The sequence below is a fragment of the Hymenobacter actinosclerus genome, from assembly GCF_900111515.1.
Lineage (GTDB): Bacteria > Bacteroidota > Bacteroidia > Cytophagales > Hymenobacteraceae > Hymenobacter > Hymenobacter actinosclerus.
Map to the genome: position 1 here is coordinate 225354 of NZ_FOHS01000004.1, position 57671 is coordinate 283024.

Sequence of the window (57671 nt, forward strand, 5' to 3'; positions counted from 1 at the left end):
TGCTGCGCCGGTAAATGGGCTCGGTAGCGGTGCTGAACAGGATTTTGGTTTCGTCGGCATTGAAGCTGTAGCCATCCACGGGCAGCGCCTGGGTCTGGCCGGGCAGCTTCAGGTCGGCCCCCGCCACCAGCGTCTGCACCGGCAGGCCGGTCGTCACGTCGTGCTGTACCAGGTCGCCCTTGGCCAGCGAAGAGTAGTAGCGGCCGTCCTTCATCCAGTTGAAGCCGGGCACCGATTTGGCGGAGAAAGTGCCTTTCTGCCAGATGTCTTCGAGGGTGATGTTCTGCTTCTGCTGGGCGTAGGCCGCCGGGGCGGTAGCGGGCAGCAGCACGGGGCTGGCGGCATTCAGCAGCAGGGCCAGGCCCAGAAATCGTAGGTTCATGCAGGTAAAATAAAATGTCAGTCAGTTTCCGGCGTTAAGGTAGCCAATGCGGGCCGCAAGGTTGCACCCGGCGTATCTTTGGGGCCATTCGCTTGCCGGCTTTTAGTGGCCAGCTATCGGCCGCTAGCCGGCCGCCCCGTATTCTGGAAACTACTTGCTGATGGCTGTCAGCTAAAAGCTCAAAAAACTATGCGTTTTCGCTCGATCCTTCTGCTGGCGCTGCCGGCGCTTGCCACGGCCTGCCAGCCGGCGCTGGAGGCCGGCCCGCGGGTGCAGTTCGTGGGCGATGCGCGCCTGACGACTACCGCCCGCCGTCTCACCACGCCCGCCGACACCGTGACCACCCGCATTTACGCCCGGGCCGACGAGGACGACGACAGCCCGCTGGAGCGCCTGCTGATTACGGTAAACTACGACCCGGTGCCCGAGCCCATCCTCCCCTCTCCCTTCCCGGGCGAGCGGCCCAAAGCCGATATCGTTTACCTGGATTCCACCGGTTTCTCGCTCAGCGAGCTGGCCTTCCAGAGCACCCAGCCCACCCGCAGCACCTCCGGAGCCGAAACCTGGCGCTATGAGGTGTACGACGCCAAAAGCCGCAAGGGAACCCGCAGCCTGCGCCTTTCCCTGTCGCGGCCCGATTCGGCCACGGCCGTTTACCACAGCTATACCGCTACGCTCACCTACACCACCACGGCCACCACCAACACCGGCCGCCGGTTTCTAGCGCTGCGCGAAGGCCTGGCCCTGCCCGGTTTTTCGGTGCGCAACCTGCCCGCCAACCAGCAGCGCATCGACCTCATTTATCAGTTCGATAAGGCAACCAGCGCCGCCACGCTTTCGCTGCGCACCGACGAATCGTTGAAGCTGGACTGGGCCGCGCGCAACACCCAGATCCGCAACACCACCCTCGACAGCGTGGATTTCCAGAGTGCCAGCACCTCCCAGCTGCTCCTCTCGGCTTACAACAGCGGAACCGCCTTCGCCCGGCCCGCCAGCACCGGCCCGCTGCGCCGGGGGCAGGTGCTGGCCTTCCTGACGGCCGAGGGCACGGCCGGCCTGCTGCGCGTGCAGCGCCTGAGTACTACCAACCAGAAGCCCCTGGTAGTGCAGGTGCGGATAGGCCGGCAGTAAGCCCGCCGGCTCCGGCCCTAATGGTCCAAAAAAGCCCGGCTTCCTTACAAAAGGAGGCCGGGCTTTTTTGGGGGCACCGTTCGAAAGAAGTGGCAGCGCGCCGCTTCTTTCGAACGTTAGAAAAGAAAACCGGCCGTGAGCGTGGTCGTGAATTGCTTGTCGGTCACTTTCACCACGGGCGTGTTACCGTCGGGCGCGTAAATCCGGTAGGGAGTATAAAGGCTGTTGCCCTTGCCGTATACGCCGGCCACATCCACGAAGAAATTATTCTGGCGCATGCCCAGGCCCCCGGTCAGGTAGTTGCGGCTCTGGTCGATGGGGCTGTTCTTGTTGGGGTCGCCGTAGTAGGCGTAGCCCAGCCGCACCCGGAAAATATCAGCCCGCAGCTCGCCGCCCACCCGCAGGTTCACGGCACTCTGCTGCAGGTCTTTGATGTCGTTGTTGTCGGCGCTGAAATCGTACTGGTTGTTGTTGTAGTTGTGCAGGCGGGCCGACGAGTAGTTGAGGTATTCCACGTCGCCGCTCACAAAACCGTACTTGCCGATAACCACGGCCACGCCACCGGTGGCCTTGAACGGCGTCGTCAGGGCGTACTCCGCCAGGTTGGGGTCGATGGACGAGCGGGCCGACTGGTACGACTGCCCACCAACGGTAATTGGCCGGTTGAATTGCGTCTGCAGCGAGCTGTTGTAGGTTTCGTTGAACTGCAGGTAAGTAGGAGTCTGTACCGAGGCGCCGATGCGCACGGCGTCAACGGGCCGGTAAATCAGTCCCAGCCGCAGGTTGAGGCCCGCGCCCCGGGTGCTGATGGCATCGCGCAACGTCAGCGACTGGAAGGCACTGCGCGGGTCGACTGGGGCAATGGCATCGGCCGTCAGCGTGTTTTCGGTTTCGTAGCGCACGCTCGTGATGCCAAGACCCGCCCCGATATAAAGCTTGTCGAGGTAGCTGGCGCCGTAGGCCAGGTCGAACTGGGTCGTCGAGCCGCTGGTGCGCACGGTTTCGCGCTGGTTGAGGTCGCCGGTGTAGTAGAAATCCTCCGGAATATAGGTGCCCTGCTGGTCTTCCTCGGTCAGGTAGGTGTTGTAGGCCAGATCATCGAGGGCCGCATTCTGGTTTTCGCTCAGGCGCTGAAAGATGTCCTGGTTGCGCTCGGGCCGGCCGCCGTAGCGAAACAGCTGGTTGTAGCTGGCCGTCCGCGTGATGCCCAGGCCAAACGAGCCGGACCGCCACGCGCTGCCGTCGCCATCAGGCCGGCGGCGGGCGAACACCACGCCCGCGCTGGCCACGTTCAGGTTGCTGCGCGAGTCGGTGGAGGTGTTACCAAACGCCTTGGCATCAGAATCGAGCAGGCTGAAGCCCGGCGAAAAGCTGAACTCGGAGCGCTGAAACATGCCCAGGCCGGCCGGGTTCACGAGCACCGAGCCATAGTCGCCACCCACGGCGGCGCTGGCTCCGCCAATGCCCAGCGTGCGGGCCGTACCAACAGGCTGCGACTGCGAGAAGCGCAAAGCATCGGCCTGATATTGGGCAAAGGCGTGGCTGGCCGTGCCCAGCAGGGCAACAGCAAGCCCGTATTTCAGGGTTTTCATACAGAAGAGGAAGTTAGGAGCCCGCAACGGCCCGACCCGGGGCCGGACCGCTGTTCAGGGGCAGATAGATATAGGATACAGGCAAGCCAGCTAACGGCTACCGCACCCGTCCGCGGCCGCCACCGCCATTACCGCCGGAAGGGCTGCTGCTCGGCGAGGACGAAGGAGAGGGCGAAGAATAGGACCGGCTGGGCTCCGAGTAAGAGCGGGAAGGCTGCGACGACTGCGACGGCTGCGAGTACGACCGGCTGGGCTCGGAATAAGAGCGGGAAGGCTGCGAATTGCTTTCCGACATGCGCTGGCGGCGGGGCTGCACTGTGCCTGCATCTGTGCCCGAGCTTTGGGTGCCCGGGTTGCTGCCGCCATAGTAAGTGGCACGCCGGCCGCGGCCCGACTGGGGCTGATCGGCGGCCGAGCGCTCTACCATGCGCCCATCGGAAGCCGGCGCGCCGGTGTTGGGCGCCGAGTTATCGAGCACGCGCCAGCGGCGGGGGCTGTTTTCGGGCTGGCTGGCCGTTGCAGCACCCGGCATCGGCTGGGCTTCGCCGCGGTAGCGGCCGGTGCGCGGAGCTGCTTCGGTGCTGCTGGCCGGCTGGCCGGTGGCAGCGCTGCTGCCGTTGCCGTTGCCGACGGTTACGTCGCGCACCCGGCCGCGGCCGTTATACTGGCCGGCAGATGGGGTGGCGCTGCTGCCGTTGTCGGGCGTAGCAAAACGGCCTTCCTGCACTACCCGGCTGCGGCTGGGGCTGGCGTTGCTGCCCGAGCCGGTAGCCACATCGGCCAGGCCGGCACCGTTGCCGGTGCGCGAGCGGCGTGGCCCGTAGGTTACGTTGCGGGCCGGGCGGTCGGCGCCTACGCCGTAGTAGCCATTGCCATAGTAGCCATTATTGTAATAGCCGTTGTGGTAGTAGCCACCATAATAGCTGCCGTAGCTGTAGTAAGGGTCGTAGCCATAGCCGTAGCCATAGGGCCGGTAGTAGGGCCGGCCAAAGCCGTAGCCAATATTAATAGTTAGGCCGCCGTAACCGTAGTAGGGCCGGTAGAAGGGGTCGTAGAACGAGTAGCCGAAGGGCGAGTAAGGCGAGTAGGCGATAATCGGGGCGCCGTAGAAATACGGATCGGCGTAGGGGAAGCTGTAGTAGCCCAGGCTGCCGCCGCGGTAAACGCTGTTGCGGCGCGGCGTGGCAGCGTAGTAATCATCGTCGTAGTACTCGTTGCTGCCGCTGCGGGTATTGCTGCCGTTGTAGTCGGGGTTCGGTACATCGCCGGGGCTGCCTTCGTAAGCCTGCTGGGCTACCGGCACGGCCACGGCCGTTACCTTGTCCGACGAGGCCGAGTAGTACATACCATCATTCTCGGTGGTGGCTAAATTAGAGGAAGCGGCGCACCCTCCCAGCGTCAGCAGGGCCAGGGCGGGCAGGAAGGAGGGAAGGTGCTTTTTCATGATGCCTGCGCGTAAAGTTTGGATTGAGCAAGGGAAGGAAACTGGGGGCCAGAGGCCGACGGACCGCCAAAGCCCAATTCCTCCGGATTTTATAACGTAATTTCGCCCCGAAACGGTGCCCTTTTCTTAGGACAAATCTTGTACCAGAAATCGGAACTTTTTCATCCTTTTTCCCAAGATACTCCCAATATGAGCAAAAGTTTGCCCAAGCGCAGCGAGGATTATTCGCTCTGGTACAACGAACTGGTGAAGCGGGCCGGGCTGGCCGAAAACTCGGCCGTGCGCGGCTGCATGGTCATTAAGCCCTACGGCTACGCCATCTGGGAGAAGATGCAGCGCACGCTCGACGACATGTTCAAGCGTACGGGCCATGAAAACGCGTACTTCCCGCTTTTCGTGCCCAAAAGCCTGTTCGAGGCCGAAGAGAAGAACGCCGAGGGCTTCGCCAAGGAGTGCGCCGTGGTTACCCACTACCGCCTTCAAACCGACCCCGACCGCCCCGGCAAGCTGCGCGTCGACCCCAATGCCAAACTCGAGGAGGAGCTGATTGTTCGGCCCACTTCCGAGGCCATCATCTGGAGCACTTACAAGGGCTGGATTCAGAGCTACCGCGACCTGCCGCTGCTCATCAACCAGTGGGCCAACGTGGTGCGCTGGGAAATGCGCACCCGCCTGTTTCTGCGCACCGCCGAGTTTCTGTGGCAGGAAGGCCACACGGCCCACGCCACCGAAGGGGAGGCCGTGGCCGAAACCCGCCAGATGCTCGACGTGTACGCCCAGTTCGCCGAGGAGTGGATGGCGCTGCCCGTTATCAAGGGCGTGAAAACCGAGAACGAGCGGTTTGCCGGCGCCGTGGATACCTATTGCATCGAGGGGTTGATGCAGGACGGCAAGGCTCTGCAGGCCGGCACCTCCCACTTCCTGGGCCAGAACTTCGCCAAGGCCTTCGACGTGCAGTTCCAGACCAAGGAAGGCGGCCTGGAATACGTGTGGGGCACGAGCTGGGGCGTGAGCACCCGCCTGATGGGCGCGCTCGTCATGGCCCACTCCGACGACGAAGGCCTGGTGCTGCCCCCCAAGCTGGCCCCGATTCAGGTGGTGATTGTGCCCATCTACAAAACCGGCCAGCTCGATGAGGTGATGGAGCGCATCCGCCCCATGCAGATGGGCCTGATTGAGCGTGGCATCTCGGTGAAAGTGGACGACCGCGACACCGAGCGCCCCGGCTTCAAGTTTGCCGAGTGGGAGCTGAAAGGCGTGCCCGTGCGCATTGCCGTGGGCCTGCGCGACCTGGAGGCCGGCACCGTAGAGGTAGCCCGCCGCGACACCAAGGAGAAAATGACCGTGCCGCTGGCCGACATCGTGAACAGCGTGGATCTGCTGCTGGCCGATATTCAGCAGAACATCTACCAGCGGGCCCTGCGCTTCCGCGAAACCCATACCACCCGCGTCGAGAGCTACGAGGAGTTCAAGCAGGTGCTCGACACCACCGCCGGCTTCGTGCTGGCCCACTACGACGGCACCTCCGAAACTGAGGAGCGCATCAAGGAGGAAACCAAAGCCACCATCCGCTGCCTGGCCCTCAACGAGCCCGACGAGGACGGCGTCTGCATGCTAACCGGCAAGCCCTCGGTGCGCCGGGCGTATTTTGCGCGGGCCTACTAGATCACGGATTAGCACGGATTTTAGCGGATTTCACGGATTTTGTAGTCGATTGAACGCCACTAAAACGAAACAGGCCCGCCGATTGGCGGGCCTGTTTCGTTTTAGTATTAGTGCTTGATAACAAGATACTTAGTTTCTGTTGCGTCGCTACTGCATGCCGTAGGGCACGAGTGCTTAGTCTCCATACTCAATACCAACTACTCAGTACTGATGTCAGTACTCGATACCGATAACCTCCACTTCCTCCTTTTTAGGGCCCATTTGCAGCGTTACGCGCTGGCCTAGCCTGGCGCCCTGCACAGCGCGGGCAATGGGGGCCACGAAGGCAATTTTGCCCTCGGCCACGTTGGCTTCATCAACGCCCACGATGGTGAAGCGACGCTCGGGAGCCTTGCCGGTGATGGGACGCAGGGTTACGGTGGCGCCGAACCGGACTTCGTTGGCGGGTTGGGTGGCGGGGTCGACAAGCTTGGCGCTGGCCAGGCGGTCGGAGAGGGCAGCGAGCTGGCCGTTGAGCAGCGTGAGGCGGCGGGTACGGTCGGCGTCGTTGTCGTGGTTGGCCTCGGCGGCGGTGCGGGCCGTTTCCAGCTCCGTTAGCTCCTGGCGCAGCTGGTCGAGGCCGGTGGGCGTGACGTAGTTGGCCGAGCCCGGCGGCAGAGCCGGCCGGGGCGGAATGATGGGGGCTTCAAGGGAATCGTCCTCTTTAGTAAATGCGCGGCTCATCCCCGGCTTAACGCGGGGGCGCGGTGGGGGTTGCGGGGGCTTTCTGATTGCTGTGGGGTTTCTGCGTATCTTTTCCCAACCAAATTATTCCCTCTCTCTATGGATTGGCTTACAATTGCCTTGCTGCTGTTTTTCGGTGTTGCCTTTCTGGTAGTCGAAATCATCTTTATTCCCGGCACTACGGTGGTGGGTTTGGTGGGCTTTGCGCTGCTGGCCGTGGGTATCTGGTTCAGCTACCGCGACTTTGGGAGCACCACGGGCCACATCCTGCTTTCGGCCTCGGCCGTGTTCGTGGGGGCGCTGGTATACCTGGGGCTGCGGCCGCGCAACCTCGAAAAAGTAGCCCTCACCCAACAAAACCACGGCCACGTGCTCGATGTGCGCCACGCCGACGTAGCCCCCGGCACCGTGGGCCGCACGCTTTCGGCCCTGCGCCCCGCCGGTACGGCCCTTTTCCAGGACGACCGCCGGGAAGTAACCACCCGCGGCGAGTTCGTGGATGCCGATTCCGAAGTGCTGGTCATCGGCATCGAGCACAACCGCATCGTTGTCCGCCAGGTCGCCGGAGTGGCAGCTCCCTGTTAACATGCGGGTAGTGCTGTTTAGCACAACGGACAACGGACAACCAGCAACTGACAACCGCATACTCACCAACTCCCTGTTCCCTATGAATCAATTTCCCTTTTTTCCGCTCATTGTGGGCGGCATCGTACTACTGGTGTTCCTGTACTTCTTTCCGGTCAGCCTCTGGATTACGGCGCTGTTCTCAGGAGTGCGGGTAAGCCTGCTGCAGCTCGCGTTCATGCGGGTGCGCAAGGTGCCACCATCCCTGATTGTCAATTCGATGATTACCTCCACCAAGGCCGGGCTAGCCCTCACGGCCAACGACCTGGAGACCCACTACCTGGCCGGCGGCAACGTGCCCAGCGTCATCAAGGCCCTCATTTCGGCCGATAAGGCGAATATCCCACTGACCTTCAAGCAGGCCACGGCCATCGACCTGGCCGGACGCGACGTGTTTGCGGCCGTGACCACCAGCGTAAACCCCAAGGTGATTAACACGCCCAACGTGGCCGCCGTGGCCCAGGATGGCATCCAGCTCATCGCCAAGGCCCGCGTAACGGTGCGCGCCAACATTGCCCAGCTCGTGGGCGGTGCCGGCGAGGAAACCATTCTGGCCCGCGTAGGTGAAGGCATCGTGACCAGCATCGGCTCGTCCCGCTCGCACAAGGAGGTGCTCGAAAACCCCGATAAAATCTCCAAGCTCGTGCTCAGCAAGGGCCTCGACGCCGGCACGGCCTTCGAAATCCTGTCCATTGATATTGCCGACATTGACATAGGGGAGAACATCGGCGCCAAGCTGCAAATCGACCAGGCGACGGCCGACCTGAAAGTAGCCGAAGCCAAGGCCGAGGAGCGCCGCGCCATGGCCGTGGCCGTGGAGCAGGAAAACCGCGCCAAAACCCAGGAAGCCAAGGCCCGCGTAGTCGATGCCGAAGCCGAAATCCCGAAGGCCATGGCCGAAGCTTTCCGCTCGGGCAACCTCGGCATTATGGACTACTACAAGATGCGCAACATCCAGTCGGACACCGACATGCGCGACTCCATTGCCAACCCCGGCGGCTCCGGCAACACCGGCAAAGCCAGCCGCGACGAAACCCGGCTGAGCTAAGCTTTTTGAGCTACAAGCTGCAAGCTACAAGCCACAAGCTGACGTTCTGGAGAAACGAATACCTCAATCAAAAGAAGGCCCCGTGCTCAACCGAGTGCGGGGCCTTCTTTTTTTTCTTAAACTAGCAGAACGTCAGCTTGCCGCTTGTAGCTTGTAGCTCATTATGGCTTGCCGCTCAAAAGCCTTACTTCTTCGTAATCCGGAACTCGACGCGGCGGTTGAGCTTGCGGGTTTCCTCCTGATCGTTGCTGGCTACGGGCTTGCTGCCGCCGAAGCCTTCGGTGCTGATGCGGTTGCCGCTGATGCCCTTCTGCACGAGATATTTCTTTACCTCGTTCACGCGGTCGAGGCTCAGCTTCACGTTCAGCTGCGGGTCGCCCTGGTTGTCGGTGTGGCCTTCGAGGCGGATTTCAATCTGCGGATACTCCTTCAGGATGGCTACCAGGCGCAACAGCTCGGGGTAGGAGTTCTCGCGCAGGTAGTACTTGCTCTGGGTGAAGAAGATGTTGTTGAGCTTGATAGTCTGGCCCACGGCGAAAGGCACCAGGTACAAATCCTGGGTGACTTCGGAGTACTTCTGGCGGTCGGTTACGTCGAGGTTGTCCGACTCGGCCAGGTAGTCCTTGGCCTCAGCGCGGTAGCCGTACTGGGTGCCCGAGGGCAGCACAATGGTATAGGAGCCGTCGATGGGGCTGGTTTCGGCCACCCCGATTTCCTCGCCCGTGAGCAGGTTTTCGTAGCGGATGGTGGCCGCTACCGGCTTCTTGGAGCTGGCATCGAGCACCCGGCCGCGCACCAGCGTCACAACTTCGGGCCGGAAGGTGGGCTTGAGCGAGATGCGGAAAATGTCTTTGGAGTTGCCGATGCCGTTGCGGGCCGACACCAGGTAAGCGTCTTCGCCGGCCGCCGACACCGTATAATAGGCATCGAAATCGGGCGAGTTAACGGTGGAGCCCAGGTTGCGTGGCTTGGTCCAGTTGGTCCAGGAGTCGTCGAGGCGCTTGGAGTAGAAAATGTCGCTCTTGCCGTAGCCGCCACGTCCTTCCGAGGCGAAGTACAGCGTCTTGCCATCGGCCGCCAGAAAGGGGGCGAAATCGGCCTTTTTGGTGTTCACGTTGGGCCCCAGGTTGCGCGGCCGGCTCCAGCTCTTACTGCCCTGCTTCAGAAAGCTCACGTACAGATCCTGCTCACCCTGCCCGTCTTTGCGGTCCACGGCCATCAGCATCACCTTGCCCGAGGTAGCCAGGAAAAAGTCGACGTGCTCGGCGTCGTCGTTGTAATAATCTTCGATATCCACTTTCTCGGGCTTGCTCCAGCCCGTGGCTGTACGCCGGCTCATGCTCGGGCCCTTGGGTACAATCGTGCCGTCGGGCTCGTACACGCCAATTACCAGCATCTGCTGGCCGTTGGCCGATACGGAGGCCACGCCGTTGGGGTCGCGCGGAGTGTTGATGGGGCTACCGATGTTTTTGGCCGGGTTCCAGGCCTTCTTTTCGGCGTTGCCCAGCGTGCTGTACCACACGTCCTGCGCGTCGGCGGCGCCGCCGCTGTTCTGCGGGCTTTCCTGGCGGGCAAAAAACAGCGTGCGGCCGTCGGGCGAAATAACCGGGTGGGTGTCGACGTACTTCGAGTTGACGTTGGGCCCCAGGTTCACCATGGCCGAGTCGAAGCTCACGCCGCTGTCCTCGTTTTTGAACTCCTTTTTCACCATCGTGTCCACCACGTCGGCCACCCCGATGGCATCAATCTGGTTGACGCCGTTGACGGCCTTGGTGTTCATGGTAACCACCACGCCGATAGTGCGGTAGGTGGCCGCCGGGAAGGTGGCCTGCAGCGTGCGGAACTGCTCGGGAATAGGGCCCGGCGTGTCGTTCTTATATACCTCGTGCTTGCCGCCGCGCGTGTCCACCAGCTCTATTTTGGTGATGGAGCCGGGGTTGAAGTTTTCCACCACCGATACCTGCCGGGCAAGTACCGACTTGCTGAAGCGCACCTCAATCGACTCGCTGCTGCCCGTTTTTTTCGGAATCCAGGCCTCATTGCTGGCCTGGCCCAGGGGCGTGGCGTTGGGCTCGCCCAGTACTTTCTCGGGCGAAAAGGGCTCTTTGCCCTCTGCTTTCTGCGACGAAACCGCCACTACTTTCGAAGCCCATACCGCGTGCTGCGCCTGTGCCAAGCCACTACCGCCCAGCAACAAGCTTCCCAGGAGTAGTATTCTCTTACCGTTCATACGCGCGCAAATCAAATCGGAGCCGACCCCTGGTGTGATACCACGGGTTGCTGGTTGAATTCAGGATTTTTACAAGACGCCAGAATGACCCCGGAAGTTTCCCCCGGGTCCGTAAGCGAAGCCAAAGATACGGCTTCCTGCGGCCGCCCGCTGCCGCTAGACCCGTAAAAATGCAAAATGGAGGTCAATTACTTTGTTGGCTGTCGATCAACGGGGCTTTTGCGATGCTGCACGTTCGCCTGTGCCCGGTCAACGGGCCTGCCGGCAGCCGGCAACCGGAACATAACGACGGCCCCGGCCGTTGTTTTCCGGGCTGCGCCGGCGCTGCAATAGCAGCCGGTTTTGAGTAACTTGCCGTCCCATATTTCGTCCCCCATTTTCACTCAGCTCTACCTATATGGAAGCCCAACTGCTCAACGAAATTCCGTCCCTCGACCTGGCCGATTTCCGCTCCGGCGACCCCGAGCGCAAGGCCCGGTTTGTACAACAGCTCGGCCAGGCCTACCAGAGCATCGGCTTTGTGGCCCTCAAAAACCACGGCCTCAGCAACGAGCAGACCGACAAGCTCTACGCCGACGTAAAGGCCTTTTTCTCGCTGCCCGACGACGTGAAGCAGCAGTACGAGAAGCCCGAGCTGGCCGGCCAGCGCGGCTACGTGAGCAAGGGCAAGGAGCACGCCAAGGGCCGCAACACCGGCGACCTGAAGGAGTTCTACCACGTGGGCCAGGAAGTGGACGACGCCTCTGACCCCATCGGCGCCGAGTACCCCGACAACATCTGGCCTACCGAGGTCGACAGCTTCGCCGACACCTCCCTGCTGACCTACCGCACGCTGGAGGCGGCCGGCAAAGACGTGCTGCGCGCCATTGCCCTGTACCTGGAGCTGCCCGAAAACTACTTCGACGACAAGGTGCGCAACGGCAACTCCATCCTGCGCCCCATCCATTACTACCCCATCGAAAACCCCGATGAGGTGCCCGCCGACGCCGTGCGCGCCGCCGAGCACGGCGACATCAACCTGATTACGCTGCTCATGGGCGCCTCGGCCGACGGCCTCCAGGTGCTGCGCCGCGACGGCAAGTGGATTGCCATTACGGCCCTGCCCGACCAGATTGTGGTGAACGTGGGCGACATGCTCCAGCGCCTGACCAACGGCGTGCTCAAGAGCACCATCCACCGCGTGGTGAACCCGCCCCGTGAAAAGATGAACTCCTCGCGCTACAGCGTGCCGTTCTTCATGCACCCGCGCTCGGAAATGAGCCTGGCCGCTCTCGAAAGCTGCGTGACGCCCGACAACCCCAAGCACGAGGCCGATATCACGGCCGGCGAGTTCCTCAACGAGCGCCTGATTGAGCTGGGCCTGAAGAAGAAGTAGGCGTAGCCCGAACTACAAACCCAGGGCGGGATGGGTGGACTATGGCAACACTGCCGTATTCCACCCATCCCGCCCTGGGTTTTAGTCGGCGCTACATGTAGAAGAACGCGTATCTTGGGCATCCATCAGCCTTGCCCCGCGCCCCTCTCACTTGACCGCGCTTACCCCCCCCGATGATAGTAAGCTGGCGTTGCCGCCGGGGCCCCACCCACGGCTAAAGCGCGGGCGCAACCTCATCTTTCTGAAGGATGTGGCGGCCCTGGGGCTCACGGCTTTCGGCGGCCCGCAGGCCCACCTGGCCATGATGCTGCGCCTGCTCGTGGACAAGCGCCGCTACCTGACGGCCCCCGAGCTGCTGGAGATTATGGCGCTGTGCCAGATTCTGCCCGGCCCTTCTTCCACCCAGATTATTACGGCCATCGGCTTCCGGCTCGGCGGCCCCAACCTGGCCTACCTCACGCTGCTGGTCTGGATGCTGCCCGCCGTGTGCATCATGACGGTGGCGGGCCTGTCGGTGAGCTATTTAGATAAGGACCTGGTGATGCGGCTGGTGCAGTATGTGCAGCCGGTGGCGGTGGGCTTCGTGGCGTACTCGGCCTATACTATTGCCCGCAAGGTCATTCATACCAAAACCTCGGTGGGGCTGCTGGTGCTGGCGGCCCTGCTGGTATACGCGGTGCAGGTGCCCTGGCTGATGCCCATTCTGCTGCTGGCCGGTGGGCTGGTGACCACCTTCCGCTACCGCAAAATGCCGCAGCAGGAAAAGCTGCCCATGCAAATCGAGTGGGCCAACTTCGTGCTCTGGCTGGGCGTGCTGATTGGGGCGGCCTTGCTGGGCCAGTACACCCAGCTGCTGCCGGTGCGCCTGTTCGAGAACTTCTACCGCAACGGCAGCCTCGTGTTCGGGGGCGGGCAGGTGCTGGCCCCGCTGCTCTACACCGAGTTCGTCGAGTTCAAGGGCTACCTCACGTCGGAAGAGTTTCTGTCGGGCCTGGGGCTGGTGCAGGCGCTGCCGGGGCCCAACTTCTCGTTTGCCGCCTACATCGGGGCGCTGGCCATGCGCGGGCAGGGCGGTAGCGGCCTGAGCGGGCAGCTGCTGGGGGCGCTGGTGGGCGCGGCCGGCATCTTCATGCCCGGCACGCTGCTCATCTTCTTTCTCATCCGGTTCTGGGACCAGCTCAAGCGCTACCGCGTGGTAAAGGCTTCGCTCGAAGGCATCAACGCCGTGTCGGCCGGCTTCGTGTGGGCCGCCACCTTCCTGCTCTACCACCCGCTGCCCGATACGCCCGTGAATCTGGGCCTCATTGGGGCCACGTTTCTGCTCCTGCTCTGGAATAAGGTGCCTTCCTATATCATTGTGGGTGTGGCGTTGGCTGCCGGACTGGTATTTTAGCCCCGGTAGCCAGTACACGGCTGGCCCGCATTTTGTGGGCGGGCAGCTCACCAGCGCGTACTAGTCCTGAACCGGGCACTTTAATCCAACAGATTAAGGTGCCGACCGTATTTAATTCAATAGCTTTAGCTGAACGACTCCCCGAATAAACGGGGTGTTTTTTTATGGCCTTAACGGTCAGGCGTATTTGCGTATGCACATGTAGGTTTTTGGCTTCTGATAAAGCTCTCTACCTTTACTTCCTGATTCCACCATTTCCCACCGCATGGACCAGTATTCCTACATCGCCAACGCCAACGGCGAGTTCATCGACCAGCTGTACCAATCTTACCAGAAGGACCCGGAGTCGGTTGATTTCGGCTGGCAGAAGTTCTTTGAGGGCTTCGACTTCTCGCAGAAATTCCCCGACGGCGACATGCCCCAGGCCGACGGCGAGGGCGTACTGGCCACCCCGGCCAGCACCAACAACGCCCCCCGCATCCGCTCCGTCGACCGCGAGTCGGGCGACAAGCAGACGCAGGTGCGCAACCTGATTTATGCCTACCGCAGCCGCGGCCACCTGGTGGCCAACACCAACCCGGTGCGCGAGCGTAAAAACCGCCATGCCTACCTGCAACTGGCCGATTTCGGCCTGAGCGAAGCCGACCTGGACACCGTGTTCAGCAGCGGCGACGTGATTGTGGGCCTCGATGACAACGCCACGCTGCGCCAGATTCTGGACGCGCTCCAGAAGATATATACCCGCACCATCGGCTTCGAGTACACCTACATCCGCGACCCGAAGGTGCTCGACTGGTTCCGCGACAAGGTGGAGCGCGAGTCGCTGAGCTTCAAGCCCAGCAAGGAATACAAGAAGCGCATCCTAAGCAAGCTCAACGAGGCTGTGGTGTTCGAGAACTTCCTGCATACCAAGTTTTTGGGGCAGAAGCGCTTCTCGCTCGAAGGCGGCGAAACTACCATTCCGGCCCTCGACGCCATCATCCGCAAAGGCGCCGAGCTGGGGGTGGAAGAAGTAATGATTGGCATGGCCCACCGCGGCCGGCTGAACGTGCTGGCCAACATCATGGGAAAGACCTACGAGCAGATTTTCTCGGAGTTCCAGGGCACGGCCGTGCCCGACCTGACCATGGGCGACGGCGACGTGAAATACCACATGGGCTACAGCAGCCAGGTGGAAGTGGAAGGCCGCAAGGTGAACCTGAAGCTGGCCCCCAACCCCTCGCACCTCGAAGCCGTGAACCCGGTGGTAGAAGGCTTCGTGCGCGCCAAGCTCGACCACGGCTACGGCAACGATTTCAACAAGGTAATGCCCATCCTCATCCACGGCGACGCGGCCCTCTCGGGCCAGGGCATTGGCTACGAGGTAACGCAGATGTCGCAGCTGGAAGGCTACCGCACGGGCGGCACCATTCACTTCGTCATCAACAACCAGGTGGGTTTCACCACCGATTTCGAGGACGGCCGCTCGTCGATTTACTCCACCGACCTGGCCAAGATTATCGACGCGCCGGTGCTGCACGTGAACGGCGACGACCCCGAGGCCGTGGTATTCGCCGTGCAACTGGCCACCGAGTACCGCCAGGAGTTCCACGCCGATATCTTTATTGATATGGTGTGCTACCGCCGCCACGGCCACAACGAGTCCGACGAGCCCAAGTTCACCCAGCCCACGCTCTATAACCTCATCAGCAAGCACCAGAACCCGCGCGAGGTGTACAACGCCGCCCTGGTAGCCCGCGGTGATGTGGATGCCGAGCTGGCCGATGAGCTCGACAAGGAGTTCCGCGACACCCTCCAGGCCCGCCTGGATTTGGTGAAGCAAAAGGCCCTGCCCTACAACTACCAGGCCCTCGAAAACGAGTGGCGCAGCCTGCGCCGCAGCACCCCCGCCGACTTCGCACAAAGCCCCGAAACCGGCATCAGCGAGGAAGCCGTGGCCCAGGTAGGCGCGGCCCTGACCAAGCTGCCCGAGGGCTTCCGGCCGCTCAAGCAAATTGAAAAGCTGATGGAGGAGCGCCGCAAGATGTTCTTCGAAACCCGCGTGCTGAACTGGGCCGCCGGCGAGCTGCTGGCCTACGGTTCGCTGCTGCTCGACAAGCACATTGTGCGCGTGAGCGGCCAGGATGTGCAGCGCGGCACGTTCTCGCACCGCCACGCCGTGCTGCACGACGCCGAAACGTCGGCCCCCTACAACTCGCTCAACCACATTGCCGACGGCCAGCAGACGCTGCGCATCTACAACTCGCTGCTGAGCGAGTACGCGGTGCTGGGCTTTGAATTCGGTTACGCGCTGGCCAACCCCACGGCCCTGGTGGTGTGGGAGGCCCAGTTTGGCGACTTCGCCAACGGCGCCCAGACCATGATTGACCAGTTCGTGGTGAGCTCGGAAAGCAAGTGGCAGCGCATGAACGGCTTGGTGATGCTGCTGCCCCACGGCTACGAAGGCCAGGGCCCCGAGCACTCCAACGCCCGCCCCGAGCGCTTCCTGCAACTGGCCGCCGAAAACAACATCATCGTGGCCAACCTGACCACGCCGGCCAACTTCTTCCACGCCCTGCGCCGGCAGCTGACCTGGGAGTTCCGTAAGCCGCTGGTCGTCATGTCGCCTAAATCGATGCTGCGCAACCCGCTGTGCGTGTCGCCGGTGGAGGATTTCACCAGCGGCCGTTTCCGCGAGGTAATCGGCGACGATTACGCCGATGCCAAGAAGGTGAAGCGCGTACTGCTGTGCTCGGGCAAGGTGTACTTTGATTTGCTCGACGAGCAGCAGCAGTCGGAGCGCCGCGACGTGGCCCTGGTGCGCCTCGAGCAGCTGCACCCCTTCCCGCAGGAGCAGCTGAACGCCGAGCTGGCCAAGTACCCCAAGGCCAAGGTGTATTGGGTGCAGGAAGAGCCCGAGAACATGGGCTACTGGAACTACTTGCTGCGCTTCATGCGCCGCGAGTTGCAGGACGTGGTGTCGCGCAAGCCCTCGGCTTCGCCGGCCACCGGCTACAACAAGGTGCACCTCAAGGAGCAAAAGGACATCGTAGCCCGCGCCTTCGACAAGCCCACCGAGGCCGTGGCCGACGACGTAATCGAGGCCACCAACACCATTGCTAAAAAGCAGGATTAGCTAATTTGAGCTGTTAGCTGATGGCTATTAGCTGTTGGCTTCGGTTCAAAAGCAACCGCTTCGCTTCAACTCTCACTCCCGAAACCCTTCAAATCTCCCCACCTATGGGTCTGGAAATCAAAATCCCCGCCGTTGGCGAATCCATCACCGAAGTAACCGTAGCCAAATGGCTGAAAGCGGATGGCGACACGGTAGAGCGCGACGAAATCATTGCCGAGCTGGAGTCGGACAAGGCCACGTTTGAGCTGCCCGCCGAAACGGCCGGCGTGCTCCGCATCAAAGTAGCCGAGGGCGAAACCATCGACATCGGCACCACCATCGCCGAAATCGACGGCGCCGGTGCCGCTGCTGGTGCCGCGCCCCAGGCTGCTCCGGCGGCCGGCGCTTCGGCCTCGGCTAATGCGACCGACCCGGTAAGCAAAGGCGAGGAAAACCCCAAAGCCAGCGACCAGGCCGGTTACGGCGGCACGCCCGAAGGTAGCGCGGCCAGCCCGGCAGCCGGCAACAGCGGCCAAAGCAGCGGCGGCGCGACGGTGGAGATGAAAATCCCGACCGTGGGCGAGTCCATTACGGAGGTAACCGTGGCCAAGTGGCTGAAAGAGGACGGGGCCAGCGTGGAGCGCGACGAAATTATTGCCGAGCTGGAGTCGGACAAGGCCACGTTCGAGCTGCCCGCCGAGGCCGCCGGTACCTTGCGCCACGCCGCCAGGGAAGGTGAAACCATCAACATCGGCGCTACCATTGCCCGCATCGAGGGCGGCAACGGCGCGGCTTCGGCCAGCGCCCCCAAGGCCGAGGCGCCCAAAGCCGCCGCGCCGGCTGCTTCGGGCAACGCCGCGGCCGGCACCGGCAGCAACTCCTACGCCACGGGCACGCCTTCGCCGGCGGCCGGTAAAATCCTGGGCGAAAAAGGCATCAGCGCCGCCGACGTAGCCGGCACCGGCCGCGACGGCCGCATTACGAAGGAAGACGCCCAGAACGCTTCGGCCAGGCCCGCCGCGGCTCCGGCGGCTGCCGCGCCGAAGGCTGCCCCCGCTGCCACCAGCGCCCCCGCCGCAAGCAACGAGCCTGCCGGCAGCCGCAACGTGCGCCGCGAGCGGATGAGCAACCTGCGCAAGACGGTAGCCCGCCGCCTGGTAACGGTGAAAAACGAGACGGCTATGCTCACCACCTTCAACGAGGTGAACATGCAGCCCATCATGGACCTGCGCACCAAGTTCAAGGACAAGTTCAAGGAGAAAAACGGCGTGGGCCTCGGCTTCATGTCGTTCTTCACCAAGGCCGTGTGCGTGGCTTTGCAGGAGTGGCCGAGCGTAAATGCTCAAATCGACGGCACCGATATCGTGTATAACGACTTCTGCGACATCAGCATTGCCGTATCGGCCCCCAAAGGGCTGGTGGTACCGGTAATCCGCAACGCCGAGGAGCTGAGCTTCGAAGGCATTGAGAAGGAAGTGGTGCGGCTGGCTACGCTGGCCCGCGACAACAAGCTCACGTTGGAGCAGATGACCGGCGGCACGTTCACGCTCACCAACGGCGGCGTGTTCGGTTCCATGATGAGTACGCCCATCATCAACGCCCCGCAGTCGGCCATTCTGGGCATGCACAACATCATCCAGCGCCCTATCGCCGAGAACGGGCAGGTGGTTATCCGCCCCATGATGTACCTGGCCCTGAGCTACGACCACCGCATCATCGATGGTCGCGAGTCGGTGTCGTTCCTGGTGCGCGTGAAGGAGCTGCTCGAAGACCCGACCCGTTTGTTGCTGGGCGTCTAGGATCACGGATTAGCACGAATTTTAGCGGATTTCACGGATTCTGTAGCCGGTCCGTTTAGCCGCTTTCGGTTTACCGTATTCCAAAAAAGAAAAGCCACCTCGTATGAGGTGGCTTTTTTAATGGTCTACAAAATCCGTGAAATCCGTTAAAATCCGTGCTGATCCGTGATCCTAGTCGACGGGCAGCTCGCGGTTGCGCAGGGCCTTGAGGCGGGTGACCATCTGGCCGGCCAGCTGCTTGGCCTGCTCGGCTTTGGAGCCGGCGAAGTATTCTTCGACGGTGGACGAGAACAGTTGCAGCCAGTGCTCGATATGGGCGCCGCCGCGCGGCAGGGCTACCTGTTCGGGCAGAGCCTCGCCCTCGGGCGTGCCGGCGCCCAGCAGCGAGCAGCTCCAGTAGCGGTACTGCGCGGTGAGGTAGTGGGGCCAGTGAATGCGGGCGGCCGCCGAGAAGCTGGCGCCCAGCAGCGTATCCTGAGTGGCCTTTTGGCAGAGCGAGTCGACCAGCGTTTTGATGTCGCCTTCGGTACAGATGTCGGGACGGGTAGCGGACGTTTTCATAGGCCAGGAAGAAAGGGTGGGTGGGGGTCAGGATTACGTAGCGAATTTACGCAGGTTGCCTGATATTCGCCACTAAATAAACCGGCCTTTTCCTCTTTCCCTTTTTAGTTTCATCCGACTAGGGTACCAGAGCGCTCCGGTGCTTTTGAACTCGCAAAAGTCCTAAGCGACTTAATTCAACTAACTGACTGACAGTTTGCAGGCCACCACTTACAGCCTCGCCCATTCAGGCCAGCTTGCGGGGCTGGCGCTGCTTGCCGCCCAATACTACCAGGGCCACGGCGGCCACTATCAGGGCCGCGCCGCCCAGCATGCCGGTGTTCAGGGTTTCGCCGGCAAACAGCCAGCCCAGCAGCAGCGCCACCACCGGATTGACGAAGGCGTAGGTGCCCGCCAGCGTCGGCTCGACAACCTTCAGCAGCCACACGTAGGCCGACAGCGCGATGATGGAGCCGAACACCACCAGATATGCCAGGGCCCCCCAGATTTTAAGCGGCACCGCATCGATGTGGAAAGACGAGCCCTCGCCGTGTAGCAGCCCGATGAGCAGCAGGTAGAAGCCGCCGCACAGCATCTGCATGCCCACGCCAATAAACGGCGAGCCGCCGATGGGTTTCTGGCGGGAGTAGAGCGAGCCCACGGCCCACATGAACGAGCCCACCAGCACTGCGCCGATGCCGAGCAGGGCGTGGCCGGGAATCAAGACCGGGGCCGTGCTGTCGGTTTTAAGCAGTAGTAGCAACCCCCCAACGCCCAGCACCAGGCCTAGCAGCACCTTGGCGTTGGGCCGGGCCGTGAGGCCGGACGCCCAACCCAGCAAGGCCAGGTACATCGGTACCGAGGCCACCAGCAGGGCCGTCATGCCCGACGGGATGTACTGCTGGGCGAAGGTGGTGCCACCGTTGCCGAACACCGGCAGGCACACGCCCATGATGGCCGCCCGCCACCAGTCCTGCCGCGAAGGGGCGGGCGAGCCGCTGAGCCGCAAAGCGCCGTAGAGCAGCGCACCCGCCAGCAGGTAGCGCATGGCCGAGAGCAGAAACGGCGGCCAGACCCCCAGCGCGATTTTGGTAGCCAGGTAAGTGGAACCCCAGATAAGATACAACGCCAGCAGCGCCAATAGAATCAGCGAACGGGAAGCGGTAGGCGCGGAAGCCAGCATAGAAGCAAGGAAAAGACGCGCAAAACTACGGGCCTTTTAGCTGCCGGCTATCCGGGGAGCATCGGCAGCTTCGTAATTTGCAGCTGGCCCGGTTGCGCAACGTCGGGATTCCGGCGGGGTCTGTAGGCGCGATTGTTCGGCTGCCTGCTTGAACGGCGTAGAGACACATATTTGCGTCTCGTCGTTGCTGACGCCTGCCGTTCTGCCCCGCCGTTCAACGACGAGACGCAAATATGCTTCTCTACACCGTTGTTGACGCCTGTCGTGCAACCCTGCCGTTCAACGACGAGACGCAAAATGTTGCGTCTCTACCCCGTTTCACGATTTCCCTCCTTATGCCCCGCCTCTTATTCTTGCTAGCCTCTTTATTAGCCGCCGCTCCAGCCACTCAGGCGCAACTGTTACAAGGTGCTGCCCCGGCCGGTTTCAGCCGCGCCGATTCGCTGCGGGGCAACTACGACTCGCCGCTGCGGAGCTGCTACGATATCAACTACTATCACCTCGATGTGCGGCTGGATGTGGCCAGCCGGGCCATCCGGGGCTCCAATGAATTCCAGTTTACCGCTACGCGGGACTTCACGCGGCTGCAATTCGATTTGTTTGCCAACCTGGCCGTGGAGAAGGTGGAATACCAGGGCCAGCCGCTGCCGTTTACCCGCGAATTCAACGCCGTGTTCGTCACGTTTCCTGCGCCCATCCGAAAGGGCCAGAAAGCCAGTTTCACGGTGTACTATGGCGGGCAGCCGACGGTGGCCAAGAACGCGCCCTGGGACGGGGGGATGGTGTTTGCCGAGCACGGCGCGGGCCAGCCCTGGGTGGCCACGGCCTGCCAGGGCGTGGGGGCCAGCATCTGGTGGCCCTGCAAAGACCAGCAGGCCGACGAGCCCGATTCCATGCTCATCAGCGTGACGGTGCCCCGGGGTCTGACCAACGTCTCGAACGGCCGCCTGCGGAGCACCACCAAGCTGAAAGGCGGCGCCACCCGCTTCGACTGGTTCGTGAGCAACCCCATCAACAACTACAACGTGGCCCTGAACGTGGCCAACTACGCCCACTTCCAGGACACCTACGCCGGCGAGAAAGGCCCGCTCACGCTCGACTACTGGGTGCTGCCCGAGAACCTGGCCCAGGCCAAAAAGCAGTTTGGCGAGAACGTGAAGCCTATGCTCAAAAGCATGGAATACTGGTTCGGGCCCTACCCGTTTTATGAAGACGGCTACAAGCTGGTAGAAACGCCCCACCTGGGCATGGAGCACCAGAGCGCCGTGGCCTACGGCAACGAGTACAAGAACGGCTACCGGGGCCTCGACCGCTCGGGCACCGGCTGGGGCCTGAAGTGGGACTTCATCATCATCCACGAAAGCGGCCACGAGTGGTTCGGCAACAACATCACCACCAAAGACATTGCCGATATGTGGGTGCACGAGGCTTTCACGACCTACTCCGAGGCCCTGTTCGTGGAAACCCAGTTCGGTAAGGACGCCGCCCGCCAGTACATCCACGGCCAGCGCCGCAACATCCGCAACGACGGCCCCATCATCGGGCCCTGCGGCGTCAACCAGGAGGGCTCGTCGGATATGTACGACAAGGGCGCCAACCTGCTCCACCTCCTGCGCACCGCCTACGTGCCCGACGACGCGAAGTGGCGCGAGCTGCTGCGGGGTCTGGGCCGCACCTTCTACCATCAGACCGTAACCACCCGGCAGATAGTCGACTACTTCAACCAGCAAACCGGCCAGAACCTGACGCCCGTCTTCGACCAGTACCTGCGCCACGCCGGCCTGCCGGTGCTGGAAGTGCGTTGGGCTGCGACCGGCCCGCCGCTGGCCCGCTGGGTGGCCGAGGAACCCGAGTTCGAGCTGCCCGCCCGCATTAGGGTAAAAGGGATGACTGGTTTCGTGGCTTTACCGCTGACCACTACTTTTCAGCCCATAAACCTGCCGGGGCTGACCAGGCAGAACCTAGAAGTGGACACGGATAACTGCTATATCGGGGTGTTGGTGGAGTAGAGCAGTTATATTCTTATTTTGATGCATTCTGCTTTCAATATGGGAAGTGGCCAGCTTGGTTATGCGTTGCCAGAAAGGGAGTGTTTGCGGAGGGGTTTTCGGGTAAATGCCTAAATTTGAGTAGTGGAGGAGAACTATGCTGAGCCGGGGCTTGTCTATTCGGCGTGATTTTTTAGTGCCTCATACTGCCTGATCAATTTTTAGGGCATTAGTGAATCTGTGTTGTTGATAGCACTATTTGTATAAATAGTGTGGCGGGGTGAACGTGGCGAATTTATAAACCGATTAGATGACTGTACCTATAGTCCCAAGCAACTGTCAGCAGTGCCCGCATTACCAGAAGTCGTTGCTGGGCGCCTGCCACCATACCGAACTGGCGCTGGTGGAAGGGGGAAAAATGCACCAGTTTTACCGCAAGGGGCAGCTTATATTTGCGATGGGCGCCCGGGCCGTGGGGCTCTACTGCGTGTACGAGGGCAAAGTGAAGGTTTCCAACCGCAGCGCCGACGGCAAGGAGCACATTATCCGGCTGGCCCGCGAGGGCGACGTGCTGGGCTACCGCTCGCTGATGAGCGGCGACACCTGTACCACCGCCGCCACGGCCCTCACCGACTGCATCGTGTGCCTGGTGCCGCGGCCCGACTTTTTCAGCCTGCTGGCCCAGAACCCGCAGTTTTCGCAGTCGTTGCTGCGGCTGCTGGCCCGCAACCTGGGCGAGGCCGAGCAGCGGCTGCTGCACAGCGCCTACAAGCCCGTGCGCGAGCGGGTGGCCGGGGCGCTGCTGCTGCTGCACGCGGCTTTCCGGCCCGCCGCCGCTTCTGCCGCATATTTCAGCATCCCTGTTTCGCGCGACGATTTGGCGGCCCTCAGCGGCACGACCAAGGAAACCGCCAGCCGCCTGCTCTCCGAGTTTCGGCAGGAAGGCCTGTTGACCACCCAGGGCAGCCGCATCAGCATCCGGGGCCTGGAAAGCCTGCGTGAAGTGGCCAGCCTTTACGACTAACCGCGGATTTCCCGGCTCAGACTTAGCCCTGCATTAACCCGCAAAAAACAGCCGGCCGAAACCGCTTTTCGGGCCGTTGCGTAGCTCCCCAGGTGGCCCCGGCCGTTTGGGGAGCAGCTTTTTGCGGGCGGTAGAAAGAAGGTGAGGTGAAGTTGGATTATCCTAATCCCAAAATGGTGTCCCAGAATGTACGCGGCGGGAAAAGTTTAACCATAAACATTTCCCGCGGTAAGCGTCATCATTTCTTTTCGTCGGTTACTAAGGGACTTTTGTAGAGCAAGCCACCCTGTTCATCGCCGCCCTGAGCGGTTGGGCAGTTGGTTGAATTGGAGACAGCCCGCTACCGTAGTGCCGGCCACCGTGGGCCCGCGCACCCGCACTACGGCCGCTTCCGCCTGACTCCAAAACAACCCGGCTTTTCACTTCCACAGTTCCCCTTCCCCTGCATTGAAATGGCTTACTCCGTAAACAACCCCGCTGGCAAAGTAGTCCAGGACATCATCAACGACCTGCCGGCCCTGCTGGCCGTGGCAGTAGTTGATGTGAATTCCGGCATGAGCCTGGCCTCGCACTCCAACGCCGCCGGCATCAACCCCGATACGGCCGCCGCCTACAACACCGAGGTGGTAAAGCAGAAGCAGAAGGCCATGGCGGCCCTCAAGCTGGCCGGCGAATCGATTGATGACATCCTCATCACGCTCACCAACCAGATTCACCTGCTCAAGCTCACCGAAAGCAACAAGTTTATCTACCTGGTCGTGAGCTCGCGCGACACCAACCTGGCCATTGCCCGCGAGGTACTGCGTGCCCACGCTCCGTCGCTTAACTAATTCCGGCTGCCGCGACGCCCGGTGCGGGGCTGCTGGCCACTGGCCACCCCGCACCGGCGCCGCTGCGCACGGCCGGCCTTTTCCGGCCGCCGGCCCCTTCGCGGGTCGGGCGGCGGACTCGCGGCGCCCCGGCTAGCCCTGGCGCAATGAACATCCCCTTTCTACATCATCTGCAAAGCCTGACCGGCCCGCCCCTGAACAAAATTGTAGGCGTGGCCCCGGCCGGACCGGGCCGGGCCAACGCCGAAGGCTTACTGCGGCGCGTGCTCGGCGGCCTGCCCGAACTGGTGGCCGCCGCCGTGGGCGAGGTGGCCGACGGGCGGCTGCTGGCTTCCTACACCAGCAGCAAAGATTTCGACCCGGCCAAAATCATCGGCTTCAACGCCGCAGTGCTCCGCCAGCAGCAGCAGGCCCTGAAGGCCCTGGGGCTGTCGGAGCAGCAGGAGCAGCTAACCGAGCTGCTGATTACGCTGCGCCGGCAGCTGCACCTGTTGCGGCTGTTGCCCGACGGCAAGCGCTTTTTGTATGTGGCCGTCGACTGCCACGACACCAACCTGGCCATTGCCCGCGAAGTAATGCGCACCTGCGACACCTGACGAGGCGAAGCGGGCAGCAGCTTCCGCGGCAGTTTTTCACCTTCTAACCCCTAACTGCTTTGGTATGAAACTTACTGCTTCTCCCTTCGACCCCCACACCGGCGACCTGCTGCCGGTGTACCGCGACGCCTACCTGCGCGGCGACCTGAGCAAGGCCTCGGCCCAGGCCGTAGAGGCCTACCTGCACCGCGACGCCGGCCAGACCCACGAAACCCTCGCGCGCTGGCAGCACCTGCGCGCCGCCGACGATGCCGCGGCGGCCCCCAGCTGGGTGCACCGGCAGCTGGCCCATATCCGGGCCGAGCCCGTGCGGTTCCGGCGGCGGGCCGGCAGCTTGGTGGCTTCGGCGGTACTGGTGGGCACCATGGTGTTTGCCGGTACGCACCTGCCCTCCGAGCACACGCCCTTCACCGATAACCTGCCCACCGAAGAAGCCGCCGGTTTGCTGGGTCCGGCGTCGGGTGCCGAAGCCAGCGTGGCCGACGCCAGCCTGGCCCGCCGGATGGTAACGGTGCGCGGCCGCATTCTGAACGTGCAAGGTGCGCCGCTGGTGGGGGCTACCGTGCTGCAGCCGGGTACCAGCCGGGGCGTGTCGACTAATGCTCAGGGCGAGTACGCGCTGGTAGTGCCCGCCGGCACGGTCCTGCGCTACGGTTACGGCGGCTACCAGGATGCCGACCTGCACGCGCAGGCCGACGGAGCTGCCGCCGACGTAACACTACGGCCTCGTGCTGCCGCCAAACGCCACTGGTGGTCTTTTTAAGCTGCTAAGAGCGCACAAGCGGTCCTTTGGCGAACCGGCTCCTGCTGTCGGCTTCTCCCCACCGCTTGCGCTATTCAGTCTTCCGGAGGGCGTATTGCCGGCCGGGAGCAGATCAAGGCGAAGTGCTGCCGCATGTGTTGCCCGGAAGGTTGCAGGCCGCCCGGGCAGGCGGGAAGTGAGGCGGTGCTTCGCTGCTTTCCCAGGGCTACCAACCACCAGGAAGGTACATCCCGGTTGAGCATCGGTTGGTGTACTGATGCCCGTACGGCTCCTCTACCAGCTTCGGCTGGGTGGGGAGCCGTTTTGCGTGTTAGGCGAGGAAGGGCTGTTACGGCGAAGCGGCGCGGACGGCGGCGGGGCCGCACCTGCAGCTGCCAGACCGCGCCAGCCGGCCCAGCGGGCGGCTACTCCAACCAGCCAACCGGCCAGGATCCGGCCTCCGTCTTCGCCTGCAAGCAGCTACCGTTGGCCAGCCACTGCCAGCGGCCGCACTTCCTGCACCAGGGTCAGCAGGAACTTACCGGGCTCTTCCAGCGGTATCAGATGCGCCGAGTTGTCAAACCAGATGGCTTGCTTTAGTGGGGCCTGCACCTGCTGCAGCCAGGTAGCCGTAGGAGCCGACGGGGTTGTGTAGTCGTGCCGGCCCATGCACATAAAGACGGGGATGGGAAACGACTTAACGGCCGTAAAATCGACGGTGAGAAACTCCGGCAGCAGCCGGCTTAGCGTGAACAGGCTGCCCGCATCAATAGCCGCTACATCGGCGCGGGTGTAAAGCGGGGAAAGCAGCGGGGCATTGAAGTAATAAAATGAATTAGTGCGGTAGGCCGATAGCCCTCCGTAATACTGCGGCCACTTGCGGGCCACAACAATGCGCGCCCTAGTGATGGGCTGCTGGCCCGGATAGGGCGCAATAGCCCGCAACTCCCGCAGCGCCTCCTCGTTCCGGTGCGCCGCTGCCTGCGCAAGCGCATACTCGAAGCTCAGGCGCTCATTTTCGCGGGTATTGATTACCTGGCCCACGCCCACGTAGGCGTAAAACAGGTCGGGGCGGCTTAGGGCGGCCTGCATGCCTACAATAGTGCCCCAGCTGTGGCCAACCAGAATTACCTTCCGCTGGCGGTACTTCTGCGTAATAAAGGTGGCCAGCGCCACCGCATCGCGTACGTACTGCCCAATGGTCAGGGTCGGGGCCAGCTGCGTGGTGTCGTTGGAGGCGTAGGTTCGGCCAGCCGCGCGCTGATCGTAGTGTACTACGGTAAAATACTCTTCCAGCGGCCGCTGAAACGCCCACCCCACGGGCGCCATCGGGGAGGCCGGACCGCCGTGTACGAACAACAGAATGGGATTCGCCCGGTTCTGGCCCCGTACGTACACCCACTGCTGCTGGCCCCCGAGCGGTACCTGATACATTTCCTGGATGCCGTTTGGGGTTACAATGGAATCCAGGTCGGCTATAATCCGGCGCGCCGGGGCATAGGCATCGGCAACGGGCTGTTGGCGCTGGCCGAAGCAGGGAGCCGCGGCCGGCAGAGCCAGCAGCCAGAGGAGCAGTCGGGTGAGGCGGAAGTAGTTCATTGGTAGCAACAGGTTTAGGAGTGCTAAGAACAAGAACAAGAACAAGAACAAGAACAGGCTTTCCGACAGACGCTTGACACTCAGCAGCTGTTGCTTAGCCGGCGGCGTGGTTATCTGTTTTCCTTCACTCACTTCCCCGCCGCAACCGCTACCTTTGCCCGTAGTTGATTTCCACCGACATTTCCTGACTATGAATCAGTACGACGTTACCGTTATCGGTTCGGGGCCGGGCGGCTATGTGGCCGCTATCCGTTGCGCGCAATTGGGCCTCAAAACGGCCCTCATCGAGAAGTACGACACGCTGGGCGGCACCTGCCTCAACGTGGGCTGCATCCCCAGCAAGGCCCTGCTCGACAGCACCGAGCACTACCATAACGCCCACAGCACCTTCCAGGAGCACGGCATCGAGCTGAGCGATTTGCGGGTGAACATGCCCCAGATGAACGACCGCAAAAACGGCGTGGTGAAGGCCAACACCGACGGCATCGTGTACCTGATGAAGAAGAATAAAATCGACGTGCTGCACGGCCTGGGCTCGTTCGTCGATAAAACGCACATCAAAATCAAGCCCACCGGCGGGGGCGAGGAGCAGCAGATTGAGACCAAGAACGTCATCATTGCCAGCGGCTCGAAGCCCACGGTGCTGCCCTTCATTGCCCAGGATAAGGAGCGCATCATCACCAGCACCGAGGCGCTCAACATCCGCGAGGTGCCCAAGAGCTTCGTCGTGATTGGCGGCGGCGTTATCGGCCTCGAAATGGCTTCCATCTACGCTCGCCTGGGCTCCGAAGTAACCGTTATCGAGTACACCGACGCGCTGGTGCCGACGATGGATTCCAGCATCGGCAAGGAGCTGAAGCGCGTGCTAGGCAAAATCGGCATCAAGTTTCTGCTGGGCCACAAGGTAACCGGCGCCACCCGCGAGGGCGACACCGTAACGGTAAGCGCCACCAGCCCCAAGGGCGAGGAGGTGAAAGTGGCGGGCGACTACTGCCTGGTGGCGGTGGGCCGCTCGCCCTACACGGCGGGCCTGAACCTGGAGGCCGCCGGCATCGAAATGGAGGAGCGCGGCCGCATCAAGGTCGATGAGCACCTGCAAACCAACGTGCCCGGCATCTACGCCATCGGCGACGTGGTGCGCGGCGCCATGCTGGCGCACAAGGCCGAGGAAGAGGGCGTGTTCGTGGCCGAAACCCTGGCCGGCCAGAAGCCCCACATCAACTACCTGCTCATTCCGGGCGTGGTGTACACCTGGCCCGAAGCGGCCGGGGTGGGCTACACCGAAGAGCAGCTCAAGGAAGCCGGCCGGGCCTACAAAACCGGCAACTTCCCCTTCCGCGCCTCGGGCCGCGCCCGCGCCTCCGGCGACCTCGACGGCTTCGTGAAGGTGCTGGCCGACAAAACGACCGACGAAATCCTGGGCGTACACATGGTGGGCCCGCGCATCGCCGACCTCATTGCCGAAGCCGTAACGGCCATGGAGTTCCGCGCCTCGGCCGAAGACGTGGCCCGCATGAGCCACGCCCACCCCACCTACGCCGAAGCCATGAAGGAAGCCTGCCTGGCCGCCACCGACAACCGGGCGATTCATATGTAATTTGGTCTTGCTCGAATAAAAGCCTGTAAAAGCGTTGGGGACAGTGCTTTTACAGGCTTTTATTTGAACTTGCCTTACATCTACACTTCATTATGTTCAATCGATGCCAAACTTGGAATTTACCCCGCGGTATAAATGGGCGTGTGTATTGACTTTTTGTGTATTGGGTGCTTGTCATAATAAAAACAATCCGGCCCCGAATCCCAAATTGCCAGGTAAGTGGAAGCTTGAGTACGAATACAATGGACGTATTTATTACGATGCGTCTGGTGTTGTTACAAGCCACATTAAAAACTCGCGACCTGGTCAATCTGATGAGTATTTGGAAATAGGGGATTCAACGTGGGTTTTCCTGCCTTCAACCTATATATACGCTGGTGCGAATGATGGAATTTATAAATTGAAGGATACAACCCTTGTGGTGGCTTTAAACAGGCCTTCTGGATTCAATTTCCCTATTACTGAAAATTATACTTTTTCTGAGCTTGACAATCACCATGTAGTTGTACGTAAAAAATTTATGTATAGCTACATGACATATTACACTAAATGGATTTATTCCAGGTGAAAGAAACAGCCGTATAAAACAGTTTTTTTGTAAAAAAAACTGTTTTATTTATGTAGATTTTGCGATTAAATGTGATCCAAGGATTTTGATATATGATTAAAGATTAATTCTTTGCAGATGGTAAGACGAAAAGTGGCCGAAGCTCCTAAGACTTTCGGCCACTTTTCGTTATTGCCCAACAAAGAAACTGCCCACCACAACAGTGGCAGATAGTTTCTTCGAGTAGCGGGGGCGGGTTAGGCCGGTAGCGGGTTTTGGTGGGCGTTGATGTTGGCTTCGCTGGTCGTTAGTCGCTTTGCATGGGCGGCGGTTTTCTTGGCATCCATGGCGGCCCGTTACCTGAGCACCTCGCGTAGCTCCCGGAGGCGGAAGCGGGGGTCGTAGGGCACGAAGTCGCGGATGATGGCGGCGTGGCCCAAGCTGGGAGTACCGGGTGCGTCGGTAGTTCTGCCGCCCGCTGCGGGAAAGCGCCCATTGCTTGGAAACAAAAAAACCGCTTCTCCGGAAGGAGAAACGGTTTTTTGAACGATGGAGCCTCTTATTGGACTCGAACCAACGACCTGCTCATTACGAATGAGCTGCTCTACCAGCTGAGCTAAAGAGGCGCTTACCTCCGGCAGCGGACCCGCCGGGGCTGCAAAGATAGAACCCCCGGCCCTGAACGTGCAAGGAGCCGTCGGTTTTTTTTCGGCCGCCGGCTGCGGGCAGTTCCGGGGCTTTGCGGCATCTTTGCGGGTAGCATGGTAAAATCGATTCGTAAACTGCTGGTACGCACGCTGGGCTTCGAGCGCTACATCCGGCTCGTGAGCCGCGTGTACCTGCGGCTGGTGGGCGCGGGCTGGGGCCGGGCCAAGTACCCCGAACTGTTCTTTCTGGAGAAAATAGTGCGCCCCGGCTTCGTGTGCCTCGATATCGGGGCCAACCTGGGCTACTACTCGGTGGCCCTGTCGCGGCTGGTGGGGCCCACAGGCCGGGTGCTGGCCGTGGAGCCGATACCGGCCTTCCAGGCCATCTGGCACGACAATGTGCGGCTTAGCGGCTACGACAACCTCACGCTGCTGCCCTATGCCCTGGGCAGCGAAAACACCACCGTGCAGATGGGCACGCCCGAGCGCGCCGGCCTGCTGCACCACGGCATGACCAAAATTGCCGCCAGCAGCCCCACCGAAACCTACGCCCGCACCTACGAGGTGCCCATGCGCGTACCCGACGAGCTGCTGGCCGACCTGCCCCGCCTCGATTTCGTGAAGTGCGACGTGGAGGGCTTCGAGTCGGTGGTGTTTGCCAACCTGCAGGCCACCCTGCGCCGCTGCCGCCCCCTGATTCAGACGGAGCTCAACGGCCTCGAAAACCGCCAACAGGTGGTGGCCCTGCTGGCCGACCTGGGCTACAAACCATTTGTGCTTTCGGCGCGTTCAGAACTCGTGGCCTGCTCGCCGGAGCAGCTCACCAGCGCCGTCACGGCCGATTTCTACTTTCAACCTGTTTCCTGAGCCGTCACTTTCGGCTTCGTTGCCATGGCCAAATTCCTGATAATCCTGCTCGTCATCTGGCTCGTCAGCCGCTACATTCTGCCCGTGGTGTTGCGGCTGGTGGTGGGGGCGCTGGTGAAGAAGCAGGCGCAAAAGTTCGGGCAGCAGTTCGGCCAGAATCCGTTCAGCCAGCCGCCGCGCCCGGAGCCCGCCCGCCCCGCTACCGCCCCCGGCGAAGTCCACGTCGACTACGTGCCGCCGCAGGCCGAGCCCGACACCAGGGAGTTTAAAGGCGGCGAGTACGTCGACTTCGAGGAGGTAAAGTAAGTTTGAGCCATTAGCCGTAAGTCCCGGAAAGGCGGCCTATCAGGAGCAGCAAGGCATTCAGAAGGATAAAAGCCCCAGCGGAGCGGCGCCCATCGTTCAACGGTTGGTGTCGCCCCGCCGGGGCTTTCACTCTAAAACTTGCCTACTACCAATATGTCGCCCTGCTGGGGCTAATAGCAGCCAGCTGGTAGCTCAAAAAGCTAAAACCCGAGCCCTACCCGGATGCCGGTGCCGGCGCGGCGGCCCGATTGCAGGCTGGTGTAGAAATCGACCCGCATGACCTTGAATACATGTTCGATGCCGGCGCCCAGCTCCAGGTAGTGGCCGGCGGCGGGGGTGGTGAGGTAGTTGAGCGAGGCCACTTCCTGCCACTTGAGGCGGCGCAGCAGCGGGATTTTGTTCAGCAGGAAACCGTTGAAATGGTGGTTGTAGTGGGCCTCCACATACTGGTCGGCGCTGCTGTAGCGGTAGTAGTCGAGCAGCTGGAACTGGCTGAAATCGGCGGCCAGGTAGGCGCGGTTGCCGCTGAAATGGCGGTAATCCATGAACGCCAGCCGGGGCGAGCCGGGGAAGAAGCCGGCCGCTACGTGGTAGCTGCTCGTGCCCAACAAGCCAAGCTGCACCGCGTGGCTTACACCAGCTTGCAGCAGCGTGTAGCGCACATCGGAGCCCAGCACGCCACCGATGCCCTGCCGCCAGATCAGGGAGAAAGTGGGGTACTTCGAGCCCAGGTTGAACTTGCCGGTGGGGCGCGTGATGTAGCGCTGCGCGGGCTGAAAGGTTGCCAGCAGCTCGGTGCTCAGGGCGCGGCTGCGGCCGAAGCCGGTGCCGCCGGGCAGCTCGGCGGCCACCGGGTCGTTGGGCGTAAACCGGCGGTCGGCATCGTTGCGGAGCAGCTTGGTGGTGGTGTTGAACAGCTCGTGGCGCACATCGTAGCTGGCGCGGGCCAGCAGCGTGAGGCCGTTGAGCGGCTCCCACTGGTAGCCCAGCGAGGCCCCGTCGCGGCGGTAGAGCTTGGCGTAGTTGCGGTTTTCGAGCAGCGTGTAGTAGCTGTTGATAAAGGGCGTGAGCTGGCTGTTGCGGTCGAAGTTCTCCACGGTGCGGCCCACCCGTACCAGCAGCCGGTCCAGCCGCACCGGGTGGGTTTGCCACTCGGCCGATACGCTCGGGCTCAGCTCCCGGCTGCTGAAGCCGTAGCGCAGGCTCGGCGTAACCGTCCAGTAGCGGCGGTCGTCGGTGCGCTGCCGGAAGGTAACTTCGGGGTTGAGCACGACCCCTTCCACGGTGTTGTAGCTGAGGGTGTTGAATATGGGTTTTGCCGACCAGCTGCGCTTCTCGAAGGTGTTGCTGTAGGTGTAGCCCGTCAGCAGCAAGTTGCCCACACCCAGCTGGTTGCGCTTGCGGTCCAGCGAATCCTGGTAGGGCCGCGACTTGCGGATGACCTCGGTGCTGTCCTTCACCCGGTAGTCCTTCTGCTCTTCGTCGGTGAGGGGCGTGGGCCGGATGCTGGCCCAGTAGGCGGTGTCGCGCTCACTGGCGTCCTTTTCTACCAGCATGATTTCGCCCTTGCGCAGCTTGCCCACGCCGCTGGTATCGCGGGCGCTGGCCTGCTCGGCCTTTTTGGCCTGGCGGCGCACCGCCCGGCTCAGGCCGCTCAGGTCGGGGCGCTGGCGCTTCACGTCGGCCACGGTTTCGCGGCCTACGGGCGCATCGTCGGGCGCCGGGGGCGCGGGGGCGGCGGTGGGGGCGGGGCGGTTGGGGAAGGTGGGCGTTACGCGGTAATTGGAGAGCACCGCCGTGGTGTAGCCGCTGCCCTTGAACCCGAAGGCCGTAAAATTGACCGTAATGCGCTGCGACTGCATCACCCACACATCCGACGGCCCCGGTGCGGGGCCGAACAGCTGCTCGATGTGCAGGCGGTCGACGTAGTCAATCTGCGCGCCCTTGGTCAGGTCCAGCGACACCGATTGCAGCCGCCAGGTGCCATCGACCACGTAGATGTGGCCGGCAAACACCGGGTCGGAGGCCCGGCGGGGCGTCACCTTGATTTTATGAATCAGCAGGCCGCCCTGCGGACTGCTGCCTTCCAGCTCGTAGCGGTAAAACAGGAAGGCGTTGCTGGCAATCGGCGACACGAAGCCGCGTTCCGAAAAGCCGCTTTTCAGCAGGTTCTGGTAGAAGTTGAGCCCCCGGCCGGCGCTGGCCCGGTTGAAATTCAACCCCTTGGCGTCGCCGCTCACCCGCGAGGAAATCATGCGTTCCTGCACCACGTTGGGCTGCCGGAAGCTGAGCTCCGACACCGACTCGGCCAGGTAGAAAATGCCCGGCTTGAAATCGGGGCCCACCTTCACCAAACCCAGAATCTTGCCCGGCACGTCGGAGAAGCGGGCCAGGGTTTTCACGTAGGTGCGGGCCTTGAAGGCGGCTACCTCGCGCTCGTGGTAGCGCCGCCACTGCATGGCCTGCTGAATGATGGCGTAGGCGGGGTCCTTATCAGAGCCACGCACCACCACTTCGCGCAGCTGGTAGTTTTCGGGCGTGAGCGTGACGTTGAGCACCGTGGCCGTGTCGCCGCCGGCCACGCGCACGGTTTGCTGGCTGGGCCGGTAGCCCACGTACTGAAACACCAGCTCGTAGGTGCCGGCCGCCAGCCGCAGCTGGTAGTCGCCCTGCTCGTTGGCGGCGGTGCTGGTAGTGCTGCCGCGCACGGCCACGTTGGCGAACGGCAAACCCTCGCCTTTGGGGTCGATGAGGCGGCCGCGCACCACACCACCCCAGGCCGGGGCATTCCATAGTAACAGCAGCAAGGAGCACACTCCCGACAATAATAAGCGCATAAACCAGTAGTTATCAGTCTTCGGCAAGGTAGATACAATCCGGCCGAAAACAGTTGCCCGGTGCCCCCTAAACACAAAACAGGAGCGCCCGGCGGGCACTCCTGTTGCGTTGCTTCCGGTAGGCCGGCCGCGGCGTTGCGCTGTCTGCTACACGAACAACGTGCTCTTGGCATCAACGAAATTACGGGCAATGGTCTTCACCGTTGCGGCATCGAGCGCCTCGTCGAAGGCTTCGGAGGCCGAGGCCGCCGTGGCGCCGGCCGTGTTGGTCAGCAGGTCGACGCCGGCCTGGGTTGTGTTGCTGTCGGCGGGGAAGAACAGGTCGGTAGGGCCCCCGGTGGCGGGCACGCCGGGGCCGTAAACGGCCGCCGTCGAGGGCGTAGTGCTGGGCGAAGGCCCTCCGTTGTCGGTGCCCGAAATCCAGCTTTTCGGCTGCTTGTTGAGGTCGGCCAGGTTGCCGGGCACCGTAATGGCGGCGGCGTTGGCGGCCACCCCGCGGCGCACCGTGCGCACGTGCGAGGAGTGGCGGGCTTCCACCGAGTGGATGTTGAGCGCGGCTTCCAGAATGTCTTTGTTGGACATCAGCTTGGTAGCCCCGCCCTTGTAGGCGCGCACACCCGTATCAACGAACGACTGCGCCACGCCCAGGTACAGGGCGTAGTTGCCGAAAGCGGCCGCAAACGGTCCGGTGCCGCTGCCCTTGCCGCCCGAGTAGTCGAAGGTGGCGCGGCCCGGGTCGGGAATGGCGGCGGCCCCCAGCGCCTCGCGCAGCACTTTGATGTGGCCCGATTCGTCGTTGCGGATAATTTCGAAAGCCGGCCGGTCGGCGGCCGGAATGAGGTTGGTGGCTTTCAGGCCCGAATCGTAGTAGTAATACTCAAGGTATTCGAGGCTGAGGGCCAGGTTGAGCACTGCCACGATATCGGGGTTGAGGGTGGTCTGACCGTAGGCGCGCTGAAATACGCCGCTCACCAGGTTGGGCAGCATGGCCGCCGTAAGGGTTTTGCCGGCCAGGCCGAAGTGCCTGAACACCCGGCGGCGCGAGTCGAGACGGTCGTAGATTTCGGGGTCAACCCGCTCGATGTCGGAAATTAGTTTGAAGAAGTCCATAGGAGCAAAAGAGCAAAGGCGAGAAAGTGGATGGGGCGACGAACCGCCTTATTTGATGTTGCTGGCGCTGATTTTAGAGCCGTCCTTCAGGAATTTGTTGGCCATGTTCACCACGTCGGTCGGCATCATGGACTTCTCCTTGCCGGTGCCCGAGCCTACGCCGGGCGCACTGGTAGCGTTGGTGGGCGTGAACAAATCCACCACATCGGAGCCCACGAACGTGTTGTAGTTGATCAGGTCGCGGATCAGGGCGGCGTGGCGGGCTTCCACCGACACGATTTTACCGGCAATCAGCAGGTACGCGGGCGTCTGGATGTAGCGGCCGGCACCGTTGTAGGCGGCCACGCCCAAATCTTCGAACGACTTGGCCGCGCCCAGCACGCTGTTGCGGTCGTCGAACTTGATGGTCGAAAAGTCGGGCTCCAGGGCCTTGATGGCCTTGGTGTCGAGCACCTTCTTGAAGAAGTCGGCGTGAATCTGCTCGTGAATGGCCAGATCGTCAAATACCTGCTTTTCGAGGCTGCCCCCGGCCAGGCCTTTGTAGTAGGCGCCCTCTTTCACCTTGGCATAAAACGCGGCTTCGAGCTGCTCAAGGGCATAGGCGTAGTTGAGCACGCCAGTGTCGCCCGAGCCCACATCGATGGTGCCGCCGGGGGTAATGTCGTCGTTGTCGTCGTCGCAGCCAGCCAGCAGCAGGCCGCCCACGGCCAGGCCGGCCCCGGAGTAGCGCAGGAATGACCGACGCGGCAGAAGCGGCGCATCGGCAGTGCCGGGACCAACCGGCGGCAAAGAAGGAATAGAGCTCATCAGTAGATAGATAAGAGGGTGAAACGTGTGTCGTTTACGCGCAAGAGGCGGGCGGACGTTGACCTGCTTTTTGCAAATACGTATTTTTACGCCCCTGCCATCCGTGTTTTTACGGATGGTCCGATTCAGCAAAACGGCCCGTAGCGCTTGGTTTCTGCTAATTAGGGTAGCAACCGACCGCCGAACATTTTTGAGGGTAAGCGTGTCTTTCATGACACACCTGCTACCCTACCGCCCGCTATGTTCAAACCCGCTGCCCCCAAGTTCTACACGCCCACCGAGGCCCTGCGCAAAATTGCCGAGTTCTGCGCCTACCAGGAGCGCTACCAGAAGGAAGTGGAGTCCAAGCTGCGCAGCTACGGCCTGAATGAGGACGAAGCGGGCGAAATCATCATCCGCCTGAGCCGCGAGAAGCTGCTGGATGAGGAGCGTTTCGCCCAGGCCTACGTGCGCGGCCACTACAGCAGCAAAAAATGGGGCCGCCGCCGCATCATGCAGGAGCTCAAGCAGAAGGGCATCTCCGAGTACTGCATCAAGTCGGGTATGAAGGAAATCGACGGCGACCAGTACTACCAGAATTTGGTTGATCTGCTCGAAAAGAAGGACCGCCAGGAGAAGGAGCGCCACCCCGGCAAGCGCCGTCAGAAAATTCAGGCGTACCTGATGGGCAAAGGCTACGAGCAAGACCTGATTAAAATGGCGCTGGATGATTTGGGCAAGGAAGCGGAGGACGAGGACGAATAAAAGCCGTGCTCCCGGGGCGGGAGCACGGCTTTCGTTTGGGCGTTATGCAGCAGCGCGAGCCTGGTAGTTCGCGGCGCCGCTCCGTTGCAAGCCAAGCCAGCGGCGTAGGGCCGCGAACTACAAAGTTCGCGTTACTGAAGCTGGCTTTGCAGGAAACGGGTTAGCTCGCCATCCTGCCAGTTACCCTGGTACAACTCTCCGTTCACGAAGAAGGCGGGCGTCCCGTTCACGCCACTGCGTACGCCGCTTTCAAAGTCGGCTTCCACTTTCTCGGTCACGGCCGAAGACTTCAGGTCGCTTTGGAACTGGTCCATATCCAGCTCCAGCTGCTGGGCGTGCTGCTGCAAACCGGCCGAATCGAGCTGGTCCTGATGCTCGTAAAGGGCGTCGTGCATTTCCCAAAACTTGCCTTGCCGGGCCGCGGCCTCGGCGGCCAGAGCGGCCTGTTGGGCGTGGGGATGCGCTTCGGTCAGCGGGAAATTGCGGAACACGAACCGCAGCTTATCGCCCAGCGCCTGCCGGGCCGCTTTTACTTCCGGATAGGCCTCGCCGCAGTAGCTGCACTGATAGTCGCCGTATTCGACGAGTTCGAGCGGGGCGCTCCGGGGGCCCTGGGAATGGTCGTGGCCGTCGACGGCCGGTTTCAGTTGGTTGCTCATAGCTTAGGCGGTTTTCTTGTCCATTTCTTCCAGCGCATCCAGAATGCCGTTGGCCCCGGGGTTGATGCCGGCTGGCGACAGGTAGCTCCACTGGATAACGCCCTGCTCATCAATCACGAACAAGGCGCGCTTGGCCTCGCCCGTTTCCTCATCGTACACGCCGTACTGGCGGGCTACTTCGCCTTTGGGCTCGAAATCGGCCAGTAGCGGGAAGTGCAGGTTGCGGTCCTGGCTGAAGGCCAGGTGGCTCCACTTGCTGTCGACCGAAATGCCGATTACCTGGGCGTTGTGTTTGGAGAAAAGCTTGCTGGTTTCGTTGTAGAGCACCATCTGGTCGCCGCACACCGGGCTCCAGTCGGCCGGATAAAAGGCCAGAATCACTTTCTGGCCCTGCAAGTCACTCAGGGCCAGCTTCTGGTCGGGGGTAGAATTCAACTTAAAATCGGGGGCAGGCGTGTTGGCTTCAAGCATGATAATTCGCGTTGCGTAAATGAATAGGAATGGTAAGCAGGCGGTCCGGCGCGTTTTGTCGCTTCTGATGCCGGGTACTTGCTTACGCCGGGCGATGCCAGGCAGTTGTCCGGGCCGGCTGTCGGCCCGAAAAGCCGGCGGCGCTTGAAGCAACCGTTCCTATTGCGCCAACCCCACCGGCCTCACTACCGACGGGCGGGCATGGTCGGGTTCTGCATCTGCCGGCTCAGGATAACGCGGCGGCCGGTCATGGTTTCGAGCATGGGCTTCAGAATCTGCTGGGCGTTCTGCTCGGTCTGGGCCAGAATGCCCGAGTTGAGGGCGGCGCGGCGCACGTTCTGCTCGGCGTATTTGTAGCCGGCATCGACCAGTTCGGCGTCCTGAAAAAAACCATTTTCGATGCTGTAAACCTTGCTTTTGCTGTGGTCAATCTGCCAGACGCAAAGCTCCGGCGCCGGCAGCGCCACGCGCACTATCGAGTCGCCCTCCATTACCACGTCCTGGGGGCGCAGCTTGCGCAAATCGAGGCAGCCGATGGCATTGCCGGCCACGATGAGGGCCACTTTGGCGTCGGGCAGGAAGCGGTAGGTGCTCTTCTTGTACTCCACCACGTCGCGGAACTCGTAGCGCACCAGCTCCATGCGGCCCAGGGCCTCCACCTTCTGCAGCACCGTGTTGTGGGTGACAGTGATGCGGGGCGCGGGGTTGAGCGGGTTCTCAAAATCGGCCAGCGCGGGGCGCACTTTAGTCCAGAGAAACCACCCCAGCCCGACCAGAAACAGCAGGGGCAGCAGGCGGCGCAGTAGGTTAGGCATCGGGAAACGGGTGACTCGGTGAATGGGTGTTGGAGTCAAATACGAGAGAAGCTCGTTTGCCGACGAGTTACGTCAGCTCCAATACCCACTTTTACCGTGTCTGGCAGCTCACGACTTGCCCCCTAGTAGTTTGCAGCCTGCCACTCAACCTGGCTGGCCGCCAAAGCCGGACCAGGCCTGCAACCCGCCGGTATGGATGGCTACCACGGTGCTGCCGCGCCGGAAGTGCCCCTTCGCGGCCAGATCCAGCAGCCCGAACAGCAGCTTGCCGGTATAAACAGGGTCGAGCAGGATGCCGTGGCGCTGTTGGAAGTCAACGATAAACTGCCGCAACTCCGGACTCAGGCGGGCGTAGCCGCCGCCGTGGTAGTCGGTGCGCAGCTCCCAGTTGGCGTAGGTGTGGCCGGTCGCCTGCTGGGTGAGCTGATTGATATCATCGCGCAGGAAATCGGCGCCTTTGAGGGCGGCTACGCCCAGGGCCCGGCGCTGCCCGGCCAGGCCCGTGAGCAGGCCGGCCAGCGTGCCGCCGGTAGCGCAGGCCACGGCCAGCACGTCGAAATCGAGGCGGGCCAGCAACTCCTGGGCCAGCTCGGCGCAGCCGGGCAGGGCCAGGGTGTTGGAGCCGCCCTCGGGTAGCACGTAGGCCGGGCCGGTTTCGCGCAGCAGCGCGGCCAGTACCGCTGGTTCGTGCTTGCGCCGGTAGGTTTCGCGGTCGAGGAAGTGCAGGGCCATGCCGTCGGTGCGGGCGCGGGCCAGGGTGGGGTTGAGGGGCCGATGGGCCAGCTCGTCGCCGCGCACGAAGCCCACGGTGCGCCGGCCCAGCAGTCGGCCCGCTGCCGCCACGGCGGCCAGGTGGTTGGAGTAGGCCCCGCCAAACGTCAGCAGCGTAGCAAGCCCCAGCCGGTCAGCTTCCTGCAAATTATACTTCAGCTTGCGCCACTTGTTGCCCGGCAGCTCCGGGTGCGTCAGCTCGTCGCGGGCCAGCAGCAGTTGCACGCCGTGGTGCTCACCGAGGTCGGTGATGAGGAGGGGATGGGTGAGGAAATCCATGTTCAGGAAGTGGGAAAAACCAATTGTCATCCTGAGCGGCGCGAAGGACCTTCTTCCGATAGCATCTATACAACGATTAATGCTACCAGAAGAAGGTCCTTCGCGCCGCTCAGGATGACAGAAAGTTCACCCAGTTACCCCACCGCCAGCTCGCCCGGCTGCTCCGTTGCCGGGCGGCTCCAGAAGGCGTAGTAGGTGGCCCACAGCAGCAGCAGAATCAGCAGCACCGACGATACCAGCGACACGGTGTTGCCCAGGGCATAGGCGGTAGGCTCGAACTTGAACTCGATGGTATGGGTGCCGGCCGGCACCGGCAGGGCGCGCAGCACGTAGTCGGCGCGCAGGTGGGGTACGGGCTTGCCGTCGAGGTAGGCCTGCCAGCCGTCGGCGTAGTAGATTTCCGAGAAGACCACGAGGCCATCCTGCACGGCGGTGGTGCGGTAGGTCAGCTCGTTGGGACTGTACTTGGTTAGGGCGATGGTGGAGCCTTCGGCGGCGTAGCTAGGTTTCAGGCCGGGGAACTTCGAGGCATCCACAACGGCCGTGGTACCGGGGTCGAGGGTGGTCAGGGCCTGGATTTCCTGGTCGGGGCTCTGCACGGCCTGCACCCGGCTCACGTACCAGGCGTTGCCCAGCGCGCCGGGGTTACGGATGGCCTGGGCGGGCTGCTTCTCGGCGGGCGGCGTGATGAGGTAGCGGGTGTTGAGCATGTTGAGCACCGGGGCTGCATCGGGCCGGTTTTCAGTGTAGATGCGCTGAAGCTGGGGCGAAATCTGCCGCTCAATCAAATCCTGGTAGCGGCGCAGCTTGGCGCCGTGGTAGCCCCCGATGCTCTTGTGGTAGTACGAGGTCTGGGCGTCGTTGAAGGGGTTGGCCATGTTCAGCACCCGGTAGCTCAGGTCCTTGTCCTGCTTGATCTGCTCATCCACGGGCGAGGGCACGAACTGCTCGGCCACGGTTTCGCGCTGGAAATTCGAGTCGTTGAGGTAGCGCTTATCCACGCCCCACAAGTCAACCAGCGTGAGCAAGCCCATCAGCGCGGCCGCCATGCCTACCGACAGCTTGCGCTGCAGGAAAAACCACAGCACCCCGCCCGCCAGGCCCACGAACAGCAGCGAGCGGAACACGTCATTGTTCAACAGCGAGGCGCGGTCGGCCCGAATGGCTTCGAGCGGGAAGCCGCCCTGCTGGAGCTGGGCATCAATGGGGGCCGAAAAATCGGACACCAGACCCACTAGAAAAGCCAGCCCACACAGGCCGGCCGTAATGGCCAGCGCCCGCAGCACGTGCTTTTTCAGGTAGGCGGTGTCGGCATCATCGAGCGGCCGGCCGGCCAGCGCGGCCAGGCTGGGGTGGCTGCTGATGGGCGCCGCGGCCGGGTCTGGCGCGAAGCCCGCACGGCCCCGCAGCACCCGCGCCAGGGCCAGCACGGCCAGCACCGGCATGGCCAGCTGGGCAATTACCAGCGCCATGCTCACGGCCCGGAACTTGTTGTAGCCCGGAAACAGGTCGAACATCAGGTAATTGAAGGTCTCGAAGTTCTTGCCCCAGGCCAGCACAATCGACAATAAAGTGCCCACCAGCAGCCAGATGCGGGTGCGGCGGTCGGCCACCATCAAACCCAGCACGAACAGGAAAAACACCACCGCGCCCACGTACACCGGCCCGCTCGTGATGGGCTGGTCGCCCCAGTAGGTGGGCATCTGGGCCAGGTAGTCGGCCAGCTGCACGGGCGGTACGCCGGCGGCCACGAGGGCCTTGCCGGTGGCCGAATTCTCACTCAGCTTCATCTGCGAAGCCCCGCCGTAGAAGTTCGGAATCAGCAGGGTAGCCGTTTCGCCGATGCCGTAGCTGTAGCTGAAAGCGTACTCGCGGTTAAGCCCCGAGCCTCCATCCACGGGCTCCTCCGATACGGGTTGGCCGGGCGCGGCGGGCGGCGGGGTGGTCAGCTCCGAGCGGCCCCGGATGCTGTACTTGCCGTACTCCAGCGTGGTGTAAAGGCGGCCGAAGCTCACGCCCGCTGCCAGCAGCGCCCCCACCGCCAGCATGGCCGTGCGCGTGAAAAAGGCGGGCAGGCGCTTCTCCCTGAAAGCAAAAATCAGCTCCACTATCCCAAATACCAGCACCAGCAGCAACAGGTAATAGGTTATCTGGAGGTGATTGGAGCGGATGTTCATCGTGAGGCCCAGCGTGAACAAAGCCAGCCCCAGCCACTTGTTGCGCCGAAACGTAACGAGCAGGCCCGCCAGCACCAGCGGCGCGTAGGCCAGCGCCAGGCTCTTGGTGTTGTGGCCGGCCGCCAGAATAATAAGGTTGTAGCTCGTGAAGCCCAGCGCCACCGCGCCCACCGCACTCAGCAGCGGCGAGAGTCCCAGCGCCAACCCCAGCGCGTAACCGCACACCAGCGCCAGAAACAGGTTGGCTACCACGGCCGGTAAATCGAGCGTGAACAGTTTGTGCAGGTAGATGCTCAAATCGCCCGGAAAGCGGGTGCTGATGAGGTACGTGGGCATGCCCGAGAACATGGAGTTCGTCCAGAGCGCCTCCTGGCCGGTGGCCTCCCGAAACTCGGCCGCCTCGTGCGCGCCGCCCTGAAACTGCACGATGTCGTGCTGGGCCAGAGTTTGGTTCTCGAACAGAATCGGGGCGAAATACACGCTGGCCAGGGCCAGAAAAAACAGCAGGGCCAGCAGGTGCGGCAGCACCCGGCGCCACAGCGGCGCGGGCGAAGGGCGAAGAGTCGTAGTCATTCGGCTTGAAAAGAAGTCGGAATCAGAAGCCCGAAGGTACTAGATGTTGGCGGGAGGGGGAACATATAAGGAACGTCATTCAGAGCGGGGCGAAGAATCTCGCGTGCTGACGTTGGGTTGCCTTTTAGCGTCAGCACGCGAGATTCTTCGTCCCTGGCTTGATGCGCCACATGCGCTGAATGACGGGCGGGGCCGACGCCAACTTCCTCCGTCACCCAACCGCTACTTTTGCCCCATGCTCCAGTTCTCCGACCTGCCCGCGCTACTTGGCGGCGCCGTGCTCCAGCAACCCGCCGCCCCGGCCCCGGTGCAGCGGCTGCTGCTCGACAGCCGCCGCGTCGAAACGCCCGCCGACAGCTTGTTTTTCGCCCTGCGCGGCCCCCAGCACGACGGCCACCGCTACCTGCCCGAACTCTACCGGGCCGGCGTGCGGCAATTTGTGGTGGAAACCGGCGTTGAGCTGCCAGAAGGCCTGGAGGCCTACCCCGAGGCCGGTTTCCTAGTGGTAGATGACGTACTGGCAGCCCTGCAGGCGCTGGCGGCCCACCATCGGCGGCAGTTCGCGCTGCCTGTTTTTGGCATCACCGGCTCCAATGGCAAAACCATCGTCAAGGAGTGGCTGGCGCAGCTGCTGAGCCCCGATGAGCTGGTGTGCAAGAGTCCGCGCTCCTACAACTCGCAGGTGGGCGTGCCGCTGAGCGTGTGGGAGCTGAACGAGCGGCATACGCTGGGCATCTTCGAGGCCGGCATCTCGGAGCCCGGCGAAATGGCCCGCTTGGCCCGCGTCATTCAGCCCACGCTGGGCATCTTCACCAACCTGGGCACCGCCCACGACGCCGGCTTTGCCGGCTGGGAAGACAAGGTAGAGGAGAAGATGCGCCTGTTCGGGGAGGTCGAAACCCTGTTCTACTGCGCCGACCACCCGCTGGTGCACGCCGCCGCCCGCCGCCAGCTGTCGCCCGAACGGCTGGCCGCCTGGACCCGCCAGCGGGCCGTGTACGAGGCCGGCGAGGCCCGCTGGCTGGTGTCGGTCAAGGAGACGCTGGCCGACCGCACCGTGCTGCGCGTGAAGCAGGCCGATGCTGAAGCGCACACCTTCACGCTGCCCTTCGCCGACGAGCCCTCGCTGGAAAACGCTCTGCACGGTCTGGTGGTGCTGCTGCACCGCGGGCTGGACCCCGCCGAGCTGCAGCGGCGGCTGGAGCGGCTGCAGCCCGTGGCCATGCGCCTGGAGATGAAGCAGGCCCTCAACGGCTGCTACGTGCTCGACGACACCTACAACAACGACCTGGCCGGCCTGCGCCTGGCCCTCGACGCGCTCAGCCGCCAGCCCCGCCGCCTCCCGCGCACCCTCATCCTTTCCGACGTGCTCGAATCAGGCCTCGCCGGCGCCGAGCTCTACGCCCGCGTGGCCGCCCTGCTGCCCGCCTCGGGCGTGGGGCGCCTCATCGGCGTCGGCCCCGACATCAGCCGGCACCAGGCGGCCTTTGCCGGCCTGCAAACCCGTTTCTACCCCGATACCGACGCGCTGCTGGCCGATTTCCGGCCCGACGATTTCCGGCAGGAGCTGCTGCTGGTAAAGGGCGCCCGCCGCTACGGCTTCGAGCGGGTGGTGGCCGCACTCCAGCAGAAGCTGCACGGCACGGTGCTCGAAGTAAACCTCGACGCGTTGGTGCACAACCTCAACTTCTATCGCCGCCAGCTGCAACCCGGCGTGAAGCTGATGGTGATGGTGAAGGCCTTCGCCTACGGCAGCGGCTCGATGGAAGTGGCCAACCTGCTCCAGTTCCACCGCGCCGACTACCTGGCCGTGGCCTACGCCGACGAGGGCGTGGAGCTGCGCCGCCAGGGCATAAGCCTGCCCATTATGGTGATGAACCCGGCCCCCGACTCGTTCGCCACCCTGCGCCAGTACCACCTCGAGCCCGAAATCTACTCCTTTGAGCTGCTGCACGGCTACCTCGATGCTGCCCGTCAGGCTCCGCTGCCGCCCATTCACCTCAAGCTCGATACCGGTATGCGCCGCCTGGGCTTTGGCGAGGACGATGTGGCCGAACTGGGCGCGCTGCTGCACGCCAACGCCGCGCTGGTAACGGTAGCCAGTGCCCTCACCCACCTGGCCAGCGCCGACGAGGCCGGTCAGGACGATTTTTCGCGGGGCCAGCTGGCCGCTTTTGCCCGGCTTACGCCCGAGCTGGAGCGCATCATCGGCTACCCGGTGCTCAAGCACGCGCTCAACTCGGCCGGCATCCTGCGCTTCCCGGAGGCTCAGTTCGATATGGTGCGCCTGGGCATCGGCCTGTACGGGGTGGAGGCCGGCGGCCAGCGGCCCGAGGCCCTGCGGCCCGTGAGCACGCTACGCACCACGGTTTCGCAGGTGAAAACCCTGCCCCCCGGCTACACCGTGGGCTACGGCCGCCGCGGCGAGGCCACCGCCCACGAGCGGCGCATTGCCACGCTGGCCATCGGCTACGCCGACGGCTACGACCGGCGCTTCGGCAGCGGGGTAGGGGAGGTGCTGATACGGGGGCAGCGCGCCCCGCTGGTCGGCAGCGTGTGCATGGACATGTGCATGGTAGACGTAACGGGCGTGGCGGGCGTGCGGGCCGGCGACGAGGCCGTGGTGTTTGGCGAGGGCCTGCCACTACCCGCCCTGGCGGCCCGCATTGGCACCATTGCCTACGAACTGCTCACCAATGTAAGCGAACGGGTGAAGCGCGTGTTTTTGGCGGAGTAAGTGATACCATTTAAATATATAGTTGGCTTGGAGGAATAAAATATTGCTGCATTCAGCTGTTAGCGAACCGGTTAGTTAAATCATATTGCTTAGCGTGGCTGCAGGATAACCACGCGTACCTGTTGTTGATAATATCACATTCGGCGGGTTTTTGTAGTGCGCTATCGAAGATCGGATAAACTGTATCTTAAAATAGGATAATTGAGCGGGAGGTATCATATATTTGGCAAAAAATCCCTTTTGGGGAAACCAATTGCCTCACCTTACCGTATGACCCCAACTTTTACCCGCTCCCTGCTTGTGGCAGGGTGCTGCGTTCTTGCTGCCACCGCCACCACCGCCCAAACCACCGACCAGCTTGCCACCCCGGCCGTGCCCAGCGAGGCTGCCGCCGATGGCGCCGAGAGCGGCGCTACGGCCGGCATTACCGGTATCGTCAGCTCGGATAAGCAGCTCAACCTGAACGAAGCGACCGTTACGGCCATCCACATTCCAACCGGCGTGCGGCGCACGGCCCGCACCGACGAGCAGGGCCGCTTCAGCATCAATACCATGCTGGTGGGCGGTCCCTACGCCGTGCAGATCAGCCAGGAGGGCTACCGCACCCAGCTGCTGACCAACGTGTTTCTGGAGGGCGGCAAAATCAGCCAGTTCAGCAACGTGCTCAGTCCGGCCACCGTGGCCGTGGGTACCCGCCGCACCGACCGCACGCTGGCCGAAAGCATTGCCCCGGTTGATGTGGTGGACATGCGCGGGCTGCTGCCGCTAGTGCCCCAGACCGACCTGAGCCAGCTGCTGCACCAGGTCATCCCGTCCTTCAACTCGACCCGCCAGACCACCGCCGACGGGGCCGACCACGTCGAGCCCATCAGTCTGCGCGGCCTGGCCCCCGACCAGGCCCTGGTGCTGGTGAATGGCAAGCGCCGCCACACTACGGCCCTGGTAAACCTGCTCGGCAGCCGCGGCGTGGGCAGCGTGGGCTACGACCTGAACACGCTCAGCACCAACGGCATCGACCAAATAGAGGTGCTGCGCGACGGCGCCGCCGCCCAGTACGGCTCCGACGCCATTGCGGGCGTAATCAACATCAACCTGAAAAGCGACAACCAGGGCGGCAACGCCCTGCTGAGCACGGGCCTGACCAGCGCCGGCGACGGCCTGACGGGCCTGCTGAGCCTGAACCGGGGCCTGAAGCTGGGGCCGAAGGGCTTTCTGAACCTGACGGCCGATGCCGGCTACCGCGGCCCCACCACCCGGCAGTTCGACCGCGACCTGCGGTCGTGGCCGGTGTTTTCGGCCGACGCCGAGCAGGAGCGGAAGGCGCTGGCGGCGGCGGGCAAAACCTACGACGACTACCAGCAGCGCAACGGCGACGCCCGCATGAAGAACGCCCGCGGCCTCTACAACCTGAGCGTGCCGCTGTCGGAGCGGGTGCGCTTCTACTCGTTTGGCAGCTACAACTTCCGGCGGGGCGAGGCGGCCGCGCTCTGGCGGGTGCCCTCGGCGTTTGAGGCCGATATCGTGGAAAGCATCTTTCCCAATGGCTATCAGCCCCTTATCAATACCCGCATCCACGACGGCTCGGCAGCGGCGGGGCTGGAGCTGGGGCTGGGACCCTGGAAGCTCGACCTGAGCCACGTGCTGGGCGGCAACCAGATGCGCTACGACCTGAGCAATACGCTCAATGGCTCAATGGGGAGCGGATCGCCCACTAAGTTCGACGCGGGCGGCTTCCGCTTTATCCAGAACGTAACCAACGCCACCGTTACGCGCCTGTTTCCGAAGGCTTTAGCCGGCACCAACGTGGCCTTCGGCGGCGAATTCCGCACCGACTATTACCGCATTATGGCCGGCGAAGAGGCCTCTTACTTCGACTACGGACGGGGCAAGGACGGGGCTTCGGGCGGGGCCCAGGGCTTCCCCGGCTTCGACCCCAACAGCGCCATCAGGGGCTCGCGCCGCAACGTGGCGGCCTTCGCCGACGTGGAAGCGGACCTCACCAAGAGCTGGAGGCTGGAAGGGGCCCTGCGCTTCGAGAACTACAGCACCTTCGGCTCGGCCTTCACCTACAAAGTGGCCTCGCGCCTGCGCCTGGCCCAGGCCCTGGCCGTGCGGGCCGGCTTCAACACCGGCTTCCGCGCCCCGGCCCTGCAACAGGCTCTCTACCGCCAGGTTACGTCGACGCCCACTGCGGCGGGCGGCGCCCGGTTCAGCGGTATTTTCAACAACGAGAGCGCCATTGCGGAAGCGGCCGGCATTGGCCGGCTCCGCCCCGAAACCTCGCGCAACATCAGCGCCGGCCTCGTGCTCACGCCCACGCCCGATCTGACCCTTACGCTCGACGCCTACCAGATTGCGATTGACCGGCGCATCCTGCTCTCGGGCCAGTTCGGCCAGGACTCGAGCGACCAGCGGCCCCGGCTCAACGCGGCCCTCGCCGCGGCCAACGTGGAGCAGGCCCAGTTCTTTACCAACGCCGCCAACACCCGCACCCGGGGCCTCGACTTCGTGGCCACCTACCGCCGGCCCCTGGGCCGGGGCTCGGTGAATCTGTCGCTGGCGGCCAACCTCAACAAAACCACGATTAAATCCCTGGAGGTGCCCGCGCAGTTCCAGCCGCTGCAAACCGACAATGAGCCCGGCAACGACTACATCGACCAGCGCCAGCTCTCGCTGGTGGAAAGCGGCAACCCCCGGCAGAAGCTTATTCTGAGCACGGGCTACGACATTGGCAACTTTTCGCTGCTGCTGCGCAACTTCTATTTCGGGCGGGTAAGCGCCTACGACTACAACTACGACCTGCGGCCCGAGGGCAGCGCCTACCTCGAGTTCAAGGGCAAAGCCACCACCGACTTCACCGTCAGCTTCCGGCCCCGCAAGGGTATGCAGCTCACGGCCGGCGTCAACAATGTGTTTAACGTGTACCCCGACCGCACCCTGAAGGCGGCCCAGCAGGGGGGCCGGCTGAAGGACGCCGCCGGCAACGTCGTGCTGCCCTACGACTTTGACGTAATTCCTTACCAGTCGACCCAGCTGCCCGTCGCGGGCCGCTACTTCTACCTGAAGGCCGTTTATGCGCTGGGCAGCAAGTAGAGCCGCTGTCGGCGCTATTTTTCCCATATCATTTTACTTCGATTGTTATGCGGAGACAAGTACGTAGCTGGTTTGGTCGTCGTCGGGCAGCAAGCTTGCTGCTGAGCCTGCTGACCTTACTGAGCCTGCTGGCCGCTCCGGCCGCGCGGGCCGGCTCCGGCCTCGACGGCTTCTGGAAGGGCCAGCTGAAAATGCCCGGCGGCGAGCTGGAAGTGGTTTTCCGGCTCGTAAGCCTCACCAACGGGGCCTATTTTGCCACCCTCGATGTGCCCAAACAGCGCATCAGCCGCCTGCCCGTAGCCGTTACGGCCGCCGGCGACTCGGTGCGCTTCGAGGCCGAAGACGTGGGCAGCCAGTTCAGTGGCCAGCTCGCCGCCGATGGCAAGCAGGTAACCGGGACCTGGCAGCAGCCGGGCTACTCGGTGCCCATGACGCTGACTTACTCGGCGCCGCCCATCAGTGCCGCGCCCAAGGCCCGCCTCACGCCGCCCTACCGCGAGGAGGAGGTGCAGTACGTGAACCCCAAAGCCGAGCTGCGCTTCGGGGGCCTGCTGAGCGTGCCGCCCGGCGAAGGCCCGTTTCCGACGGTGGTGCTGGTGCCCGACCAGGGCGTGTACGACCGCGAAGGTGCCGTCGACAACTACCCGCTGCTGTTTATTCTGGGTGATTACCTGACCCGGCGCGGCATTGCCGTGTTGCGCTTCGATGCCCGCGGGGCCGGCGTAACCGGCGGCCAGCTGGCCACCGTGGCCGAAACCGTAACCGATGTGCAGGCCGCCCTGGGCTACCTGCGCACCCGCCCCGAAGTGGACCAGAGCCGCCTGGGTGTCATCGGGCACGGGCTGGGCGGCAACGCGGCGTTGCTGACGGCCGCCCAGGCCCTGCCGCCGGCCTTCGTGGTGGCCCTGGCCGCCCACGGCCAGCCGGGCGCTAAGCTCACGGTCGAGCAGCAGGTAAACCTGCTGCGTTCGGTGGGCGCTGATGATGAGCAGGTAACGGCACTGGCCAAGCGCGAGCAGGCCATGGTAGATGTGATTCAGCAGACGGCCAACCCGGGCCAGGCGCGGGCCATTGTGGCCAATATGCTGCGCCAGAGCAACGCCGGCATGGATTCGCTCACGGCCCGCGCCGGCGCCACCCAGCTCACCACCCGCCGCTACCGCGACTACCTGGCCTTCAACCCGCTCGCGGGCCTCGAAAGCGTGAAGTGCCCGGTGCTGCTGCTGGCCGGTACCGCCGACCTGAGCGTGAACCCCGACACCAACCTCACCCCGCTCACCAAAGCCCTCCGGACCAACCGCGCCGTCGTCAGCCGCAAGCTACCCGACGTGAACCACCTGCTGCAGGGCCCCGCCAGCACCTGGGCCGTGGTAAATGGCGCCCAGCGGCCTACCTTCTCGCCCGAAGCCCAGGAGCTTATCCGGGCCTGGGTGATGGAGCTGCCCAAGCCCTGAACGTAACGGCTGAGGTTGCGTAAAACCAAGTCACATATTTCAGTTCACCTATTCCTTCCTTTCCAATGAAAAAGATTTTCCTTCCGGCCCTGGCGGCAGTTGCACTGCTCGCTTCTTCCTGCTCCGACCTCAAAAACCCCTCAGAAAAAGACCAGCCCTCGGAAGCTACCGCCGACACGGCCGTAGTATACCGCGACGGCCAGACGGTGGAAGGCCTCGCCAAGGAAGGCGCCGCCGCGGCCGGCAATGCTGCCGACAAGGCCGGCAACGCCGTCGAAGATGCCTTCACGGTGAACGACGCCGATATGCGCGATGCTAAGCTGGAAGAGATTGATCTGGCCGAAGTGAAAGTGCGCGAGAACGACCGCCTGAACCTGTACGGCATCGACGAAAACATTCTCTTCGACACCGACAAGGCCGTTATCAAGCCCAGCGCCACCCGTGCCCTGTCGCAGATCAGCTCCTCCATCGGCCGCCGCTACCAGGGCAAGCAGGTGCGCGTGCTGGGCTTCGCCGACTCGCACGGCGACAAGGACTACAACCTGCAGCTGAGCAAGGAGCGCGCTGCCGCCGTCATGAAGTGGCTTACGACCGATGGCATGATGAAGGCCGCTAACGTGAGCATCGAGCCCATGGGCGAAAAAGCTCCCGTCGCCACCAACGCTACCGCCGCCGGCCGCCAGCAGAACCGCCGCGTAGAAATTGCCGTGCTCAAATAAGATCACAGATGTTGCAGATGAGTGGATGCCGCAGATGCAGGCGTCAGCTCTTGTCAAACTCCGCTGAAATCATTGATAAAGCAAAAGAGCCCGGCCAATCGGCCGGGCTCTTTATTTACCTCGTTGCTTCGTTGCTGACGCCTGCATCTGCGGCATCCACTCATCTGCAACATCTGTGATCCTACTTAATCTGGTCAACTTCGGCGCGGATCATGGCGTTGTAGCGCTTGCCGTCGTTGGCCAGCGTGATGAGGCTCCAGCCGCGGCCCATGGTGTAGTTCCAGGTCAGGGCCTCCTTGTACTCGAAGGTGGGGCGTAGAATCTGGCCGTAGGGCGTGTAGTTGTCCATGAAGTTGACGGTGTAGAAGTTGTCGCCGCTCACAATCCACTCCATGGCCACGAAGAAGCCTTCCTTGGGCGCCTCAATGTTGTACTCGGTCAGATCGACGGTGTACCACTCGCCGCCCTTGGGAGCCGACACCACGATGTTCTCGGTGAGCAGGTCGGTGTTGGGCGAGTTGTAGTTGCCGTCGGCCTTGTAGAGGCGCACGCGGAACGGCTCACGCGGGAACCCGTTTTCGCCGATGTAGAACGACACCGTGCGCACGTTGCCCAGCGACTTGCCCTTCTCGTTCTTCACGAAGAAGGCGTACTGGCTGCCGGGCATGCCCTGAATCATGCCCTCGCCGGGCGTGTTGGAGCGCGAACCCAGCGCCAGGTTCTTGATTTTGGCGCTGCTCACGACGTTCACGTTTTCCAGCTTGATGGCCAGCTTGGTAACCTCGATAATCATGTCCTGCACCTTCTGGCCGGGCTTGATGAGCACCGACTTGCGGCGGTAGCCCAGGGCTACAATCACGAGCGAATCCTGGGGGTTTTTCTGGGGCATGCCCATCTGGAAAAACCCGTATTCGTTGGTCAGGGCGCCGGTTTGCTCCTCTTTCAGGCCGATGGAGGCAAACGGGATGGGCTCCTTGCTGGCCTCATCCACGATGCGGCCGGTAATTTTAGCCTCTTGGGAAAAACCCAGCAGGGGAAGCGCCAAAAAGAGGCACAACAGAGCAAGTAAACGTTGGAGCATGGGTAAACAGAATAGGTTATATGCCAAAACTACAATGAAAATAGGCATCACGCGCAATACTTCAAAGAATATTTATACTAATGCAATTTCACTTGGGAATAATTATAGGTCAGCCACTTAGCAGGGCCTCCGGGCGGGCACGGGTAAGGGGCCTCATTTTGGCCGAAACCTAAAAGGGTAGTATCTTTGTTTGAAGAGAATCTAAATAGCCCCGCACCGTGTCCGACCGCTCCACCCTCACCTCCGCCCCGACTACACGCCGCAGCGTGAAAGACCTCAAGCTGGGCGAGTCGGCCACGATCTGCTGCCTCGAAGACCCCGAAATGGCCCTCAAGCTGCTCGAAATGGGCTGCATCCCCGGCACGCAGGTGCGCCTCAACAGCCGCGCCCCGCTGGGCTGCCCCATCACGCTGGTCGTGGGCGAGCAGGGCGACTACACGCTGTCGCTCCGGGTAAGTGAGGCGGCCACTATTATGCTGAAATAACGGGGGCCCGGATGACGAGCGGGGAGGACACAATTATAGACCGCGCCGGCGTGACCGGATCGGTGGAGCGGCTGGAGGCGGCCGCCGGCCGGGCCGGCGGCCTGCTGGCCCGCATTGCGCTGGTGGGCAACCCTAATTCGGGCAAGTCTTCCCTGTTCAACCAGCTCACCGGCCTCAACCAGAAAGTCGGCAACTTCCCCGGCGTTACCGTCGACCGCAAAACCGGCATCAGCCAGCTCACGCCCCAGCTGCGCGCCGAAATCATCGATTTGCCGGGTACCTACTCGCTCTACCCCAAGAGCCTCGACGAGAAGGTAATTACCAGCCTGTTCTACGACCACACCAGCCCGCAGTACCCCGATTTTGTGGTGGTAACCGTGGACGCCAGCAACTTGCGCCGCAACCTGCTGCTGTTCACCCAGCTGGCCGATCTGGGCCTGCCCGCCATCCTGGCCCTGAACATGCTCGACACGGCCGGCCAGCACGGCGTCCAGATTGATGTGGAAGCCCTGCAGCAGGAGCTGGGCGTGCCCGTGGTGCCCCTAAACGCCCGCAAGGGCGAGGGCATCACGGCCCTCAAAATCCTGATGAGCCAGACGCTCGGCGCGCCCACGGTGCGCTTCTACGAGCCCGACGAGGAGCTGCTGCCCATGGTACGGCAGATTCGCTACTACTTCAACCTGCACAACGATTACCTGGCGCTGCACTACGCCCACCAGTACCGGCACCTCGCGTTTCTGAGCGCCGACGACCGGGCGTACATCGAGGAATTGACCACGCAGTACGACTTCCGGCCCACCGCCCGCCAGGCCCAGGAAACGATTGACCGCTACGCCCGCGTCAATGAGATTCTGCTCAACTGCGTGACGGTGACGCGCACCGAGCAGAACGAGCCCTACAGCAACCGCCTCGACAAGGTGCTCACGCACCGGGTCTGGGGCTACGCCATTTTCTTCGGCATCCTGTTTCTGATGTTCCAGGCCGTGTTTGCCTGGGCCAGCTACCCCATGGAGCTCATCGACCAGGGCGTGGCTTGGATCAATTCCCTTATCCAGACCAATTTCGACGGCCCGCTGATCAGCCTGCTGACGGAAGGGGTGTTGGCGGGTTTGGGCGGGGTGCTGATTTTCATTCCGCAGATTGCCCTGCTCTTCGCCTTTATCGCGGTGCTGGAGGAAACCGGCTACATGGCCCGCGTGACCTTTATGATGGACCGCATCATGCGGCGCTTCGGGCTGAACGGCAAAAGCATCGTGCCCCTGATTTCGGGCGTGGCCTGCGCCGTGCCGGCCATTATGAGCGCGCGCACCATCGAAAACCGCAAAGACCGGCTCATCACCATCTTCGTCACGCCGCTTATGTCGTGCTCGGCCCGCATTCCGGTGTACACCGTGCTCATCGGGCTGGTGGTGCCCGATGAGGCCGTGCTGGGCATCTTCAACCTGCGGGGCTTTGCGTTGATGGGGCTGTATTTGCTGGGCTTTTTCGCGGCCATCTTCTCGGCCTGGGCCATGAAGCTGCTCATGCGCACCAGCGAGCGGAGCTATTTCATTATGGAGTTTCCGGTGTACCGCTGGCCGCGCTGGAAAAACGTGGGCATTACCATCTTGGAGAAGGTAAAAACCTTTGTTTTCCAGGCCGGTAAGGTGATTCTGGCCATTTCCATTATCCTGTGGGTGCTGGCCACCTACGGCCCGCCCGGCCGCCTGGAGCAGGTGGAAACCCAGGCCCGCGCCACCGCCGCCACCCAGCGCCTCACGCCCGCCGAAACCGAGGCCCACGTCGCCTCCGAGCGGCTCGAAAACTCCTACGCCGGCGTGTTCGGGCACGTGCTGGAGCCCGCCATCCGCCCGCTGGGCTTCGACTGGAAAATTGGCATTTCGCTGATAACCTCCTTCGCCGCCCGCGAGGTGTTTGTGGGCACGATGAGCACGATTTACAGCGTGGGCCAGGACGCCAACGAGCTAACAGTGCAGCAGAAGCTGGCCGCCGAAAAGGACATCTACGGCCAGCCCTTCTTCACGCCGGCCCGCTCGTTTTCGCTGCTGGTATTCTACGTATTCGCCATGCAGTGCATGAGCACGCTGGCCGCCACCTACCGCGAAACCAAAGGCTGGAAATGGCCCCTGCTCCAACTCGTGTACATGACCGGCCTGGCCTACGTGGCCTCCTGGCTGGTGTACAGTTTGATGAGCTGAAGTGCTGGGATGATACGCGGGGGGGGTGCCACGACTTTTTCCAGTCGTGGCACCACTATCGTTGAACTGGATTATTCGGGCTGCGCGGCAGATAGTGGTACCACGAAGCCCTTCGGGCAATTCGTGGTACCACACCTGGGGCACAACTCAGTCCCTAAGCCCCCACCAGAAACACCGCCGGCTGCTTATGAATAGCGGGGCGGGGGCGCTTGCGCCAGTTGGCTACGGTATCGGTGATGATGAACTCGTTGGGGGCCGTGAGGCTGGCGGCCACGCAGAGGCGGGTGCCGGGGTGCAGGCCGGCCAGCAAATCGTCCAGCAGGGGCAGGTTGCGGTAGGGAGTTTCGATGAACAGCTGGGTCTGGTGCAGCTGCAGGGCCTGCTGCTCCAGCTTTTTGATGGCCGCCAGCCGCGGGGCCCGCTCGATGGGCAGGTAGCCGTGAAACGTGAAGCTCTGCCCGTTCATCCCGGAGGCCATCAGGGCCAGCAGCAGGCTGCTGGGCCCCACCAGCGGCACCACCCGGATGCCCAGCTGATGGGCGCGGCGGGCCAGCTCGGCACCCGGATCGGCAATGCCGGGGCAGCCAGCTTCCGAAATTACGCCCGCATCCTGGCCCTTTAGCACCGGCTCCAGGGCCGCCTGCACCTGGGCCTCGGTGCTGTCCTTGTCAATGACGCTGATTTGCAGCTGCTCGATGATGTGCGCCGGGGCCACGCGCTTGATGAAGCGCCGGGCCGTGCGGGCATTTTCGACCAGAAAGCACGACAGCGCCGCCACCCGCATGGCCACCTGCGGCGGCAGCACCTGCGCCTCCGTATCATCGGCCAGAATGGTGGGAATCAGGTAAAGCGTGCCGGCCATAGCGGTGAATGAGTGACTCGGTGAATGAGTGAATCCGTCTGTCATGCTGAGCATGACAAATACTTTTTGCGTGCTTACATGCCCATAAAATCCTGCACCAGCCCGAACACCTCGTCGGGCTTCTCGGAATGCACCCAGTGGCCGGCGTCGAGAATGGTGGCGACCTGCGAGTTGGGAAACAGCGCCGGGATGCCGTGGAGCTTGTCGTTGGCATCAATGTAATCCGACTTGCCGCCGTTGATAAACAGGGCCGGCTTGAGGAAGGGCTGCGCCCCCGTTATTTCGATGCCGATATCGGCCATCTGCGCCGTGAGCACGGGCAGGTTCACGCGCCAGGCAAAGGTATTGTCGTCCTGGCGGTAGAGGTTTTTGAGCAGGAACTGCCGCACGCCAAAGCTGGAGATGTGGCGGGCCAGCGCGTCGTCGGCGGCCTGGCGGCTGGTGCACTGCGTGAAATCAACCGCGTTCAGGCCGGCCAGCACCTCGTCCTGGTGGTGCATGTCGGAGGCGCGCGGGGCAATGTCCACCACTACGAGCTTCGCGAGACGGTCGGGGTAGTCGAGGGCGAAGCGCATGGCCACCTTGCCGCCCATGCTGTGGCCGAGCAGGGTGGTATCGGGGCCCAGGCCCAACTGCTCGAACAGCCCCAGCACATCGGCGGCCATCAGGGCGTACGTGTGCTCGGGCGAGTGGGGCGAACGGCCGTGGTTGCGTAAATCGACCGAAACGACGCGGTGGCCGGCGTCGGCCCAGCGCCGGGCCAGCGTCTGCCAGTTATCAAGCGTGCCAAAGAGTCCGTGCAGGACAACCAGCGGGGCGCCCTGCCCCAGCTCGCGGTAGTGAAGTTGCAGCATAGGCTGCAAAAATAGCGAAATGGGTTGGGGTGCGCAGCCGAGGCGGTCAAAAGAGCGGCGTCATGCCCTGGTGCTCGCCCCCGCAGCCGGCAGCGTAACGTGCACGGTGGTGCCGTGGCCCGGCGTGCTTTCGATGCGCAGCGAGCCGGCCTGCCGCTTGGCGAAGGCCCGGCACAGCAGCAGCCCCAGGCCGGTGCCCGAGCGGGGGCCCTGCAAAGGCGGCGCCAGCGCCTCGGAATGGTGCAGGGCGGCTACCTGTTCGGGTGGTATGCCCGGCCCCGTATCCTCCACCCGCAACACCACCTGCCCGGCCCCGCCGGCCCTGGCCACCAGCCGGATTTCTCCGCCCGCGGGCGTAAACTTGAGAGCATTGCCCACCAGATTGCGCAGAATAGTCTGGCTCATGTGCGCATCGGCCCACAACGCCAGGCCCGGTTCGGTGTCAAGCTGCAGGGTGAGCTGTTTGGCTTCCAATGCATTGGCGTACAGGCGGCGCGTTCCTTCGAACAGCTCGGCCACGGCCAGCACCTGCGGGCGGAAGGCCAGCTCGCCGGTCTGGCTGACGGCCCAGTTGAGCAGGTTGTCGAGCAGGTGATTGAGTTGCTGGGCCGATTGGCGGACCAGCTCGGGCAGACGGCGCAGGCCGGCTTCGTCGCCCTGGCGCAGATAAAAGTCAATCAGCTCGGTAACGCTGGCAAACGACGTGACGGGGCCGCGCAGGTCGTGGGCGACGATGGCGTAGAGGCGGTCTTTGGATGCGGCCACCTGGCGCAGCTCGGCCGAGGTTTGCTCCAGCGCGTGGTTGTTGGTGGCCAGCGCGGCGCGGCTGCGGCGCAGCTTGGTATAGAGCAGCCCGGCCCCGCCCAGGCCCAGCAGCAGCGTCACGATGGCACCAATCTGGGCGCGGTTGCGCTGCTGCAGCACGTTTTCGCGGTCGGTGAGCTGCTGAATAATCCGCTCTTTATCGGCCGTTTCGTAGCGGGTTTGCAGGGCCATGAGCGTCTGCAGGCGCGAGCGGCTGTTGAGGCTGTCGTTGAGGCTGCGAAACCGCAGCTGCCACTCGTAGGCGTAGTCGTACTGGCGGCGGGCGGCGCTGATGTCGGCCAGCAGACTGTAGGCATCGAGTACGCGCTCCTGATAATCGAGGCTACGGGCCAGCACCAAGGCCCGGCGCGTGAGTTCCTCGGCCTCCTCCAGCTCATTATTGAGTAGCAGCACCGTGGCCAGCAGCTCCAGGTGGCCGGCCTCGAAACGCTGCTCGGGCAGCGGCTCCAGCAGGCTCACGGCTTTGCGCAACAGCCCCTCGGCGGTGGCCAGGCGCTTCATCTGCAGATAATACGTGCCCATGTTGGCCAGGTACAGCGACTCGCCGGCCCGGTCGTGGTTGCTGCGGGCCAGGGCCAGGGCCCGGCGGGTAAACAGCATGCCACGCGCGCGGTAGCGCATGGTGAAATACAGGTTGCCTAGGTTGCCAAACAGCACCAGCTGCGAGCTTACCTGTACATCGGGCTCGTAGGCGTAGCTCAGGGCCCGGCGGTAGTTGCGCAGGGCTGCGGCCGTGTCGTTGCGCTCGTGGTACACGCTGCCCATGCCCGTGAAGCTGCGCACCAGCCCATCGTTGGAGCGCAGCTGCCGGGCCAGCAGCAGGGCCTCCTGCTGCAGCTCCAGCGCATGCGGGCCGTCGGCCAGGTTGGCGTAGCAGCTGGCCAGCGCCAGCAGCCCGCGCATCAGGCCGGGGCGGTCGGGCAGCTCGCGGGCCAGGGTTACGGCCTGCTCGCCGTAGCGCAGGGCCAGTGTGGGCTGGTTGTCGTGCAGGGTGTAGCAGAGCCCGTTCAGCAGCCGGACGCGGCCCGTATCGGCCGGCTGGGTTTGCAGCCGCCGCTGCATCTCCGGCACCGAAGCAGCCCGGCCCCACAAGCTGCCGAGCAGCAAGGCAACGAGTAGCAAGAGGCACCGCATCGAAAACAGCTAAGGTAAAA

The 57671-nt window shown here is 62.9% G+C and carries 44 protein-coding genes and 1 tRNA gene (1 of these 45 only partly in view); 24 read left to right on the top strand and 21 right to left on the bottom strand.

The window, feature by feature from the left end; genetic code table 11:
• Positions 1-382, bottom strand: the 5' end (the start) of a protein-coding gene (locus BMY67_RS15720) for a S9 family peptidase (protein ID WP_092773395.1). It extends 1844 nt beyond the left edge of the window; only the first 382 of its 2226 coding nucleotides appear in the window; it begins with the start codon at positions 380-382; the stop codon falls past the left edge of the window.
• A gap of 189 nt (positions 383-571) precedes the next feature.
• Here BMY67_RS15720 and BMY67_RS15725 point away from each other — a divergent pair, with 189 nt between their 5' ends.
• Entirely contained in the window at positions 572-1513 is a 942-nt protein-coding gene (locus tag BMY67_RS15725) for a hypothetical protein (protein WP_092773397.1), read from the top strand.
• A gap of 116 nt (positions 1514-1629) precedes the next feature.
• Here the strand turns inward: BMY67_RS15725 and BMY67_RS15730 are convergent, their stop codons facing one another.
• On the bottom strand, positions 1630-3105 hold the full coding sequence (locus BMY67_RS15730; protein WP_092773399.1) for an OmpP1/FadL family transporter: 1476 nt from the start codon (positions 3103-3105) through the stop codon (positions 1630-1632).
• Between the two features lie 97 nt (positions 3106-3202).
• The gene (locus BMY67_RS15735) at positions 3203-4549 is read right to left on the bottom strand and encodes a hypothetical protein (protein ID WP_092773401.1); all 1347 of its coding nucleotides are present in this window, start codon (positions 4547-4549) and stop codon (positions 3203-3205) included.
• A gap of 189 nt (positions 4550-4738) precedes the next feature.
• Between BMY67_RS15735 and proS the strand changes: the two genes are divergently transcribed.
• Positions 4739-6214, top strand: coding sequence for a proline--tRNA ligase (gene proS / locus BMY67_RS15740; RefSeq protein ID WP_092773403.1), 1476 nt, complete (start codon positions 4739-4741; stop codon positions 6212-6214).
• A 213-nt stretch (positions 6215-6427) separates the two neighbouring features.
• On the opposite strand, the gene BMY67_RS15745 is transcribed toward proS, so the two are convergent.
• On the bottom strand, positions 6428-6937 hold the full coding sequence (locus tag BMY67_RS15745; protein WP_092773405.1) for a GreA/GreB family elongation factor: 510 nt from the start codon (positions 6935-6937) through the stop codon (positions 6428-6430).
• Between the two features lie 30 nt (positions 6938-6967).
• Here BMY67_RS15745 and BMY67_RS15750 point away from each other — a divergent pair, with 30 nt between their 5' ends.
• Together BMY67_RS15750 and floA are read left to right on the top strand one after the other, a co-directional pair.
• Positions 6968-7522: an NfeD family protein gene (locus BMY67_RS15750; protein WP_449404429.1), complete on the top strand. Its 555-nt coding sequence runs from the start codon at positions 6968-6970 to the stop codon at positions 7520-7522.
• Positions 7523-7604: 82 nt separating this feature from the next.
• On the top strand, positions 7605-8609 hold the full coding sequence (floA, locus tag BMY67_RS15755) for a flotillin-like protein FloA (protein ID WP_092773410.1): 1005 nt from the start codon (positions 7605-7607) through the stop codon (positions 8607-8609).
• A 184-nt stretch (positions 8610-8793) separates the two neighbouring features.
• Here the strand turns inward: floA and BMY67_RS15760 are convergent, their stop codons facing one another.
• The gene (locus tag BMY67_RS15760) at positions 8794-10785 is read right to left on the bottom strand and encodes an OmpA family protein (protein WP_177189869.1); all 1992 of its coding nucleotides are present in this window, start codon (positions 10783-10785) and stop codon (positions 8794-8796) included.
• Between the two features lie 451 nt (positions 10786-11236).
• On the opposite strand from BMY67_RS15760, the gene BMY67_RS15765 reads away from it, so the two are divergent.
• The 4 genes from BMY67_RS15765 to odhB all read left to right on the top strand — a co-directional run bounded on the left by BMY67_RS15765 (position 11237) and on the right by odhB (position 18500).
• A complete protein-coding gene (locus BMY67_RS15765) occupies positions 11237-12214 on the top strand; it encodes an isopenicillin N synthase family dioxygenase (RefSeq protein WP_092773414.1) in 978 nt (325 codons plus the stop codon).
• Positions 12215-12398: 184 nt separating this feature from the next.
• A complete protein-coding gene (gene chrA / locus BMY67_RS15770) occupies positions 12399-13607 on the top strand; it encodes a chromate efflux transporter (protein WP_177189878.1) in 1209 nt (402 codons plus the stop codon).
• A 265-nt stretch (positions 13608-13872) separates the two neighbouring features.
• Positions 13873-16722 carry a 2-oxoglutarate dehydrogenase E1 component gene (locus tag BMY67_RS15775; RefSeq protein WP_092773418.1) on the top strand — a complete coding sequence of 950 codons (2850 nt, stop codon included), beginning with the start codon at positions 13873-13875 and terminating at the stop codon, positions 16720-16722.
• Between the two features lie 104 nt (positions 16723-16826).
• A complete protein-coding gene (odhB, locus tag BMY67_RS15780; protein ID WP_092773420.1) occupies positions 16827-18500 on the top strand; it encodes a 2-oxoglutarate dehydrogenase complex dihydrolipoyllysine-residue succinyltransferase in 1674 nt (557 codons plus the stop codon).
• Positions 18501-18671: 171 nt separating this feature from the next.
• Here odhB and BMY67_RS15785 read toward each other — a convergent pair whose 3' ends face one another.
• Positions 18672-19061 (bottom strand): group III truncated hemoglobin, encoded by a 390-nt coding sequence (locus tag BMY67_RS15785; protein ID WP_092773422.1) that lies wholly within the window; start codon positions 19059-19061, stop codon positions 18672-18674.
• 226 nt (positions 19062-19287) lie between these two features.
• A complete protein-coding gene (locus tag BMY67_RS15790) occupies positions 19288-20223 on the bottom strand; it encodes an EamA family transporter (RefSeq protein WP_092773424.1) in 936 nt (311 codons plus the stop codon).
• A 335-nt stretch (positions 20224-20558) separates the two neighbouring features.
• Between BMY67_RS15790 and BMY67_RS15795 the strand changes: the two genes are divergently transcribed.
• From BMY67_RS15795 to BMY67_RS15815, 5 genes are all read left to right on the top strand, one after another.
• Complete coding sequence (locus tag BMY67_RS15795) at positions 20559-22232, top strand: M1 family metallopeptidase (protein WP_092773426.1); 1674 nt, start codon at positions 20559-20561, stop codon at positions 22230-22232.
• Positions 22233-22521: 289 nt separating this feature from the next.
• Positions 22522-23235: a Crp/Fnr family transcriptional regulator gene (locus tag BMY67_RS15800; protein ID WP_092773428.1), complete on the top strand. Its 714-nt coding sequence runs from the start codon at positions 22522-22524 to the stop codon at positions 23233-23235.
• Between the two features lie 452 nt (positions 23236-23687).
• A complete protein-coding gene (locus tag BMY67_RS15805; RefSeq protein ID WP_019947005.1) occupies positions 23688-24065 on the top strand; it encodes a hypothetical protein in 378 nt (125 codons plus the stop codon).
• Between the two features lie 146 nt (positions 24066-24211).
• Positions 24212-24661 carry a hypothetical protein gene (locus tag BMY67_RS15810; protein ID WP_019947006.1) on the top strand — a complete coding sequence of 150 codons (450 nt, stop codon included), beginning with the start codon at positions 24212-24214 and terminating at the stop codon, positions 24659-24661.
• 64 nt (positions 24662-24725) lie between these two features.
• Entirely contained in the window at positions 24726-25424 is a 699-nt protein-coding gene (locus BMY67_RS15815) for a carboxypeptidase-like regulatory domain-containing protein (protein WP_092773430.1), read from the top strand.
• 459 nt (positions 25425-25883) lie between these two features.
• On the opposite strand, the gene BMY67_RS15820 is transcribed toward BMY67_RS15815, so the two are convergent.
• Positions 25884-27002, bottom strand: a complete 1119-nt coding sequence (locus tag BMY67_RS15820; RefSeq protein ID WP_092773432.1) for an alpha/beta fold hydrolase — start codon at positions 27000-27002, stop codon at positions 25884-25886.
• 190 nt (positions 27003-27192) lie between these two features.
• On the opposite strand from BMY67_RS15820, the gene lpdA reads away from it, so the two are divergent.
• Together lpdA and BMY67_RS19385 are read left to right on the top strand one after the other, a co-directional pair.
• The gene (gene lpdA, locus BMY67_RS15825; RefSeq protein WP_092773434.1) at positions 27193-28599 is read left to right on the top strand and encodes a dihydrolipoyl dehydrogenase; all 1407 of its coding nucleotides are present in this window, start codon (positions 27193-27195) and stop codon (positions 28597-28599) included.
• Positions 28600-28702: 103 nt separating this feature from the next.
• Positions 28703-29167, top strand: coding sequence for a hypothetical protein (locus BMY67_RS19385; RefSeq protein ID WP_177189870.1), 465 nt, complete (start codon positions 28703-28705; stop codon positions 29165-29167).
• A 529-nt stretch (positions 29168-29696) separates the two neighbouring features.
• Here the strand turns inward: BMY67_RS19385 and BMY67_RS15830 are convergent.
• Positions 29697-29772 (bottom strand) — tRNA-Thr (locus BMY67_RS15830).
• A 135-nt stretch (positions 29773-29907) separates the two neighbouring features.
• On the opposite strand from BMY67_RS15830, the gene BMY67_RS15835 reads away from it, so the two are divergent.
• A complete protein-coding gene (locus tag BMY67_RS15835; RefSeq protein ID WP_092773436.1) occupies positions 29908-30660 on the top strand; it encodes an FkbM family methyltransferase in 753 nt (250 codons plus the stop codon).
• 24 nt (positions 30661-30684) lie between these two features.
• Entirely contained in the window at positions 30685-30966 is a 282-nt protein-coding gene (locus BMY67_RS15840; RefSeq protein ID WP_092773438.1) for a DUF4834 family protein, read from the top strand.
• 200 nt (positions 30967-31166) lie between these two features.
• On the opposite strand, the gene BMY67_RS15845 is transcribed toward BMY67_RS15840, so the two are convergent.
• The 3 genes from BMY67_RS15845 to BMY67_RS15855 form a co-directional block, all read right to left on the bottom strand.
• Positions 31167-33803, bottom strand: coding sequence for a DUF5686 and carboxypeptidase regulatory-like domain-containing protein (locus BMY67_RS15845; RefSeq protein ID WP_092773440.1), 2637 nt, complete (start codon positions 33801-33803; stop codon positions 31167-31169).
• A gap of 147 nt (positions 33804-33950) precedes the next feature.
• Positions 33951-34913, bottom strand: coding sequence for a ferritin-like domain-containing protein (locus tag BMY67_RS15850; protein WP_092773442.1), 963 nt, complete (start codon positions 34911-34913; stop codon positions 33951-33953).
• Positions 34914-34961: 48 nt separating this feature from the next.
• Positions 34962-35720 carry a ferritin-like domain-containing protein gene (locus tag BMY67_RS15855; RefSeq protein WP_245745066.1) on the bottom strand — a complete coding sequence of 253 codons (759 nt, stop codon included), beginning with the start codon at positions 35718-35720 and terminating at the stop codon, positions 34962-34964.
• A 240-nt stretch (positions 35721-35960) separates the two neighbouring features.
• Here BMY67_RS15855 and BMY67_RS15860 point away from each other — a divergent pair, with 240 nt between their 5' ends.
• Entirely contained in the window at positions 35961-36464 is a 504-nt protein-coding gene (locus tag BMY67_RS15860) for a regulatory protein RecX (RefSeq protein ID WP_092773446.1), read from the top strand.
• 131 nt (positions 36465-36595) lie between these two features.
• On the opposite strand, the gene BMY67_RS15865 is transcribed toward BMY67_RS15860, so the two are convergent.
• From BMY67_RS15865 to BMY67_RS15885, 5 genes are all read right to left on the bottom strand, one after another.
• Positions 36596-37123 carry a DsbA family protein gene (locus BMY67_RS15865; RefSeq protein ID WP_092773448.1) on the bottom strand — a complete coding sequence of 176 codons (528 nt, stop codon included), beginning with the start codon at positions 37121-37123 and terminating at the stop codon, positions 36596-36598.
• Between the two features lie 3 nt (positions 37124-37126).
• Positions 37127-37594: a redoxin domain-containing protein gene (locus BMY67_RS15870; protein ID WP_092773450.1), complete on the bottom strand. Its 468-nt coding sequence runs from the start codon at positions 37592-37594 to the stop codon at positions 37127-37129.
• Positions 37595-37779: 185 nt separating this feature from the next.
• Complete coding sequence (locus tag BMY67_RS15875; RefSeq protein WP_092773452.1) at positions 37780-38409, bottom strand: DUF4230 domain-containing protein; 630 nt, start codon at positions 38407-38409, stop codon at positions 37780-37782.
• A 144-nt stretch (positions 38410-38553) separates the two neighbouring features.
• The gene (locus BMY67_RS15880; RefSeq protein ID WP_092773605.1) at positions 38554-39459 is read right to left on the bottom strand and encodes a 1-aminocyclopropane-1-carboxylate deaminase/D-cysteine desulfhydrase; all 906 of its coding nucleotides are present in this window, start codon (positions 39457-39459) and stop codon (positions 38554-38556) included.
• A gap of 134 nt (positions 39460-39593) precedes the next feature.
• Complete coding sequence (locus BMY67_RS15885) at positions 39594-42209, bottom strand: YfhO family protein (protein WP_092773454.1); 2616 nt, start codon at positions 42207-42209, stop codon at positions 39594-39596.
• A gap of 235 nt (positions 42210-42444) precedes the next feature.
• Between BMY67_RS15885 and BMY67_RS15890 the strand changes: the two genes are divergently transcribed.
• The 4 genes from BMY67_RS15890 to BMY67_RS15905 all read left to right on the top strand — a co-directional run bounded on the left by BMY67_RS15890 (position 42445) and on the right by BMY67_RS15905 (position 50212).
• The gene (locus BMY67_RS15890; protein ID WP_092773456.1) at positions 42445-44946 is read left to right on the top strand and encodes a bifunctional UDP-N-acetylmuramoyl-tripeptide:D-alanyl-D-alanine ligase/alanine racemase; all 2502 of its coding nucleotides are present in this window, start codon (positions 42445-42447) and stop codon (positions 44944-44946) included.
• A gap of 270 nt (positions 44947-45216) precedes the next feature.
• Positions 45217-48039 (top strand): TonB-dependent receptor, encoded by a 2823-nt coding sequence (locus BMY67_RS15895; protein WP_092773458.1) that lies wholly within the window; start codon positions 45217-45219, stop codon positions 48037-48039.
• Positions 48040-48086: 47 nt separating this feature from the next.
• On the top strand, positions 48087-49493 hold the full coding sequence (locus tag BMY67_RS15900) for an alpha/beta hydrolase family protein (protein ID WP_092773460.1): 1407 nt from the start codon (positions 48087-48089) through the stop codon (positions 49491-49493).
• 65 nt (positions 49494-49558) lie between these two features.
• Entirely contained in the window at positions 49559-50212 is a 654-nt protein-coding gene (locus BMY67_RS15905; RefSeq protein WP_092773462.1) for an OmpA family protein, read from the top strand.
• A gap of 181 nt (positions 50213-50393) precedes the next feature.
• Here BMY67_RS15905 and BMY67_RS15910 read toward each other — a convergent pair whose 3' ends face one another.
• Complete coding sequence (locus BMY67_RS15910) at positions 50394-51257, bottom strand: carboxypeptidase-like regulatory domain-containing protein (RefSeq protein WP_177189871.1); 864 nt, start codon at positions 51255-51257, stop codon at positions 50394-50396.
• A gap of 254 nt (positions 51258-51511) precedes the next feature.
• Here BMY67_RS15910 and BMY67_RS15915 point away from each other — a divergent pair, with 254 nt between their 5' ends.
• Complete coding sequence (locus tag BMY67_RS15915; RefSeq protein WP_092773466.1) at positions 51512-51778, top strand: FeoA family protein; 267 nt, start codon at positions 51512-51514, stop codon at positions 51776-51778.
• 11 nt (positions 51779-51789) lie between these two features.
• The gene (feoB, locus tag BMY67_RS15920) at positions 51790-53976 is read left to right on the top strand and encodes a ferrous iron transport protein B (RefSeq protein ID WP_092773469.1); all 2187 of its coding nucleotides are present in this window, start codon (positions 51790-51792) and stop codon (positions 53974-53976) included.
• Positions 53977-54130: 154 nt separating this feature from the next.
• Here the strand turns inward: feoB and BMY67_RS15925 are convergent, their stop codons facing one another.
• From BMY67_RS15925 to BMY67_RS15935, 3 genes are all read right to left on the bottom strand, one after another.
• Positions 54131-54838: an SAM-dependent methyltransferase gene (locus BMY67_RS15925; protein WP_092773471.1), complete on the bottom strand. Its 708-nt coding sequence runs from the start codon at positions 54836-54838 to the stop codon at positions 54131-54133.
• A gap of 74 nt (positions 54839-54912) precedes the next feature.
• A complete protein-coding gene (locus BMY67_RS15930) occupies positions 54913-55692 on the bottom strand; it encodes an alpha/beta fold hydrolase (protein WP_092773473.1) in 780 nt (259 codons plus the stop codon).
• Positions 55693-55752: 60 nt separating this feature from the next.
• Positions 55753-57651, bottom strand: coding sequence for a sensor histidine kinase (locus BMY67_RS15935; RefSeq protein ID WP_092773475.1), 1899 nt, complete (start codon positions 57649-57651; stop codon positions 55753-55755).
• Positions 57652-57671 lie beyond the last annotated feature (20 nt).

Excerpts from the sequence above, each read along its gene's own strand:
- BMY67_RS15725 (WP_092773397.1), top strand. The coding sequence starts at position 572 with ATGCGTTTTCGCTCGATCCTTCTGCTGGCGCTGCCGGCGCTTGCCACG.
- BMY67_RS15730 (WP_092773399.1), bottom strand. The coding sequence starts at position 3,105 with ATGAAAACCCTGAAATACGGGCTTGCTGTTGCCCTGCTGGGCACGGCC.
- BMY67_RS15735 (WP_092773401.1), bottom strand. The coding sequence starts at position 4,549 with ATGAAAAAGCACCTTCCCTCCTTCCTGCCCGCCCTGGCCCTGCTGACG.
- proS (WP_092773403.1), top strand. The coding sequence starts at position 4,739 with ATGAGCAAAAGTTTGCCCAAGCGCAGCGAGGATTATTCGCTCTGGTAC.
- BMY67_RS15745 (WP_092773405.1), bottom strand. The coding sequence starts at position 6,937 with ATGAGCCGCGCATTTACTAAAGAGGACGATTCCCTTGAAGCCCCCATC.
- floA (WP_092773410.1), top strand. The coding sequence starts at position 7,605 with ATGAATCAATTTCCCTTTTTTCCGCTCATTGTGGGCGGCATCGTACTA.
- BMY67_RS15765 (WP_092773414.1), top strand. The coding sequence starts at position 11,237 with ATGGAAGCCCAACTGCTCAACGAAATTCCGTCCCTCGACCTGGCCGAT.
- BMY67_RS15775 (WP_092773418.1), top strand. The coding sequence starts at position 13,873 with ATGGACCAGTATTCCTACATCGCCAACGCCAACGGCGAGTTCATCGAC.
- odhB (WP_092773420.1), top strand. The coding sequence starts at position 16,827 with ATGGGTCTGGAAATCAAAATCCCCGCCGTTGGCGAATCCATCACCGAA.
- BMY67_RS15785 (WP_092773422.1), bottom strand. The coding sequence starts at position 19,061 with ATGAAAACGTCCGCTACCCGTCCCGACATCTGTACCGAAGGCGACATC.
- BMY67_RS15790 (WP_092773424.1), bottom strand. The coding sequence starts at position 20,223 with ATGCTGGCTTCCGCGCCTACCGCTTCCCGTTCGCTGATTCTATTGGCG.
- BMY67_RS15795 (WP_092773426.1), top strand. The coding sequence starts at position 20,559 with ATGCCCCGCCTCTTATTCTTGCTAGCCTCTTTATTAGCCGCCGCTCCA.
- BMY67_RS15800 (WP_092773428.1), top strand. The coding sequence starts at position 22,522 with ATGACTGTACCTATAGTCCCAAGCAACTGTCAGCAGTGCCCGCATTAC.
- BMY67_RS15805 (WP_019947005.1), top strand. The coding sequence starts at position 23,688 with ATGGCTTACTCCGTAAACAACCCCGCTGGCAAAGTAGTCCAGGACATC.
- BMY67_RS15810 (WP_019947006.1), top strand. The coding sequence starts at position 24,212 with ATGAACATCCCCTTTCTACATCATCTGCAAAGCCTGACCGGCCCGCCC.
- BMY67_RS15815 (WP_092773430.1), top strand. The coding sequence starts at position 24,726 with ATGAAACTTACTGCTTCTCCCTTCGACCCCCACACCGGCGACCTGCTG.
- BMY67_RS15820 (WP_092773432.1), bottom strand. The coding sequence starts at position 27,002 with ATGAACTACTTCCGCCTCACCCGACTGCTCCTCTGGCTGCTGGCTCTG.
- lpdA (WP_092773434.1), top strand. The coding sequence starts at position 27,193 with ATGAATCAGTACGACGTTACCGTTATCGGTTCGGGGCCGGGCGGCTAT.
- BMY67_RS19385 (WP_177189870.1), top strand. The coding sequence starts at position 28,703 with ATGCCAAACTTGGAATTTACCCCGCGGTATAAATGGGCGTGTGTATTG.
- BMY67_RS15835 (WP_092773436.1), top strand. The coding sequence starts at position 29,908 with ATGGTAAAATCGATTCGTAAACTGCTGGTACGCACGCTGGGCTTCGAG.
- BMY67_RS15840 (WP_092773438.1), top strand. The coding sequence starts at position 30,685 with ATGGCCAAATTCCTGATAATCCTGCTCGTCATCTGGCTCGTCAGCCGC.
- BMY67_RS15845 (WP_092773440.1), bottom strand. The coding sequence starts at position 33,803 with ATGCGCTTATTATTGTCGGGAGTGTGCTCCTTGCTGCTGTTACTATGG.
- BMY67_RS15850 (WP_092773442.1), bottom strand. The coding sequence starts at position 34,913 with ATGGACTTCTTCAAACTAATTTCCGACATCGAGCGGGTTGACCCCGAA.
- BMY67_RS15855 (WP_245745066.1), bottom strand. The coding sequence starts at position 35,720 with ATGAGCTCTATTCCTTCTTTGCCGCCGGTTGGTCCCGGCACTGCCGAT.
- BMY67_RS15860 (WP_092773446.1), top strand. The coding sequence starts at position 35,961 with ATGTTCAAACCCGCTGCCCCCAAGTTCTACACGCCCACCGAGGCCCTG.
- BMY67_RS15865 (WP_092773448.1), bottom strand. The coding sequence starts at position 37,123 with ATGAGCAACCAACTGAAACCGGCCGTCGACGGCCACGACCATTCCCAG.
- BMY67_RS15870 (WP_092773450.1), bottom strand. The coding sequence starts at position 37,594 with ATGCTTGAAGCCAACACGCCTGCCCCCGATTTTAAGTTGAATTCTACC.
- BMY67_RS15875 (WP_092773452.1), bottom strand. The coding sequence starts at position 38,409 with ATGCCTAACCTACTGCGCCGCCTGCTGCCCCTGCTGTTTCTGGTCGGG.
- BMY67_RS15880 (WP_092773605.1), bottom strand. The coding sequence starts at position 39,459 with ATGGATTTCCTCACCCATCCCCTCCTCATCACCGACCTCGGTGAGCAC.
- BMY67_RS15885 (WP_092773454.1), bottom strand. The coding sequence starts at position 42,209 with ATGACTACGACTCTTCGCCCTTCGCCCGCGCCGCTGTGGCGCCGGGTG.
- BMY67_RS15890 (WP_092773456.1), top strand. The coding sequence starts at position 42,445 with ATGCTCCAGTTCTCCGACCTGCCCGCGCTACTTGGCGGCGCCGTGCTC.
- BMY67_RS15895 (WP_092773458.1), top strand. The coding sequence starts at position 45,217 with ATGACCCCAACTTTTACCCGCTCCCTGCTTGTGGCAGGGTGCTGCGTT.
- BMY67_RS15900 (WP_092773460.1), top strand. The coding sequence starts at position 48,087 with ATGCGGAGACAAGTACGTAGCTGGTTTGGTCGTCGTCGGGCAGCAAGC.
- BMY67_RS15905 (WP_092773462.1), top strand. The coding sequence starts at position 49,559 with ATGAAAAAGATTTTCCTTCCGGCCCTGGCGGCAGTTGCACTGCTCGCT.
- feoB (WP_092773469.1), top strand. The coding sequence starts at position 51,790 with ATGACGAGCGGGGAGGACACAATTATAGACCGCGCCGGCGTGACCGGA.
- BMY67_RS15925 (WP_092773471.1), bottom strand. The coding sequence starts at position 54,838 with ATGGCCGGCACGCTTTACCTGATTCCCACCATTCTGGCCGATGATACG.
- BMY67_RS15930 (WP_092773473.1), bottom strand. The coding sequence starts at position 55,692 with ATGCTGCAACTTCACTACCGCGAGCTGGGGCAGGGCGCCCCGCTGGTT.
- BMY67_RS15935 (WP_092773475.1), bottom strand. The coding sequence starts at position 57,651 with ATGCGGTGCCTCTTGCTACTCGTTGCCTTGCTGCTCGGCAGCTTGTGG.